Annotated in this window: 61 protein-coding genes and 1 pseudogene (2 of these 62 only partly in view); 32 read left to right on the forward strand and 30 right to left on the reverse strand. The window is 63.6% G+C overall.

Annotation, left to right across the window (positions count from 1 at the left end; all coding sequences use genetic code 11):
* The 3 genes in view from GTH33_RS01005 to GTH33_RS01015 are tightly spaced (at most 10 nt apart) and all read left to right on the forward strand, a layout consistent with a single transcriptional unit that may run on beyond the window.
* A protein-coding gene (locus tag GTH33_RS01005; RefSeq protein WP_208404223.1) for an alpha/beta fold hydrolase crosses the window boundary here: on the forward strand, positions 1-824 show its 3' portion. 523 nt of this gene lie to the left of the window's left edge; only the last 824 of its 1,347 coding nucleotides appear in the window; the start codon falls outside the window, past its left edge; its stop codon occupies positions 822-824.
* A complete protein-coding gene (locus GTH33_RS01010) occupies positions 821-2,359 on the forward strand; it encodes a GMC family oxidoreductase (protein ID WP_163956661.1) in 1,539 nt (512 codons plus the stop codon). Before GTH33_RS01005 ends, GTH33_RS01010 begins: the two co-directional genes overlap by 4 nt.
* Positions 2,360-2,369: 10 nt before the next feature.
* A complete protein-coding gene (locus GTH33_RS01015) occupies positions 2,370-3,173 on the forward strand; it encodes an SDR family NAD(P)-dependent oxidoreductase (protein ID WP_163956662.1) in 804 nt (267 codons plus the stop codon).
* A gap of 561 nt (positions 3,174-3,734) precedes the next feature.
* On the opposite strand, the gene GTH33_RS01020 is transcribed toward GTH33_RS01015, so the two are convergent.
* Both GTH33_RS01020 and GTH33_RS01025 read right to left on the reverse strand, forming a co-directional pair.
* The gene (locus tag GTH33_RS01020; RefSeq protein ID WP_163956663.1) at positions 3,735-4,583 is read right to left on the reverse strand and encodes a hypothetical protein; all 849 of its coding nucleotides are present in this window, start codon (positions 4,581-4,583) and stop codon (positions 3,735-3,737) included.
* Between the two features lie 29 nt (positions 4,584-4,612).
* On the reverse strand, positions 4,613-5,890 hold the full coding sequence (locus tag GTH33_RS01025) for a PQQ-dependent sugar dehydrogenase (protein WP_163956664.1): 1,278 nt from the start codon (positions 5,888-5,890) through the stop codon (positions 4,613-4,615).
* Positions 5,891-6,310: 420 nt separating this feature from the next.
* Between GTH33_RS01025 and GTH33_RS01030 the strand changes: the two genes are divergently transcribed.
* Together GTH33_RS01030 and GTH33_RS01035 are read left to right on the forward strand one after the other, a co-directional pair.
* Entirely contained in the window at positions 6,311-7,288 is a 978-nt protein-coding gene (locus tag GTH33_RS01030; RefSeq protein WP_208404211.1) for a serine hydrolase domain-containing protein, read from the forward strand.
* Between the two features lie 13 nt (positions 7,289-7,301).
* Entirely contained in the window at positions 7,302-7,778 is a 477-nt protein-coding gene (locus tag GTH33_RS01035; protein WP_163956665.1) for a nuclear transport factor 2 family protein, read from the forward strand.
* Positions 7,779-8,107: 329 nt separating this feature from the next.
* Here GTH33_RS01035 and GTH33_RS18070 read toward each other — a convergent pair whose 3' ends face one another.
* Entirely contained in the window at positions 8,108-8,869 is a 762-nt protein-coding gene (locus tag GTH33_RS18070) for a CPBP family intramembrane glutamic endopeptidase (RefSeq protein WP_208404212.1), read from the reverse strand.
* 110 nt (positions 8,870-8,979) lie between these two features.
* Here GTH33_RS18070 and GTH33_RS01045 point away from each other — a divergent pair, with 110 nt between their 5' ends.
* The 3 genes from GTH33_RS01045 (at position 8,980) to GTH33_RS01055 (ending at position 10,842) form a co-directional block, all read left to right on the forward strand.
* Positions 8,980-9,432: a hypothetical protein gene (locus tag GTH33_RS01045; protein ID WP_163956666.1), complete on the forward strand. Its 453-nt coding sequence runs from the start codon at positions 8,980-8,982 to the stop codon at positions 9,430-9,432.
* Positions 9,433-9,475: 43 nt separating this feature from the next.
* Positions 9,476-9,724, forward strand: a complete 249-nt coding sequence (locus GTH33_RS01050; protein ID WP_208404224.1) for a transcriptional regulator — start codon at positions 9,476-9,478, stop codon at positions 9,722-9,724.
* Between the two features lie 398 nt (positions 9,725-10,122).
* On the forward strand, positions 10,123-10,842 hold the full coding sequence (locus GTH33_RS01055; protein WP_163956668.1) for a hypothetical protein: 720 nt from the start codon (positions 10,123-10,125) through the stop codon (positions 10,840-10,842).
* Positions 10,843-10,953: 111 nt separating this feature from the next.
* Here GTH33_RS01055 and GTH33_RS01060 read toward each other — a convergent pair.
* Positions 10,954-11,166: pseudogene (locus GTH33_RS01060) on the reverse strand (hypothetical protein); the annotation flags it as partial.
* A 353-nt stretch (positions 11,167-11,519) separates the two neighbouring features.
* Between GTH33_RS01060 and GTH33_RS01065 the strand changes: the two are divergent.
* Genes GTH33_RS01065 through GTH33_RS01075 form a run of 3 tightly spaced genes read left to right on the forward strand, consistent with a single transcriptional unit; the run spans position 11,520 to position 14,385 of the window.
* Positions 11,520-13,115 carry an adenylate/guanylate cyclase domain-containing protein gene (locus GTH33_RS01065; protein WP_163956669.1) on the forward strand — a complete coding sequence of 532 codons (1,596 nt, stop codon included), beginning with the start codon at positions 11,520-11,522 and terminating at the stop codon, positions 13,113-13,115.
* A complete protein-coding gene (locus GTH33_RS01070) occupies positions 13,112-13,885 on the forward strand; it encodes an E2 domain-associated cysteine-rich protein (protein ID WP_163956670.1) in 774 nt (257 codons plus the stop codon). Before GTH33_RS01065 ends, GTH33_RS01070 begins: the two co-directional genes overlap by 4 nt.
* Positions 13,882-14,385, forward strand: a complete 504-nt coding sequence (locus tag GTH33_RS01075) for a Pycsar system effector family protein (RefSeq protein ID WP_132911223.1) — start codon at positions 13,882-13,884, stop codon at positions 14,383-14,385. Before GTH33_RS01070 ends, GTH33_RS01075 begins: the two co-directional genes overlap by 4 nt.
* Before the next feature lie 72 nt (positions 14,386-14,457).
* Here the strand turns inward: GTH33_RS01075 and GTH33_RS01080 are convergent, their stop codons facing one another.
* From GTH33_RS01080 to GTH33_RS01100, 5 genes are all read right to left on the reverse strand, one after another.
* Positions 14,458-15,216: a DUF3307 domain-containing protein gene (locus tag GTH33_RS01080; protein ID WP_163956671.1), complete on the reverse strand. Its 759-nt coding sequence runs from the start codon at positions 15,214-15,216 to the stop codon at positions 14,458-14,460.
* A gap of 74 nt (positions 15,217-15,290) precedes the next feature.
* A complete protein-coding gene (locus tag GTH33_RS01085) occupies positions 15,291-15,971 on the reverse strand; it encodes a hypothetical protein (RefSeq protein WP_163956672.1) in 681 nt (226 codons plus the stop codon).
* Entirely contained in the window at positions 15,968-16,213 is a 246-nt protein-coding gene (locus GTH33_RS01090) for a hypothetical protein (protein ID WP_163956673.1), read from the reverse strand. Before GTH33_RS01090 ends, GTH33_RS01085 begins: the two co-directional genes overlap by 4 nt.
* Before the next feature lie 747 nt (positions 16,214-16,960).
* Positions 16,961-17,518 carry an ImmA/IrrE family metallo-endopeptidase gene (locus GTH33_RS01095; RefSeq protein ID WP_163956674.1) on the reverse strand — a complete coding sequence of 186 codons (558 nt, stop codon included), beginning with the start codon at positions 17,516-17,518 and terminating at the stop codon, positions 16,961-16,963.
* A gap of 1 nt (position 17,519) precedes the next feature.
* The gene (locus GTH33_RS01100; RefSeq protein ID WP_163956675.1) at positions 17,520-17,870 is read right to left on the reverse strand and encodes a helix-turn-helix domain-containing protein; all 351 of its coding nucleotides are present in this window, start codon (positions 17,868-17,870) and stop codon (positions 17,520-17,522) included.
* A gap of 97 nt (positions 17,871-17,967) precedes the next feature.
* Between GTH33_RS01100 and GTH33_RS01105 the strand changes: the two genes are divergently transcribed.
* The gene (locus GTH33_RS01105) at positions 17,968-18,192 is read left to right on the forward strand and encodes a DUF2188 domain-containing protein (protein ID WP_163956676.1); all 225 of its coding nucleotides are present in this window, start codon (positions 17,968-17,970) and stop codon (positions 18,190-18,192) included.
* Between the two features lie 74 nt (positions 18,193-18,266).
* Positions 18,267-19,010 (forward strand): toll/interleukin-1 receptor domain-containing protein, encoded by a 744-nt coding sequence (locus GTH33_RS01110; protein WP_163956677.1) that lies wholly within the window; start codon positions 18,267-18,269, stop codon positions 19,008-19,010.
* 226 nt (positions 19,011-19,236) lie between these two features.
* Here the strand turns inward: GTH33_RS01110 and GTH33_RS01115 are convergent, their stop codons facing one another.
* The 7 genes from GTH33_RS01115 to GTH33_RS01145 all read right to left on the reverse strand — a co-directional run bounded on the left by GTH33_RS01115 (position 19,237) and on the right by GTH33_RS01145 (position 26,435).
* Positions 19,237-21,021: an ATP-dependent helicase gene (locus GTH33_RS01115; RefSeq protein WP_163956678.1), complete on the reverse strand. Its 1,785-nt coding sequence runs from the start codon at positions 21,019-21,021 to the stop codon at positions 19,237-19,239.
* The gene (locus GTH33_RS01120; RefSeq protein ID WP_163956679.1) at positions 21,014-22,795 is read right to left on the reverse strand and encodes an ATP-dependent nuclease; all 1,782 of its coding nucleotides are present in this window, start codon (positions 22,793-22,795) and stop codon (positions 21,014-21,016) included. Before GTH33_RS01120 ends, GTH33_RS01115 begins: the two co-directional genes overlap by 8 nt.
* A 138-nt stretch (positions 22,796-22,933) precedes the next feature.
* The gene (locus GTH33_RS01125) at positions 22,934-23,428 is read right to left on the reverse strand and encodes a hypothetical protein (RefSeq protein WP_163956680.1); all 495 of its coding nucleotides are present in this window, start codon (positions 23,426-23,428) and stop codon (positions 22,934-22,936) included.
* Positions 23,429-23,747: 319 nt separating this feature from the next.
* Positions 23,748-24,989, reverse strand: a complete 1,242-nt coding sequence (locus GTH33_RS01130) for a DUF7146 domain-containing protein (protein WP_249054824.1) — start codon at positions 24,987-24,989, stop codon at positions 23,748-23,750.
* Entirely contained in the window at positions 24,904-25,344 is a 441-nt protein-coding gene (locus GTH33_RS01135) for a hypothetical protein (RefSeq protein ID WP_163956769.1), read from the reverse strand. Before GTH33_RS01135 ends, GTH33_RS01130 begins: the two co-directional genes overlap by 86 nt.
* A 212-nt stretch (positions 25,345-25,556) precedes the next feature.
* Complete coding sequence (locus tag GTH33_RS01140; protein ID WP_163956770.1) at positions 25,557-25,880, reverse strand: single-stranded DNA-binding protein; 324 nt, start codon at positions 25,878-25,880, stop codon at positions 25,557-25,559.
* A gap of 51 nt (positions 25,881-25,931) precedes the next feature.
* Positions 25,932-26,435: a hypothetical protein gene (locus tag GTH33_RS01145; RefSeq protein ID WP_249054826.1), complete on the reverse strand. Its 504-nt coding sequence runs from the start codon at positions 26,433-26,435 to the stop codon at positions 25,932-25,934.
* 457 nt (positions 26,436-26,892) lie between these two features.
* On the opposite strand from GTH33_RS01145, the gene GTH33_RS01150 reads away from it, so the two are divergent.
* The gene (locus GTH33_RS01150) at positions 26,893-27,138 is read left to right on the forward strand and encodes a helix-turn-helix domain-containing protein (RefSeq protein WP_163956681.1); all 246 of its coding nucleotides are present in this window, start codon (positions 26,893-26,895) and stop codon (positions 27,136-27,138) included.
* Positions 27,139-27,425: 287 nt separating this feature from the next.
* Here GTH33_RS01150 and GTH33_RS01155 read toward each other — a convergent pair whose 3' ends face one another.
* Positions 27,426-27,980 (reverse strand): helix-turn-helix domain-containing protein, encoded by a 555-nt coding sequence (locus GTH33_RS01155; RefSeq protein ID WP_249054828.1) that lies wholly within the window; start codon positions 27,978-27,980, stop codon positions 27,426-27,428.
* Between the two features lie 261 nt (positions 27,981-28,241).
* On the opposite strand from GTH33_RS01155, the gene GTH33_RS01160 reads away from it, so the two are divergent.
* The 10 genes from GTH33_RS01160 (at position 28,242) to GTH33_RS01205 (ending at position 36,473) form a co-directional block, all read left to right on the forward strand.
* Complete coding sequence (locus GTH33_RS01160; RefSeq protein ID WP_243848454.1) at positions 28,242-29,108, forward strand: lysozyme family protein; 867 nt, start codon at positions 28,242-28,244, stop codon at positions 29,106-29,108.
* The gene (locus GTH33_RS01165) at positions 29,105-29,458 is read left to right on the forward strand and encodes a hypothetical protein (protein WP_163956682.1); all 354 of its coding nucleotides are present in this window, start codon (positions 29,105-29,107) and stop codon (positions 29,456-29,458) included. The genes GTH33_RS01160 and GTH33_RS01165 overlap by 4 nt, the downstream gene beginning before the upstream one ends.
* Complete coding sequence (locus GTH33_RS01170) at positions 29,455-30,027, forward strand: lytic transglycosylase domain-containing protein (protein WP_163956683.1); 573 nt, start codon at positions 29,455-29,457, stop codon at positions 30,025-30,027. Before GTH33_RS01165 ends, GTH33_RS01170 begins: the two co-directional genes overlap by 4 nt.
* Entirely contained in the window at positions 30,024-31,331 is a 1,308-nt protein-coding gene (locus GTH33_RS01175) for an LPD7 domain-containing protein (protein WP_163956684.1), read from the forward strand. The genes GTH33_RS01170 and GTH33_RS01175 overlap by 4 nt, the downstream gene beginning before the upstream one ends.
* A gap of 21 nt (positions 31,332-31,352) precedes the next feature.
* On the forward strand, positions 31,353-31,673 hold the full coding sequence (locus GTH33_RS01180) for a TrbC/VirB2 family protein (protein WP_163956685.1): 321 nt from the start codon (positions 31,353-31,355) through the stop codon (positions 31,671-31,673).
* Position 31,674: 1 nt separating this feature from the next.
* Entirely contained in the window at positions 31,675-32,007 is a 333-nt protein-coding gene (locus GTH33_RS01185) for a VirB3 family type IV secretion system protein (RefSeq protein ID WP_163956686.1), read from the forward strand.
* The gene (locus GTH33_RS01190) at positions 32,000-34,366 is read left to right on the forward strand and encodes a VirB4 family type IV secretion/conjugal transfer ATPase (RefSeq protein WP_163956687.1); all 2,367 of its coding nucleotides are present in this window, start codon (positions 32,000-32,002) and stop codon (positions 34,364-34,366) included. Before GTH33_RS01185 ends, GTH33_RS01190 begins: the two co-directional genes overlap by 8 nt.
* Position 34,367: 1 nt before the next feature.
* A complete protein-coding gene (locus tag GTH33_RS01195) occupies positions 34,368-35,093 on the forward strand; it encodes a TrbJ/VirB5 family protein (protein WP_163956688.1) in 726 nt (241 codons plus the stop codon).
* A 2-nt stretch (positions 35,094-35,095) separates the two neighbouring features.
* Positions 35,096-35,365 (forward strand): hypothetical protein, encoded by a 270-nt coding sequence (locus GTH33_RS01200; RefSeq protein ID WP_163956689.1) that lies wholly within the window; start codon positions 35,096-35,098, stop codon positions 35,363-35,365.
* 97 nt (positions 35,366-35,462) lie between these two features.
* A complete protein-coding gene (locus GTH33_RS01205) occupies positions 35,463-36,473 on the forward strand; it encodes a type IV secretion system protein (RefSeq protein ID WP_249054829.1) in 1,011 nt (336 codons plus the stop codon).
* Positions 36,474-36,659: 186 nt separating this feature from the next.
* Here the strand turns inward: GTH33_RS01205 and GTH33_RS01210 are convergent, their stop codons facing one another.
* Positions 36,660-36,866, reverse strand: coding sequence for a hypothetical protein (locus tag GTH33_RS01210; RefSeq protein WP_163956690.1), 207 nt, complete (start codon positions 36,864-36,866; stop codon positions 36,660-36,662).
* Between the two features lie 56 nt (positions 36,867-36,922).
* On the opposite strand from GTH33_RS01210, the gene GTH33_RS01215 reads away from it, so the two are divergent.
* From GTH33_RS01215 to GTH33_RS01235, 5 genes are read left to right on the forward strand one after another with little or no spacing between them, the layout of a single operon-like run.
* Positions 36,923-37,600, forward strand: coding sequence for a VirB8 family type IV secretion system protein (locus GTH33_RS01215; RefSeq protein WP_163956691.1), 678 nt, complete (start codon positions 36,923-36,925; stop codon positions 37,598-37,600).
* Position 37,601: 1 nt separating this feature from the next.
* Positions 37,602-38,609 (forward strand): TrbG/VirB9 family P-type conjugative transfer protein, encoded by a 1,008-nt coding sequence (locus tag GTH33_RS01220; RefSeq protein ID WP_163956692.1) that lies wholly within the window; start codon positions 37,602-37,604, stop codon positions 38,607-38,609.
* Between the two features lies 1 nt (position 38,610).
* Entirely contained in the window at positions 38,611-39,930 is a 1,320-nt protein-coding gene (gene virB10, locus GTH33_RS01225; protein WP_163956693.1) for a type IV secretion system protein VirB10, read from the forward strand.
* 3 nt (positions 39,931-39,933) lie between these two features.
* Entirely contained in the window at positions 39,934-40,956 is a 1,023-nt protein-coding gene (virB11, locus tag GTH33_RS01230) for a P-type DNA transfer ATPase VirB11 (protein WP_163956694.1), read from the forward strand.
* A gap of 14 nt (positions 40,957-40,970) precedes the next feature.
* A complete protein-coding gene (locus GTH33_RS01235; protein ID WP_163956695.1) occupies positions 40,971-42,896 on the forward strand; it encodes a type IV secretory system conjugative DNA transfer family protein in 1,926 nt (641 codons plus the stop codon).
* Between the two features lie 285 nt (positions 42,897-43,181).
* Here GTH33_RS01235 and GTH33_RS01240 read toward each other — a convergent pair whose 3' ends face one another.
* The 3 genes from GTH33_RS01240 to GTH33_RS01250 form a co-directional block, all read right to left on the reverse strand.
* Positions 43,182-43,718 carry a cytochrome b gene (locus GTH33_RS01240; protein WP_163956775.1) on the reverse strand — a complete coding sequence of 179 codons (537 nt, stop codon included), beginning with the start codon at positions 43,716-43,718 and terminating at the stop codon, positions 43,182-43,184.
* A 44-nt stretch (positions 43,719-43,762) separates the two neighbouring features.
* Complete coding sequence (locus tag GTH33_RS01245) at positions 43,763-44,854, reverse strand: catalase family peroxidase (RefSeq protein ID WP_208404213.1); 1,092 nt, start codon at positions 44,852-44,854, stop codon at positions 43,763-43,765.
* A 153-nt stretch (positions 44,855-45,007) separates the two neighbouring features.
* Positions 45,008-46,021 (reverse strand): YeiH family protein, encoded by a 1,014-nt coding sequence (locus GTH33_RS01250; protein WP_163956777.1) that lies wholly within the window; start codon positions 46,019-46,021, stop codon positions 45,008-45,010.
* A 185-nt stretch (positions 46,022-46,206) separates the two neighbouring features.
* Between GTH33_RS01250 and GTH33_RS01255 the strand changes: the two genes are divergently transcribed.
* Positions 46,207-47,082: a LysR family transcriptional regulator gene (locus GTH33_RS01255; protein ID WP_163956696.1), complete on the forward strand. Its 876-nt coding sequence runs from the start codon at positions 46,207-46,209 to the stop codon at positions 47,080-47,082.
* A 10-nt stretch (positions 47,083-47,092) separates the two neighbouring features.
* On the opposite strand, the gene GTH33_RS01260 is transcribed toward GTH33_RS01255, so the two are convergent.
* From GTH33_RS01260 to GTH33_RS01280, 5 genes are all read right to left on the reverse strand, one after another.
* Positions 47,093-47,533, reverse strand: a complete 441-nt coding sequence (locus GTH33_RS01260) for a YidH family protein (protein ID WP_163956697.1) — start codon at positions 47,531-47,533, stop codon at positions 47,093-47,095.
* The gene (locus GTH33_RS01265; RefSeq protein ID WP_163956698.1) at positions 47,533-48,615 is read right to left on the reverse strand and encodes a sulfite oxidase; all 1,083 of its coding nucleotides are present in this window, start codon (positions 48,613-48,615) and stop codon (positions 47,533-47,535) included. Before GTH33_RS01265 ends, GTH33_RS01260 begins: the two co-directional genes overlap by 1 nt.
* A gap of 275 nt (positions 48,616-48,890) precedes the next feature.
* Positions 48,891-49,769, reverse strand: a complete 879-nt coding sequence (locus tag GTH33_RS01270) for a hypothetical protein (RefSeq protein WP_163956699.1) — start codon at positions 49,767-49,769, stop codon at positions 48,891-48,893.
* A complete protein-coding gene (locus GTH33_RS01275) occupies positions 49,766-51,172 on the reverse strand; it encodes a relaxase/mobilization nuclease domain-containing protein (protein WP_243848455.1) in 1,407 nt (468 codons plus the stop codon). The genes GTH33_RS01270 and GTH33_RS01275 overlap by 4 nt, the downstream gene beginning before the upstream one ends.
* The gene (locus GTH33_RS01280) at positions 51,169-51,750 is read right to left on the reverse strand and encodes a ribbon-helix-helix domain-containing protein (RefSeq protein ID WP_163956779.1); all 582 of its coding nucleotides are present in this window, start codon (positions 51,748-51,750) and stop codon (positions 51,169-51,171) included. The genes GTH33_RS01275 and GTH33_RS01280 overlap by 4 nt, the downstream gene beginning before the upstream one ends.
* 338 nt (positions 51,751-52,088) lie before the next feature.
* Here GTH33_RS01280 and GTH33_RS01285 point away from each other — a divergent pair, with 338 nt between their 5' ends.
* Positions 52,089-52,358 (forward strand): hypothetical protein, encoded by a 270-nt coding sequence (locus GTH33_RS01285; protein ID WP_163956700.1) that lies wholly within the window; start codon positions 52,089-52,091, stop codon positions 52,356-52,358.
* Positions 52,359-52,463: 105 nt separating this feature from the next.
* A complete protein-coding gene (locus GTH33_RS01290) occupies positions 52,464-52,853 on the forward strand; it encodes a DUF4440 domain-containing protein (protein ID WP_163956701.1) in 390 nt (129 codons plus the stop codon).
* Here GTH33_RS01290 and GTH33_RS01295 read toward each other — a convergent pair.
* From GTH33_RS01295 to GTH33_RS01310, 4 genes are all read right to left on the reverse strand, one after another.
* Positions 52,835-53,449 (reverse strand): alpha-ketoglutarate-dependent dioxygenase AlkB, encoded by a 615-nt coding sequence (locus GTH33_RS01295; protein WP_163956702.1) that lies wholly within the window; start codon positions 53,447-53,449, stop codon positions 52,835-52,837. The two genes, GTH33_RS01290 and GTH33_RS01295, sit on opposite strands and share 19 nt — an antisense overlap.
* On the reverse strand, positions 53,446-54,564 hold the full coding sequence (gene dinB, locus GTH33_RS01300) for a DNA polymerase IV (RefSeq protein ID WP_163956703.1): 1,119 nt from the start codon (positions 54,562-54,564) through the stop codon (positions 53,446-53,448). The genes GTH33_RS01295 and dinB overlap by 4 nt, the downstream gene beginning before the upstream one ends.
* A 248-nt stretch (positions 54,565-54,812) precedes the next feature.
* Positions 54,813-55,148: a hypothetical protein gene (locus GTH33_RS01305; RefSeq protein ID WP_163956704.1), complete on the reverse strand. Its 336-nt coding sequence runs from the start codon at positions 55,146-55,148 to the stop codon at positions 54,813-54,815.
* Positions 55,145-55,687, reverse strand: partial view of a ParA family protein gene (locus GTH33_RS01310; protein WP_163956705.1) — the 3' portion only. The gene runs 138 nt beyond the window's last position; only the last 543 of its 681 coding nucleotides appear in the window; its start codon lies off the right edge, out of view; the stop codon is at positions 55,145-55,147. The genes GTH33_RS01305 and GTH33_RS01310 overlap by 4 nt, the downstream gene beginning before the upstream one ends.

A 55,687-nucleotide genomic window follows, 5' to 3' on the forward strand; every position in this document is an offset into this window, starting at 1 on the left:
GGAGTCGGGAGGATTGGAGCGCCGAGGCGCGTATTATCTCGATACCTGCCCTGATCCTCGCCGGCGCGGACGATGGCGATCTGGGTGAGGATGCCCAGCTTCGGCTCAACCTGCCGCATTACGTGACGGCCGATGTTCAGGTCGTGCAGGGAGCGGCACATCTTATTCCCTACGAACAGCCGCAGGTGCTCGCCGCATTGATCGAAGGCCATGTCGCGAACGTGACGCAAGCCGAATTGCCCGCCGATTTCGCGAGGCTGCTCGGTTCCGATCGCGTCAGCCGCAGGACCCGCGCTGCCCTGCTGGACCGCCTGCGTCCTCCTGCCCACGCTGCGATCTGGACGGCGGAAAACCGTACCACGGCAACGGCTCTGGTCGCGCAGATCCTGCCCGATGCTGACGGCGCGGCTATTCTGGCGGATCGTATCCTGAGCGGCATCGCGGACGGGACCGGGGATGGCTGGCGCTTCGCAATACTGCCGCCCGACCGTGAGGCATGGCAGCGCGGGTTTGCGACGATGGCGGCCTATGGTTTCGCCTCTCTCGACCTCGGCGCGCAGGCCCGCTTGCTCGAACGTGTGGCCGACGGCGAGGTCGGCAACCGTGAGGATGAGGCACAGCTCTCTCCCGAACAGATGGCGTTGTGGTTCGAGGACGTGCGCGCCGAAACGGTGCGCATCTGGATGTCGCTGCCTACGACGATGGCAGCGATCGGCTATGACGGCTTCGCGGTCGGTGGCGATGGTCGCCGCAAGCAGGGATACACGCGCACCGGCGCCGACGACCTGGAAGCCTGGCAACCGACGGTGGAGCGCGCCTCGTGACGTCGAAACATTACGGCGCGCATGAGGTCGTCGATGCCGTGGTGATCGGCACGGGCGCAGGTGGCGCACCGCTTACCTCGCGGCTGGCGCAGGCAGGTCTGTCGGTGGTGGCGCTGGAGGCGGGCCGACCGTTCCGCCCCGACGATCACGTCGCCGACGAGATCGCCGCCGACATCTACTGGATGGAGGAGCGGCTGAGCGGCGGGGCAACCCCGACGGCGTTCGGTTCGAACAATTCGGGGATGGGCGTCGGCGGGTCGACCCTGCACTGGGGCGCCTTTTGCCCCCGCCCCGATCCGCGCGACCTGCAACTGAAGACGATGACCGGTCAGGGTGCCGACTGGCCCATCGATCATGCCGAATTGATCCGCTACATTGCGGAGGTGGAGCAGTTTACCGGCGTATCCGGACCGGACGACTACCCATGGGACGCCACCCGTCGCTATGCCTATCCACCGGTCGCGCGCAACGCCGCGGCTGACGCAATGGCCCGCGGCTGTGCGGCGGTCGGCATGACCGCCACCGATGCGCCTGCCGCCCTGGTTTCACGCGATCGGGACCAGCCGCACTGGGGGCAGCGTCAGGCCTGCGTCAATTGCGGCACCTGCCACCAGGGCTGTCGGACCGCGGCGAAGACCAGCATGGATACGACCTACCTGCCGCTTGCCCTCGCGCATGGGACCGAGATCCGTGCCGGGGCGCGCGTGGTGTCGTTCGAGTTCGACGGCAGCGGACGGATCAGCGCAGTCGTGTATCGACAGGACGGCAAGGAGCACCGCCAGCGTTGTTCGACCGTCTTCCTGTGCGCCGGCGGGGTCGAAACACCGCGGCTGTTGCTCAATCTCGGCATTGCCAATTCAAGCGGCCAGGTCGGCCGCAACTTCATGGCGCATGTCGCGACACAGATCTGGGGCCGGTTCGACGCCGACATGCGGATGAACCGCGGCTATCCTTCATCGCTGATCAGCGAGGACATGATGCGGCCCGGCGATGCGGGCTGCGCGGGCGGCTATCTCATCCAGAGCCTCGGCGTGCTGCCCGTCAACCTCGCCACCGGCCTTGCGCGTGGAGCCGGCATGTGGGGCGAGCGGCTTCAGGCCCTTCTTCGCGGGTACAATCAGATGGCGGGGATCGGGATCAACGGCGAGTGCCTGCCCCATGCCGACAACCGTCTGATGCTCGCCGATGAGGTCGACGCCTACGGCCACCGCAAGGCGCGGATCGACTTCAGCTATCACGCCAACGAGCAAGCGATTGACCGTCATGCACGGCGCACGCTCACTCGGATCTGGGAAGCGGCCGGTGCGAGGGACATCGTCGCGGTCGACCGCTCCGCCCATACGATCGGCACGTGCCGCATGGGGACGGATGGCGACGCCGCTGTGGTCGACCCCGACGGTCGCAGCTTCGATGTTCCAAATCTGCTGATCTGCGACAATTCCGTCTTTCCCAGCGCGCTGGCGGCCAATCCCGCGTTGACCATCATGGCGTTGTCGCTGCGTACCTCCGACCGTTTTCTCGCATCCAGGCATTGAGGAGTTGATCATGGATTTGGGTATCAAGAACCGTATCGCGCTTATCAGTGGCGCGGATTCCGGCATGGGCCGGGAAACCGCACGCCTGCTGCTCGAGGCGGGGGTCCGCGTTGCGATCACCGATCGGCCCGATGGTACGCTGGACGAGGCGATCGCGGACCTCACCTCACTCGGCGAGGTCATCGCCGTCGCGGGCGACGTGACCAATCCCGACGACGTGCGGTCGATCTGGGTGCAGGTGCGCGACAGGCTCGGCAACCCGGACATCTACGTCAACGCCGCAGGCGTGACGGGAGCGACGGGCGACTTCCTCGATGTCGACGATGCCGGCTGGCAGGATACGCTCGACATCAATTTGATGGGCGCGGTTCGGATGTGCCGGGAAGCCATTCCGGCAATGCGCGAGAATGGCTGGGGCCGGATCGTCTTGTTCGCCTCCGAAGATGCGGTTCAGCCCTACATCGACGAATTGGCCTATTGCGCATCCAAGGCAGGTATCCTCGCCCTCGCTAAGGGGCTGTCCAAGGCCTATGGCGGCGACAACGTACTGGTTAACACCGTTTCGCCCGCGTTTATCGCAACACCAATGACGGACACGATGATGCGCAAACGGGCGGAGGAACGCGGCGAGAGCTTCGATGAGGCGATCGCGAGCTTTCTCGAAGAGGAGCGGCCGGGCATGGTGCTCAAGCGGCGCGGGCGGGCCGAAGAGGTGGCCGCAGCGGTCGCTTTCCTGTGCTCCGAGCGGGCGAGTTTCATCAATGGCGCCGGCATCAGAGTCGATTCCGGTTCGGTCTTCACCATCGCCGGATAAGGGTTAGCCGCGGTATCGTCGATACCGCGGCATTCATCGGACGCTGAAGTGACGCAGCCAACTGGACGAGGCATCGCCGGCGATTGCTGTCGAAAGCCGGCGCGCCGGCGCCGGTGTCCGGCAGAAGAGGCTGTCTGTAACGCAAAGCTGCCTGCATCCGCCGAAAAAATCTTCTAACGCGTGACGCGACTTACCGTAGTGCCGGAGCATTCCCGAAAAGGAACCCGAGGAAGGAAAGCAGCTATTGTGGACACCATTGACGCCCCTCCTCGTGACCGCTTTGCCAAAACTCGTTCCAATTGCTCCTTCTTGAACCTGCATTGCATAGACGGAGTTTGGAGAACGTAAAGCGTTCTGCAAAATCCGCGGTTCGAGAGGGCTACAAAGGACCCATGTCCGGCCATTCACGTCCCGTCCCTCGCTTCCCAAAAGCAGCCGCCCGTTCATGTAGATTTCGACGGAACTCAGGTGATTTGCGGAATGACATGTCATAGTAGGACTGGGCTGTTGAGCGTTAAAACTGTCGCATTGAGCGGCATCATGTTCGTTCATCATTGGCGCTCACCACGCCATAGCCAATGATACCGTAGCGTAGGGGATGAGCGTTGCGGTTGTACCTGAAGGCGCGTCCAGCCGCCGCAGCTGATTGTCTCGCACCAGTGCCAACACTTCGGCCTGCAGCGTTGCTTTGGCGCCGCCAAGACTGACCGGCTGCGACAGGGATATCCCGCCGCTGCCATAAGCCCGGGTGCCGCTGTCTGCTGCGTAGAAGCCGTCCCATCCGATACCCACGGTAAGCGGCAGTCCCAACGTGGGTCCATTTTCCCGCTTCGAAAGCTCGAACGACGGTGCGATGCCCCCGATGGTGTAGAAACCGCCATTACCTCGCGTTCGCCGCGTTACCGCCAATCTCGGCTTCAGCCGCCCGACCCGGTCATCGGCCGTATAGAGAAACGTCAGGCTCGCCTCATGCGACGTCGTAGCGATGGCGTTGGGACTGGTCTTGATCGTGTAGGTGGCTGCTGCGCTGACGCCTTTCACAGGCCGCCAGGCGATACCAAGAAGATTATTGCTCTCGTACCAGCTACGCGGGCGCGCCCTCTCATTGAGGCGGGGCGCATGAAAACCGTTGGAGCTCTGTCCGATCAGAAACAGCGTGCCCTCCCCTTCTCCGCCCTCCTGACGGCGAAGCACGACCGCGCCGCCCACTGAGAAATGAAAGGGGACGCGGCCGAGATCCGCATTGTCGTCGTCATACGCGCCACGCGCATAGTCGCCGTTACGCAGGTCGATCGACACAACCGGATGGATGTTTCCCGACCCGACATCGATTTCCGACAACGTCGCATCTTCAGTATCGGCGAACGGGATGGTCTGCGCACCTGCCGGCGCCGTGACGACGAGCGCCACGGCAGCCGGCATTGCCCTTGATGGCCGCATCACGAGGTCCGGCGGACCATCCATACGGTATCGCCAGCGTCATCGACGACGAAGATCGCTCCGTCCTCACGGGCCTGGACGCTGACCGGGCGGCCATAGACATGGCCCTTCTTCTCATCGGCAACGAAGCCGGTGAGGAATGGCTGCGGCGCACCGGTCGGCCGGCCATTCGCAAACGGCACCGCCAGCACGTCATAGCCGATGAAGCTCGACCGGTTCCACGAGCCGTGTCGGGCAACAAAGGCCGTTTTGCCCGCATCCGTTCCCTTGTTGAAAGCAAGACCCAGCGCTGCGGCATGCGGACCGACCGCGACGTCGGGCATCAGCGTGGTTGCGAGCAAATCACGCTTTTCGTTGGGGTGCCGTGGATCCTGCTTGCCATAATAGCTGTACGGCCAGCCATAGAAGCCTCCCTCACGCACGCCGACCAGATAGTCGGGCGAGATGTCGTCGCCCAGTTCATCGCGCTCGTTGACTGCTGTCCATAAGGTACTGGTCGAAGGTGCCCACGCCATGCCGACGGGGTTGCGGAGACCCGAAGCGTATAGTCGCTCACGCCCAGTCGCAAGATCCACCGCGAGGATCGCGGCGCGGCGCTTTTCCTCGTCCATCCCATGCTCGCCGACGTTGGAAGCGGAGCCCACGGACACATACAATATGCGCGCGTCGGGGCTCAGCAGCAGGTTGCGCGTCCAGTGATTGTTATAGCCCCCGGCAGGCAGCGAGATCAGGGGAGCGGGCGCTGCGGTGATCCGCGTTTGACCCGGCTGATAGGGGAAGCTGACCACGCCGTCGGTATTGCCAACATAGAGACGTCCGTTGGCATATTGCATCCCGAACGGCTGGTTGAGCCCCTCTCGCAGCACGAAGCGTTGTTCGGCGATACCATCCCGGTTCGCATCGCGAAGGAGCGTGATGCGATTTGCGCTGAAGCCGGTCGTCTTGGACAGAGCCTGCCCTCGTTGCACCTCCGGTTCGGCGTCGAGCTTCGGCTTGGTCCGGGCCTCTGCAACTAGCACGTCACCATTTGGCAGCAGCAACGCCTGGCGTGGATATTCAAGGCCGCCGGCGAACTTTAACACCTCGTAACCGCGCGGCGCCACGGGCTTGCGTCCTTCGGGCCAGCCGATCGTGCGCGGATGATTTACTACCGACTCAGTGGCGTAGGGCTCAGCTTGTGGTTGGAGGCCAACGACTTGCGGATCACGCTGGGCTTGCGCGGCGTCGGCAAACAGCGTGGCAACGAGGCAGGCATGCGCGAATACGATCTTGTTCATGGAGGCTCCCGGCTTTGCGTCGGGATGAACCCTTGGGATCAGTCATATATCCAAGCCGAAATGCGCAACGCTGGTATGCCCGCCGGTTGACTCATATCCGGTCGTTCGCGGCATCTTTTAAGCTCACCGCTTTCGGCCATCCGTCCATGTTGGTAGCGGAGGAGGAGCTGAGCCTTCGACCTGCTCGCCGACCCGAGAGCTTCTAGAAAAGGATGGCATTTCGAAGGTGCTACCGCGGCTCTCATGTCCGTCACCTCGATGGGTGATACGATCCAGATTGCGGCCACGCTCATACACCGCTAGCTGTTGCATATGAGTAATACAGTCAGTGGGCTGAAGCAGGCAGTTTACGGCGGTTTGGGCATGCTAATGGCTTCCGCCTCAGTGGCGAACGCCAGAACGAACTTCACGCTCCCGGATATGACCACAACCCTCCGCGAACAGCGCGTGGAAAGCGCGTCGATCGCCCTGATCCGCAACGGACAAATCGTCTCGACCGGGGCTTGGGGCATGGCAGGGCCGAACCGTGCGGCGACCGCTTCCACGCCCTACAATCTCGCGTCGCTGACAAAGCCGTTGACGGCGGAGGTCATCCTGCGACTGGTGTCGGCCGGCAAACTGTCGCTCGATGAGCCGATGGATCGCTACTGGAGCGACCCCGACCTGTCGCGCGATCCCCGGCGGATGAAGCTGACCGTCCGCATGGCACTGAGCCATCGCACCGGGTTGCCGAACTGGCGCGATGCGAAGGGGCTGGCGTTCGATCATGATCCCGGCACGACCACCGGCTATTCGGGCGAGGGGTATCAATATGCGGCGCGCTACGCCGAGCACCGCACCGGGCAATCGTTCGAGACGCTTGCTGGTCGCTGGCTGTTCGCCCCCGCCCATATGCGCGCCTCGGGCTATGTGTCGTCACAAGGCGAGACGGTGCCGATCGCCGTGCCCTATGACGACGCAGGCAATCCGCTGCCGGTCGAGCGGGTGACGCGATACAATGCTGCCGACTTAGCGCACGCGACGGCGCGTGATTATGCGCGCTTTCTCATCGATGCCCGCAACGACCGGGACCTGGTCGCGTCTTTGGCGGCGGAGCGGAGCACATCGCAGGCCGACCTGACGCCGGAAATATGTGCCGGACCGAAGGCGGCCAGCTGTCCGCGCTGGACCGGGTTCGGCCTCGGTTGGCAGCTCCTCGGCTTTCCCGATGGCACGACGATGCTCCACACCGGCAAGGATGCAGGGGCGTTCACCTTCGCCGCGATCGATCGCGCGAGCGGCGACGGCATCGTCATCCTGACCAACAGCGACAACGGGTGGCGGGTCATCCTGCCCATCCTCGAACGCACGCGGAGCGATCCGAAGCTGATCGCCTTCCTCCGTGGCCAGATGAACTGACAGGACCATGAGCATGATGATCGCCATCGCCGTTGCCGCAGCCTTGCTCGCGACGTCCGTTCCGCCCCCCGCCGATCCGTTGACGACGGAGATCGGCGCGCTCGATGCGAAGGTCTTCAACGCCTACAACCGCTGCGACCTGCCGACCTTCTCGGGCTATTTCGATCCGAAGGTCGCCTTTTATCACGACACTGGCGGCGCGACGTTCGAGCGTGAAGCGATGGTGGACGGCGTCCGCAAATACATCTGCGGGAAGGTGAAGCGCGAGCTGATCCCGGCGACGTTCCGCGTCTATCTGATCAAAAACTATGGCGCGATTGAGGAAGGCGAACACCGCTTCTGCGAACTGGCGACGGGACGATGCGAGGGGATCGCCAAATTCGTGATGGTCTGGGCAAAGCAGGATGGCACCTGGCGGATCACCAGCGTTCTCAGTTACGGGCACCGCGCCGCGACGCCTGCGGGGCAGCGAAGCGCCACTGACAGATAGCTCGTGGGGTGCTTCCCGATTTGGTTTGGCGGACCAGACCCATAGTCGGTCACTCAGGGCCCGTTTTCCGCTTCCCGAAAGCCGCCATCCGTTCATCTCACCCGCGGCCGGCTGCGTCTCGGCTTAGAGGGCCGGGTACTTGCATCAGTGTAGCCGGGTCTAGCGTGCCGTAGATGTGCATCAAAACCGCCTGCTTTCACGTCGGACATGTCGCGACAAATACGCCGTCAGTCTAACCAGCACCGGCGTTGCGAAACTTAGCACATTCACGACAAAAGGCTGCGGTGCGAAGCAGCCGGAAGGCTGGCACAACACCAGCGCTGCCGTTTTTACGCCGCTAGGAAAGCCCATCGCGGCGGCTTGCGCGCGATGATCCAGTCAGCGATCGCGGGCCGGATGAAGAAGGCCAGCACGTCGATCACCGCATGCGCAATCATGACTCGCAGCAACGATCCATGGTGAAGATAGTAGAACGTCAGCAACGCACCGGCGGCCATGGTAGCGAGGACGCCCTTCCAGCCATAGTGCGCGTGCGCCAACCCGAAGCATAGCATCGACACGACCAGTGAGGTCGCCAGCGAGCCGGTGAGATGGAAAAGGAGCAGCGGCAGCGCCAGGCGGAAGAACAGTTCTTCGCTGAACCCCGCATTGAGGCTCAGCAGCAGGGCAAGCACGGCTTCGCGGCGGTTGCGGGGGATCAACGCTGCATCGGGACCGGGCCGCGGAGAGAGCGCCGTCTTTAGGCGACGCCACTGGATCGCGATCGACACTGCAATCCCGGCCGAGAGGCCCGCGGCCATGGGCACCCAATGGTCGCCGGACGGGTGACCTCGGGACTGCAACACGTGGTTCGCGGGCGCGAATGCCTGAGGAAAAGCGCTGAAGGGTGAGAGTGCGTCCACCAGCCAGAGGCTGACCACGCTTGCCCCCACCAGAACGGCAAAGCTCTCGACAAGCCATCGACTGTAAAAATGCTGCCGCTCAATCGTGCCGGACAGCGCCTCGAACCGCGCATAGGCCGTGACATCGCGCCGCACCCACCATGTACCGCCCGCGGCCATCATGGCCATCCACCCCCACAACAGCACCACGTCACTTCTCCGCTTTATGTTTCCATGACGGAAAGTGACCGTTGCTTTCCACATCGTCAAGTCGTAAGTTGCCTATCTGGAAAACGGATGGTGGTGTTGGGAAATTGGATATGGACGAACAGGAGGCAGCGCGGACACTGGACATGATGCAAGCGACGCGCGGCGTGTTGGCCGCGCGGACTAGGTGGTCGCTTGCCCGGCATGCCGCGGTCGGAGTGCTGTTGGGCGGTCTGATCGCAGGCTATGCACTGCCCGGCTCTTCGCCGGTGGTGATGGTCGTGGTTTGTCTGGCCGTCACAGTTGCGATCGTCGCGCGGGACCGTTCGCGCGATGGGTTCTTCGTCAACGGCTATCGGCCAGGACGCACACAACGGATCACGTTCGCGCTCGTGGCGATCGCGGTCACCGCTCTGGCGAGCGCAATCGTCCTGAAGGAGCAATACGGCCTGGATTGGGCGCCCGTGGCGATTGGGATCGTACTGGCCGTCGTTGCCACGATCGTGAGCATCGTATGGGAGCGCGTGTACCGCCAGGAATTGAAGGAACCAAGTCGTGAGCGTTGAACGGCTTGATCCGCTGATCCACCCGCCGGCTCGGCTTCAGCTCATGGCACTGCTGGCGGATGTCAGCGAGATGGAGTTCGCGACCGCCCGCGAAATTCTGGGCGTGAGCGACTCCGTTTTGTCCAAGCACCTCGCCCAGCTCGGAGATGGCGGGTACGTTCAGCTACGTAAGGCGACGATCAACACCCGCCAGAGAACTTGGATCGTCGCGACCGCAGCGGGACGATCCGCCTTCAAGGGCCACGTCGCGGCGCTCCAGGCACTTGCATCGGGAAGAGCGCCTCTCGCATGAACAAGCCGATTCCTAGTCCAGGAGTCATTTTCGAGAGGCCAACTGGCGCCTTCACCCTCTAATCGCCCGGCGCTCAGCCACCACAGTGTTACGAAAGCCGGGACAAACGCGACGTCCGAAAGTTAGGATCTGCGACAGCTACCCAGAGGCGAGCTCGACCCAATTCCAGACGCTCGGGCCATCCTGCTTGCTCTCAAGTTTCGGAAGCTTGTTCAGCTTAAGCCGATACTGAGGCAGCGATGCCCTGAGGCATCCGATGCATAGACCCACCGGATGCTGCCGCAGCCTGCGACTTAGCCGGCAAAGGACGCTTGCGTCGTATGGCCATGTGTCGGTTGCTCGTAGCCCCGTTTCATGCTCCCTTGATGCCGGCCTTGGAATTTCGATGCGGGGTAAATATGGCCTTTAAAGCCGCGGCAGGCAAAGTCATCGGTTGGATCGGTGCGGCAAGTTCCGCCGCTATCGCGGCGGCTGTAGGAGCCTACGTGACCGCGCTGGCGAGCCCAGAGTCCAAGGCCGGGGAGACAGCACGCAACTTACTTCCACCAGTGCTGACGAAAACGCTGCCGACTGCAAACCCATCGGCAGAAGAGATCAAGCAGGATGCTCCCTCGCGGGCACCCGAACCTACAGCACCTTTCCGCTTCGACGCCCTTACCATCGCCGGCGCCTCGCCCATGGTGGCGTCCCCCGCCGAAGCACCTCTGCTGGCTAGCGCTGCTCAACCAGTCGTTCAAAACGGCCGCCAACTCAGATTGACCATATATCTTCAACCGAAAACGCCGGATTTGAAGGCCTTCGTACCTAACGTCGGCTCTCTCGAAGATTGGAGCTTCCGCATCATGGAGAGCGGAGTGACCTGCAGGGCGGGCTGGGGCGAGTTGCAAGGTCTCAAGAGCTTTCAAGGTGACGGATGGAGAAAGCCAAACGTTGTGTTGGACCAGTTGCCCACTGCATCACCCACGTCCGTCGATGTGGCACTGACATGTGATGGTGACGTGGAAGCCAATCAAAATCTGCTTGTAATCGCTCGCATAGATGTTGTCCCGGATGGAGAACGGCTGCCAGTCCGCCTGACATCTCGACCTTTGGATGTCGTGACCAGTCGCACAGGGTAGCTTTGTTTCGAACGGTGACCCACTTATGGACGCTCAGTGCTCTTCCTGCGCTTCCCAACTCCGGACACTCATTCATCGGTTCGCGATTGCACTGCAGCGCCGCTCGAATGCACGCCGGATGTCACCGGCGAACAATGGGCCGAACCTGTTCCACCACAGCCTTACCGTCTCATGGCAGATATCGATCCCGCGCTCGAACAGCAGGTCTTCCACATTCCGCAATGACAGCGGGAAGCGCACGTAGATCAGCATCACCAGCCGGATCACCTCCCGTAAGGAGTAAAGTAGCGGAACGGCCAAGCAGGTTTGCGCGGGCGGGGGCATGGGACGCCCCTACCCTGCACTCCTTACCACCAGGTGCATTTGGTTTGCTGGAGCCCTCTAATTATCTGGCCCCCCGCGATGCGAACTGTCCACGCGAACGGACGGTCTGCGCCGCACCGAGCCTCCGTAAATTCTCAGCTTCAATGGCCATCCAACCCATACAAGAAAACCATCGGGCGCTCACGCAGTCCGTCACCCTTGTGAAAACCTCCGTCACCGCAAGTTAGGTCAACGGACTTTTCCGAAATGACTACTCCGTAAGCCTTGTCGTTCTTGACTTGTTCCTAAGGCGTGCGACACAAGTCGGACGTCGAGCCGCGACTCACGTGCGGCCAATCAGGAGGCGTTCGACGATGGCATGGAACGAAGATCGCGCCCGGATGCGCATCAGGCGGTTCATCGACAGCGTTCCCGAGGGCCGGATCGTCGTCGAGGACTTCCGCAGCTTCCTCTCGGAGACGAGGATGGCGAAGGGCATCACGGCTTCAGCGGCGCTGACCGAGGCGTCACTCGTCGACATTCCGCGCAATCGGGCGATCACGACGCACGCCGTGCACGTCTACGCCAACCTTATCGATTTCAACTCGGTTCTCGTCGACGCTGGCAGGGAAACCGAAGCCAGCCACCGCCGTGCTTTCGAGTTCCTTCACGCCCACTATTCCGCCTGCGATGCGCTGATCGACGAATTCGAGATGCAGCGAGTCGACTTTCACGGATCGAGGCTCCACGCCGTCGTGCTCGCACCGGAGGGGCCGCAGAACGAGGGTGCCCGCGTCCGCAAGGCGATCGCGTTCGCGGCCGGCTTCCGCGAAATGGTCGAGCGACTGAGCCAAGAGCATACGCGCTTCCAGACCGGCGTCCGGATCGGCATCGATAGCGGCCCCGCGGTCGCGATCGATGGCGGCCGCAAGGACGAGCGCGAACCCCTCTTCATCGGTAGTCCCGCGAACCACGCCGCCAAGCTCGCCGACGGAAATGAGCCGGGAGTCGCCGTCAGTCGTCGCGCCGCGGCCGCGATTGACCGGGCACCGCAGCCGTTCAGCGACATCCTCTCGCTTTCTAAGTCGCTGGAGCGTCAGTTCCTCGACGAGCACGTGGTCACCGCCGGCGTCGACCGGATGGCCGACGCGCGTCTCGAAACCGCCTACACCAAGGTGGCGGACGAGCTGAGGGCACGGGAGAGCGGCTCTGCCAGCGAGGCGGTCTTCCGCTTCCAGCGAAAGGCGCCGCCGCTTAAGGACATCGTCTACGCCGACCATCCGCCCAGCAGGGCCATCCGTATGGAGATGGCCTCCCTCTTCGCAGACATCGACGGCTTCACGGCGTACATCGACGACTCGATCCGCACCGGACGGATCGCCGAGGCGGTGTCGAACCTCCACGTCATGCGTGCCGAGATGGCGGCGGTGCTGCGCGAGGACTTCGGCGGACGCAAGGTCAGGTTCGTCGGCGACTGCATTCACGGCATGGTCGCTGAGGGCGACGCCCGCAGCACCGATGCCATGGCCACGATGCGGGCGGCGGTGAACGCCGCGGCAGGTCTGCGCTCCTCCTTCGAGCTTTGCAGGACGATGCTGCCCGGCGCGGACCGGCTGGGCCTCGCGATCGGCATCGACTACGGCGAGACGCCGGTCTGCCGCCTGGGCCTCCGGGGCGAGGCGAGCGTCCGCGCCGCGGCGAGCCGGGCCACGTGCGTGTCCGAGGCCGAGCAGCGTCGATGCAATGGTCGCGAGACAGCACTTGGCGAGGCAGCCTTCGCCGCGTCACCCGCCGTCGTCAGGCAGGTCTTCATCTCAGGGCGCAAGGTGCCGAACTTCGATCATGACGCGGCGGACCTCCTCCTCGGCACCATGCAGTCGCCGTATCTGTCGAGCGGCGTAGAGGCTGACCCGATGCGGGCACATTCGCCCAAAGACCAGCCGCCCATGCGAGCGCACGACGCCTGGTGATCTCGGCGACCGCCATCCTTGCCGCCAGCGCGCCATTTTGGTTCGAGGTAGAGCGGCAAGGCCACCATAAGCTGATCGGCGTCGCGAAGGTACCGCAGACGCCATGGGCCGGCGGAGGGCTGAGGCTGTCCATCGGTGGCGTTCGCTCACCCCACGTCGGAGAGGAGACGCCCGGCACCGCGCTTCCGGCACGCTGTCCAGAAAGGCACCTGCAGGAGGACCGAACCTTCTGCGTGGGGCTGAGGCGGCTGGAGGTAGACGGACCCGACGCGGCCGACAGATGGTGGGAGCAGCTGAGGCAGTGGATTCGCTGCCAAGGGGTGGCCGAGCGGACCGGCGTATGGCCACCGAACCAGGCGCTCGACCACGGCGAGGCGGGAGTGCATCACGAGCGGGCGCTTGAACTGGCGCGATCGATAGGTTTGGAGGAGGAGTATGCCGCAGCTTGGCTCGGCGAACCCAGCTGGATCACCGATCCAGACCTGCGCATCGTCGATCGGCGGGGCGGCCCGATTAACGGCCGGGCGCCATGTCCCCGCGGCTGCCGCCGACGCGCGAGCCGCAACGCGCCGATCCTCCGCCGCAAGTGCGCACGCCGAAGGGAGATCGCGAGCTTGGTCTGGATGGAAAGGCTGCGCCTGAAGTCGCTTGACGAATACTGGCGCCACGTACGCGCCTCCGGCACGAAGTGCTGCGGAACCATGCTGACCTGTCCGTTGCGCGACGACCAGAACGGTACGCCTGAGGAAGAGGGAGGGAGCCCACATTGAACGACACCGCCACACTGCAATCGCAACTCGACCGCGTTCTCGCGTTCTTCCCTCGCGTGGACGCCCGCATTAACGGGCTCTTCGGCGTCAATACCCTGGTCCTGGCGGTCGGCGCCCTCAATGTAGCCGCGCCTGACCTCAGGCAGTGGTATGTGACCATTCCCGGGGTCTTGGCGCTGATCGCGTTGCTTCTCTCCTACGCCTTCCTGTTCCGGGCCAACTTCCCGGACGTGCGCGGCGGCGCCGGCAGTCTCGTCTATTTTGTCGAGATCCAGAAGAGGACGGAAAGCGTATACCAGAGCGAGGTGCTCGGATGCTCGGACGACGACTATCGCAAGGACCTCATCGGCCAGATCTGGCGGAATTCGCAGATACTCTGCGACAAGTACACCTATGCGAAAAAGGCGATAATCTGCACATCGGCTGCGCTTCTACCCTTCGCGCTGTTCCTCGCGACGACGGCCACGCTCCATGTCCGCATACCGATCGTCAAATCCTGATGGCTGTCCAATCGAAACAGTAATTGCCTGCGCATGGAACTGGCGCGCGACCGCTTTTTGGGTCCACCCTGTTCAGCTGAGCCCCCAATAGGCCAGCGCCTTAACGGTTAGCACGGCTGCAACAAATCCCCAGCCGAAGCTCAGCATCGTCCCGATAATGATGTATTCCTGGATATGGCGATCGTTGCTGTTGCGGATATCGCCAAAGCGCAAGATTGACTTGGCGGTGAGGAGGAACCCGACGGCTTCATATCGTCCAGTCAATACGAACAGGAAGGTTAGACTCCGCTCCAGCCAGCCAATATATTGGCCGCCCTTCGCCATGCCGACGATGCTGGTGGGCGCTGTCACACCTTGGGCCGGCGGGGGCGGTGACGGCAGTCCTTCGACCAGTTTCTTGATGAGGATGCCGCCGAGCGGCACAGCCACGATCAACCCGCTTACGAGCGTGAGCCCGGCGTAATAGGCAAGCTGAGCATCGCCCGGCAGTGCTGCCCACCATCCTGTCGTCATCAACGTAGGGATGCAGAATGCGATGCCGAGAACCACGACTAGGTGCCCGAACTGGTCGAGCGCAAAGGCCAACAATTTGTTGCCGAGGTGATGGAGTTTGACGTAATCGAGCGACATGTGCGTAGCGGCAATGACCCCGATCGCGAATGCGGCCACCAAGGTTTGCGCACCAATGGCGAGCGCCGCAGCGATCGCGACGAGCAGGACATGCAGGCTTAGATACTTCAGCTTACCCTTACGTGCGACCAGCCATTCGGTTTGAAAAACGAAATCTGCGAGGAGATGTGCGGCGAGCAGCGCCGTGAAGGTGGAGATCATACCCTCAGCAGGCCTCCGAAACGTCAACCGATTTTGGTTGATTCACTCTAGTCAACCAATAATGGTTGACACGATTAAACAAAACGCACCTTCGCCATACGTAGCGACTTCTCCCAGCCGGCACCCTCGACCCACTCAAGCGCTGACTCGATCGCCGAAAATTCGATTGCGACCAGCGTCTTGCTGACCATCTGCCGTGTAACCTCCAGCGCGCTCGCGACATCGGCTTGGCGCGGACCGTCCGGCACCAGCATCCGCGTTGCAATATCCGCCTGCCGTTCGGACCAGTGATTCATCGCCACGCTGCACAACGTGGTCATGGGTTGGATCCAACCAAGCTTGTCGCCCGTCTTGTCAGGCAGAGCGACGGCGACACCGACGGCGTCGCCCATCCGATCCAGCTCTCGGCCCGATCTAGTGAATGCGTCACCGACCGACAGGGATATCCGATGGGCATCAATCCGCTCCACATCGCCGAACCCAACCCCAATGCGCGTATCGAGGCCCTTTCGCTCGCGGCGCAGAGCAGCTCGCAGATATAGGGCCACCCGCAGAAAGTAGCGCGGCTTGGTCAGCAGGAGCTGCCAAGAATCTCCGCGGAAAAACTCCGCTTCGCCCTTCACCAAGTCCGCTTCCCACGCCCCCACGTCGGCGGCTGCCTGCAGCAATGCATCCCGCGCACGCACAAGCACTTCGGTAGAAAGCTCGGTCGAGCCAACCAGATCGCCGGTAAGGACTGTGTAGACCTTGCTCACAGTTTGGCTCCTACGGCCACGCTCTTGCAGTCGCCCCGCATGCTCATCGCAGGACGTTTCTCGCCCGCAACGCGCCTAATGCCCAGGGCACTATCATATCGGCCGATCTCGGCGCGGCCATCCCCACCGCCGAGAGGATAGGGAAAGAAATAGCTGAAGCGGTCGGACTGCAGCGCGCGCACCGGGCGTCCCGGAAGATTGACGAAGGTAATCCGGCTGGTGCCTGTATCGAGCAACAGCACCAGCGGCTCTGGCCCTGCGGAAGCCGGTGCAAACCGGCACTCGAATTGGCGCACGCGCGGCGGCTCGCCCGGACTGCACCCGCAGACCCAAAGGGCCAGCCCTAACGCCCACGCTGATCTCAACTCGCTCACCAGCGTTGATCTGCGGGAGCAACGGCCGCGATGCAAGACCTACATCGGCTATCGCGATCCCGTCATTGTTCGCTTACATCATTGCGCTGTCGACCATGCTCAGTCGGTACGAACGGCGACGAAGATAACTGGCCATGCTCGATTTTGTAATGATCCATTGCCCCGGCATGATCGACGGCACGCAGGATTTCGACCGTACTTTTTGGACCATGCTTTACTAGGATCGCGAACAGCTTGGTCGTGAACGCCCAGACTTTTAGCGGCCTTTCGAATCTGATCGGTCCCGCCGATCCCTACGCCCCATTTCAAATATCCGTCCGTCACCGTCAGCCTGACACCGCAAATGCTCGGTGAAGAATGAAATCGGGCCATCACTCGTGACCCACCGTCCCGTCGCAATCAAACTGTCGGGGGGGGGTGACGGAAAGCTGATCGATGACAAGGACGATGTCGGCGCACTACTCCCAAGACGTTGGCAGCCCCATTTTAAAATGCATAGTTTCTGCCATTCGCTAATCTCGCGTTGGCGTGGCTTTCCGGTGTCACAACCGCTCGGTTTTGACGCCGGTGTGGATGATCACATATGGCACCGCAAAGGTGTAGTGACACTGGGTTTTATGCCGCCGTCGAAACGCGCCTCTGCGCACCAGTGACGTTGAGCCGCATCTGCATCAGCTGCGTGCTGACCCCGTATTCATTGGCTGCACTACGCAGTTCTAATCCACGCTTCGCGACCGCCACTGCTGCCTCATCTGAAACCAGCAATGCCGGACCGAACCAGTTGGCTTCGTCTTCAAGAGTGGCATCGAAGTGCCGCTTGCCGTTCTCCCCGCACAGGGGGTGCGGCGGGTGCATCAGCAGCAGATGACTCAGTTCGTGCATGATATTTGCGGCGCACCGTGCGGGTGAATGCCCGTTGTTATAAACGATCACGCGTTGCGTCCCAATACAGACTGTAATCGCTGAAAATTCGTTCTGGCCCTTTGCGCTGGTCAGATATTGCACGGCGTTGGGATGTTGGACCTCAAACGCCGACAATTTTATAACCAGAACCTCCAAATGCTTGGCGGTCAGAAACGGGCATAGAGGCGCATCGGCGGCGAGGCCGAGTTCCGCGCGAATTTCGCGAGAAGTGGTGTTCGCTTCGGTCTTAAAACCTCGCCGGAATGCCATCTTATTTCTTCCGGAACTGTTCGTAGGTGGCGTGAAGAATTGCTTCCAATGCCTTTGCTCCGTCGTCGCTGAGGTTAGGATCGGCCCGTAGATAGGCTGTCACCTTGGCGAGGGGTTCAGTGGTCGTGGTAGGAACGTCGGTCTTATAGAAGGCGTTGGTATCAAGGCCTGCCCAATGTGTGAGAGCGCCGAGGCTATCAACGTCTGGACGCTTACCTTGCGACAGACGGGTCAACGTCGATGCGCTTACATGCGCTTCGTCGGCGACCTTGCGCCATGTCATGTTCCGCGCGCGTCGGGTGCTGTCCAAAGCGGCCACAAACTTTTCCCCATCAAATTGAACGATCGTCACCGTTCGACTCTTGCAATTCCATTCGACATGCGCGATCTCCCTTCATGCGTTGCAGACTCGCAACGTTACGTCACTATCAGAACAAGAAGGCTTGGCAATGGCAGGTAAGAATCAGCATGTCGTACCGCACTCAGGAGGCTGGGCCGTTCGCGGCGCTGGCAATAGCCGGGTGTCATCGATCCATTCCACGCAGGCCGAAGCGGCGCAGGCGGCACGCGGTACCGCGCAGCGGCAACAGAGCGAGTTGCTGATCCACGGTCGCAACGGGCAAATCCGCGAGCGTGATAGCTACGGCAATGATCCCTTCCCGCCGAAGGGGTAAGTAGAGCAGGCCGCGATCGGTGACGGCGCGGTCTGCTTTTTAGATTCTGACCAAAGAAATAGGGCGGTGTTCAAATGGCTAGATGTACGGCTCCAGCGCGGGGGCACCGCACAGCGAGTGGTAGAGCAGAGTGCCCCCGGTGCGGTGGCGGCGATCGCGGTTACGGCGGCGGTTATGGCAGCTACGGCGGAGGCTATGGCAGCTACGGCGGAGGCTATGGCTCCTACTCGACACCAACTCCTTCCCCATCGCCGTCCTACCGATCGTCATCGGGTGGTGGAGGCTCTAGTCGTGTGAAAGCCAAGTGGTCGAAGGCAAGTTCCACCGTCTATTACACGCCTGCCGAAGCGAAGGCGCTCGAACCAATCCGGGAGACGGTCGAGAAGAGAGCAGAGCTTCCTGACCTACGCGAGCTGTTTCTTTGTCATGCGTGGGCTGACCGATTGGACGATGCCACAAAGCTCTACGACCTTCTCAAAGCCCGTAATGTATCCGTCTGGTTCAGTGAGAAAGATATTCCTCTTGGATCGTCGTTTCTTCGTGAAATTGATAGGGGACTGGCCAAGTCGCGTGTCGGGATCGTGTTGGTTACACCCGCGCTATTAACGCGGCTTCCAACAGGAGGCATCGCCGATAGAGAGCTTTCTGCGCTTCTGGCGACAGATCAGCTTGTGCCGGTCATTCACAATACGACTTATGATGCCCTTCGAATGGTTAGTCCGCTGTTAGCTTCGCGGAATGGCCTTAGTACGGAAGAGGATTCCTTAGAAGTTGTTGCGGATAAACTCGCCGAACTAGTCAAAACTTCTAGATTTTAGAATCAGCTATACTGCGCGATCATAATCTTCGTAATGCTAAAACATCGGTGTCACATCTGATCGGCTGTGATACCGACGAATCATTGGTTCTGGGTGCAAGTCGGAATGATTGCTTTCAGGTAAGCTGCTCTCCGCTTCCGGCACGCCGCCTGGCCGGCTCAACCCGGACGACCTCGGAGGTACCATTGCCGGGGTTGCCTCGGACCGAAGCGGTTCTCATTGCCCGTTAGAGATTGCCCTTGCTGCGGCGAGACAGCTCGGCGATCCACGGCGAATGATTGCCCTCTTGGAAGACGATAGCCAGTTCTTTGCGCGGCCGGGTGACGCCCACATAGAAGAGCCGTCGAGCTTCGCGAAGCGATCCGGTCGATTTCTTGTCGCGGTTCGACGGGATGTCGCCGGCGTTCATGCCGAATAGGATCACCGCATCAAACTCGCGTCCTTTGGCGCTGTGTAGTGTGCTCAAGCTGACGCGACCGCTGCCTTCGATCCGGCCTGCGAAGATGTTGAGCGCCATGTCCTTGTCCTGTGCGGGATTGGTCCGAGAAATGAGCTCGGCGAGTACCTCCCATTCCTGCTGCGGATTACGCGCAACCTGGCGCCAGGACGCGAGTAACTCGCGCGAGAAGCGCTGGAGCCAAGCATGCGCGTTCTCGCCTGCGCCGATGCCGCTGCGCAGGAAGGCGATGAGCTGGCGGGAGACGGCCTGCTCTTCGGAATCGCTGGCACGACCGCCGAAAACGAGCGCCAGCGCTTGGCCGAGCAGGCGTGTATAAGGTGGGTCGGCCTCGCGCCAGCCGCCGGCGACCCAGGCGGCGCAGCTTTCTACGAAGCGCGCGAGGCGTGAACTCCTTTTGATAAGGGCATTGCCGTCTGTGCGGACATAGGGGATGGCGTGTTCGTCAAGTGCGGCGGCAACCTTGTCGCCGAGCCAGGCCGCCCGGTAGAGGACCGCGACCTCCTCGTGGGGGTGACGCGCGAGCAATTTGGGAAGGATGCTGGCAGCAATTGCGCCAGCTTGGGCATCGTGCCCGCCCTTCACTGTCCAGAAGGCGAGATCACCCTCGGGAGCATCGTCGAGCCCGCGATAGTCGCGCTCTTCGCCAAGCGCGCCAAGCGAGGCGCGAATGATCTTGGCTCCCGAACGGTAATTAAATCGCAGCCGCACCTCACGGACACCCGGCCGCGCCAGCAGGCTCTGGAGCAGTTCGGGATTGGCGCCGGTGAAACCGTAGATCGACTGATCGGCATCGCCGACCGCAAACAGGCGCATGCCGCCCTCGAAGCAGAGCAGCAGGACTAGCTCATGGAGCGCATGGCCAAGGTCCTGATATTCGTCGACGAAGAGGATGGGAAAGCGGGCGCGCAAAGCGTCGCGGATCCAGGCGTGCGACTCGATCATGCGAAAGGCGATGAGCGGCATGTCATCGAAGTCGATCAGGCCGCAGCGACGCAGCTCCGCTTCATAGGCTTCGATGAACTGGGCGAGCTCTGGATTCTCGCCTCGCCAGGCCGGCAGCGCACGGTTGACCTCACGTCGCCTCTTCTCCTCAGCAAACCCCCAGCGGTCGTGCGGGTTGAACTGGTCCTCGCCGAATACGGCCCGATAGGCGATCTCGACGGCCGAGCGTCGCTCGGCCGTGTCCGCCACACGAAACTCAGCCGGCAGCAGCCCGGGGATGCAGCGCGCATAGGGTGTGATCACTTGGGTGAGCGCGAAGCTGTGGACGGTGCCGATGAAGCTGCGCTCGCTCGCATGGATGCCGAGGCGCGCGAGGCGGGTCTCGAGTTCGATTGCACATTCGTTGTTGTAGGTAATACAGGCGACCCCACGCGGGTCGACTACGTCCTGAACGAGCGCGCGGGCCATCGCCGTGGTAAGCGTCTTAGTCTTGCCACTGCCCGGCCCCGCCAGCACGACACAGTGCCCGCGCTCACGCACGGCGACGCTCTGTTCGGGATTGCGGTCTAGCTCGGCTAAAGCCGCGGCAAGTGCCTTCTGGTTAGACACGGTCGGCTACGAATTGAATGGCCGCGGCGATATAGGCCGGCGGGGGGACACCGAGTGGCATCTTCTTTGCGAGCTTGGCGCTGAGACGCCCCTTACCGATATCGGCGATCATGGCTAGCAGCTGGGTCGGCTCGACCGGTGCCCCGGCCCGCCAGGCGGCGATCCGCCGCGTCCTGATCGTGCCGAATCCCTGCTCGTCGAGAATGTCGAGCAAGGCGGTCTGCAGGCCCGGCGTTGCCGCCACGGCGACCTCGAAGGTCTGGTCGTTGAGGAAATAGCCGGTGTTTGCCCAAGCGGCACTGAAGGCGGCAAAATCTGAGAGTTCCCAATTGAGCCGGTCGGCGAGTGTCATTGCGGGCTGGCCGTAGAGCGAACTAACATCGTCGCACAGGTTTAGCACTCGGGTGAGCCCGAGCGGCAATTTAGTGCCGTCGAGTGGATCCCAGTCGGTGATAACCGCGAAGGGTAGCCCGAGGCTGGCCACAAGCTTCACGTAGGGACTGAAATTGACGCCCGCGACGTTGCAGACGGCGATGCCGAGCCGATCAAGCTTCTTGCCAAGCGCATCGGCAAAAACTGGGACGAGCGCCTCCTCGGCATCGCCTTCGACGAAGAGCACTCCGCGCGCAAAGAGGATCTCCGAGCGGGTAGCGGTCAGATAGCGTTCGATATCATCGAGCTCATCCGGCGTGACCGGCAGCTCGGCCAAAGAATAAGCACGTGTCGCGCCGTCATGAGACCGCAGCTGAACAATCGAGCGGAGCGGCGCGACAGCCGCCAGGGTCGGCGAGTGGCTGGTGACGATTAGTGCTTGGGCTGGGTCGCCGGCGTTAAAGAGCTTATCGAATACCGCGCGCTGGAGCTGGGGATGCAGATGGGCTTCGGGTTCCTCAATGCTGAGCAACGAGAAGTTGCGTTCGTTCTTGGCACGTCGCCAAGCGAACTCGGCAAGCTTCAGCGCGATAAGCGCAACATTGGCCGAGCCGAGGCTTGCTTCCGAGAGGGTGCGCTTGCCGCCGTCGATGAACATCGCGATCGCGCGAAACAGGCGCAACGGGTCCGCAGGCGCGAAGCGTAGGCGCACGTCAATATCGTGGGCTGAGCCGGCGAGGTCGAGAATGCCCGATCGCAGCGATGCCTCAAGCGCCTGGATCGAAGGGAAAGCCTCAAGCTTCTTCGTCGCAGTCTCTAGATCCGCGGCAACATCCCCCAGTTCAGCTTGGCTGACGGCCGCAACCGCATCCTCTAGCAGGGGCCGGAGCGGCGAACCACGCCATGAACCGAGCTGACCTTCCGCGTCTCGCAAAGCGTCAAGGAGGTCGATCGCAATCCGTCGGCGCACGCGTGGTTGGATGGCGCGAGCCTCATCGCCGCCACCATAGACCACGAATTCGCAATCCTCACTTGATTTAGGCGGGCCTGCAACGTCCGCCTTTTTGCGGAAAACATAACTTAGCCGCGCGGTGCCCGGATCGGTCGCCGTTCGAAAATCGGTTAGGAGCGCGACCAGCGCATCGTCATCGTCGAAGCCTGAAAAATCGACATGTACTTCGATCGCTGGATTGCCAGAGTGGTCGCAGCCGTCCCAAAAATCGGTAAGCTTAAGCTGACGCGCCGCATCCGAAAGCGTCGGGTCTAGGACCAAGCGGAAAGCGAACAAAAGATTGCTTTTGCCTACTCGATTCTCGCCCAGCAGCACGACATTGCCCGCAAGCGCGATGTCGGCTGTCTGGAAATTGCGAAAGTTGCGGATGCTCAGCTTGGTCAGGCGCACTATCTCTCCCTTCGCGGTTTGTTATTGGCTGTAGGCGCTCAAATCTTCAAATATTCCGTACGGCGTCAAGCGGAGATGCATCTATTTCAGAGATAGCAACTTTGGTTGGATGAGCATCTGTCGCGATGGGCGTATTATCTACAGAGCGGCACGAACCCGATCGCGCTCCATCTGAGGTAAGCGGCGTGCAACGGCGATCAGGAGGTCGGCAACCATTCGATCCTCGGGCAGATCGCCACCTGGGACGTGTTCGGCGTAGAAGTTAGCGGTGACGTTAATGCGCGACAGCGAGCTAGGCACCTTACCATATCTTTCCAAGAATGAACGCAACGCCTGATCCAGTTCCGCATGGAGCGGTGTTCCTTCCGGAACTTGGGTAAACCACTGGCCAAGCTGACGTTCGGTTATCCGGCCGTCACGGTGTTCTTCGTTCACATATTCCTTGGCTGTCATGCCCTCGTAGCCGATAAATTTGGAGGGACCGAAATGCCAATCACCCTCCACATCCCGGTGGGCATACCAGGCACGTGCGTAAGCCAAGCGGCTTTGGAGAATGGTGCTGGTCTTCACCTCCCGAGCGAAGCGGCGAACGTTGTTCAAGGCTTCACGAACGTTGGGGACGATGACCGACATACCGAAATCCTCTACATCATGAACGCGTATGACACGTTCTAAACGGTAGAAAAATTATAATCAATATGGTCTTGCTCTAAATGCATAAAGCTAGAGTAAGGTGTCACAACCGGACGGTTGTGCTCCTGCGCGTTGGCGTACAGGTTTTTGCCGGTTTGAAAGTGGCAGAAGGCCGCGTCACAATTCCGCTCGCGATTCGGAAGGACGACGCGTTCAAGCCCCCTGCCCTGCTGCCTGAACGAACGTCCGCTTCTTCGCGATCACTGATCGAAAGCGGACAGGCCGCTCTCCACCACTTTCACCTATGCAGACCGTCCGCTTAGTCCCGGCAATGATCATCGCCGCATTCTAAGCCGAGGTTCTCCCTCCAAGCGTCGTTCCAATCATCGTGATGCTCGGGCACTCGACATATCAGCTCGCGCCCATTCGCCGTGAGGTGATCGCGCGCCTTCTCAATCAGCCGATCCGCGGCCCTTCCACGATCGCCATAGACGATCACCCGTCGGACCTTGTCTGGGATTGCGACGAAGGCGAGCCGCTCGACACCGCCCAGTGCCCAGGTCGGCGTGCCGAACCACTGCATCGCCGAAAGGGCATCCTCGATCCCCTCGGCGAGACCCAGTTCGTCGCTCGCGGGCGCGAGCCTGATTGCCGCGGTGCCGAGCAACCCCAACGCCACCTTGGGCTTCAGTATCGGTTTGCGCAGCACATCGTCAGGATCGAGGAAGGTCCGCTGAATTGCGACTAGACCGAGATCGTTTTCGACCGCGGCGATCATAGCCGGCATGACGCGCTTGTCGGCGCCAGATCCAAGAACCGTTGCCGGGTTGAAGCGAAGCGCCTTGGCAAAGGGCGGGGAAAGGCCGCGAGCGCGCAGATAGTCTTCGGCGAGCGTGCCCGCGACCGGCTTGCTTGCCTGCCAGATACGCAGGGCCAGCGCGCCCATGTCGCGTTTCGGTTTGCCCTCCGGCATCGCCACGGCCGAACGGTCGTGAAGCCGCCGGCGCTGCAACGCCTTCAACACCTCGACCGTGGTGCAACCGGCGAAACAGTGGAAGAGGATCGCGGTATCGCCAAGCCGGACGGACAGGCTCGGCGTGCCGTCATCATGGGCGGGGCAGCGGCATTCGCCGCGGTTGCCGCGCCAGACCCCGCCGAGTTGCTCGACGATGGCCTTGGCCCGGATCTCAGCGTCCAGCGGCAGTCGCGCCATGACGATCGTCCTGTGGGTTTGGTAGGGTTCGGTCACGCCGGTCTCCGGAACATCGACGGGAAACCAGGCAGCACCCTCCCCTCTGCTGGCCCGCCGGGAAGCGAGCGCGATCGCCGCCAGCGGGCGTCGATGCTCCACGCCGGTCCAGCGCGCCCGGGCTGCCGGTATGCGAACGATACGATCGCGCTCGGGGATTTCATACTCGAAAGCACGAACTCGTCCCGGAACGCCGCTTGAACCGCTTCGTCGGCAGAGGCCGCGACTAGCTGTAGCGACCCGAAAAAAGGTCGCCGAGCGCGCGCCGACGAAACGCGTTCCACCAGCGACGACGGCGATGCTCGGGACCATCGTGGATCATGTGGCAGCGCTGGCAGAGCGCGGCGAGGTTGCGCCAGCGTGGCCCACTGAAGGTCGGATCGTGGTTGAGGTGCGCGGTCGCGAGATAGACCGGCTTGCGCGTAATCCGGATCCGCTCGAGGGCCACGAAGGCGGGTTGCTGGCGGAGCTGCCGCCCGCGGCCATCGCACCAGGCTGCGATCGTCGTATCCCACCAGATGCCGTCGGTGCCGAGCTGGGCGACGTGGCGACCGTGCGGTCGCCGGCAGTGCTCGCAGCGCCCCCCTGCCCGCGTGAAGCGCACGATCCGGCTGATCTCGGGCCAGTCGATCGGGTAGAGCCAGCGATGTTCCGGGCGGATCGGCATGACGCGATTCTGAGTCATTTGATGCCGGAACGAAAGGAGAAAGTTCACCTGTTCGCGGCGTTGTCGAGCGATAGTCGCCCATTAAAGCGCGATCGCCCGTCCCATGACACCCCAAGCGAGGATCGCCACCCGGTTGGGCCGCACCCGCGCGCGGGTTCGGTCGGTGCGCAGCGCCGATAGAGCCGTGCCGCAGGCCGCTTCCATCGCGCATTTCAGTCACTCTCGCTATCGGCCTTGGCGAGGACCGAGAAGGTGTCCGCGATCAACTCGGTGCGATAGGACACGTCGTTCCCCTCCCCGTGGCTGCTCTCGCGAACGCGCCCGGTAACATGGACCAGATCGCCTTTCCCCGCGGCCTCGACCTGGCTCGCGACATTGGAAAAGCAGACGACGCTGTTCCAGAGCGTATCGGTCTTCCAGTTGTCGCCGTCGCGGCGATTATAGTTCGCAGCGACGCTGACGTAGCGAACCTTCTCGCGCGACGTGATCTTGCCGATCCTGCCGATGATCCGGAACTCGGCGATATTCTGTGGCATCATACCCTCCTTCGTGGATGTCGATCGCAGCACGGGAATTAGGGGCGCACTTTAGTCACGCGCGTCTGCCCCATGTCGGAAATGGTATCTCGCTACATTGTTCGGGGTGGCGTAGCGGCGATAGGCCTCGGTCCAATCCCGAGCGATGGCACGCTGCGCGGTTGCGAGCGGGACGCGGTGCTCACAGACCAGTCGCCAGAGGACATAGGCCAGGACGTTCTTGTCGCCGGCATTGGCCTGGCCGCGCCGTGGCTGCAGCCAGAGATCGCGTGGATCGAGCGGCGCACCGCCCAATGAGATCGGGATTAGGTGATCGAGCTCATAGTCCGCCATCGCTTCGCCCGGGTGGTGCACGCCCATCAGGCGCCGCTTGAGCGGATCGGTGATGGCATAGGGCGGTCGCGCCGACGCCGCGTAGCCCGGCCGGCAGATCGTCGTATCGATGTCCGCCTGGGTGATGGCCGGATCGACCGCGCCGGGGACGGTGCGGGGTGGCAGTATTTCGCCCTGCAAGGGCAAGATCGGGCGGCGAAGCGCGGTGGAGAGGCCGGCCACGGCATCGCAGATATAGCCCGCGCCTGCCGCGGTGCATGGGGACCGATCGTCGGCTTGGGCCGCCGCGCTGCTCCCCCGGGGCCCGTGCAAAAGCGCGACGACAGCGACGATCGCGAGGCCGCCGAGAAGCGCCCGCGCTCTCAGCACGTTACCCAGCCAGCGATCGGGGCAAACCGCGCCACGATCCGTCGGAACTTCAAGAGATCTGGACTTGGCTCCGGGTCCATCATTCGTGCTCGTTCGCCTCGACCGCTGGTAGAGCCGCGATCTCAACCATAGTCCATATATTACATATCACGATATCGGACAACAAGGGGGTGAGCGGCTGAGGCCAGCTCTGAGCCACGCGCGGTTCCAGCGAACGGTTTCTTGCTGCGCGTGCGCTGTGGTGCGGTATAGACGCGGGAGGGTATCGAGCATCGCCTCAGACCGCGTACATCCTCGATAGGGTCAAGGAATGCCGAAATATCTCGAGGTCGATGAACTTGGATCACCCGCCGCGCAACTCTTCGGCGAGCGCCTGAAGCAACGTCGGCGCGCATGTGACCTGACCCAGGCCCAGTTGGCCGAACAGACGGACATCACTGCGGCCTACATCTCGCTCATCGAGCGCGGTCGCGCCAATCCAACGCTCGAGATGATGGTCAAACTGGCCGAAACCGTCGGAGCCGAGGCATGGGACATGATCCGGCCTGCCGAATAAGGTCGCGAATTCCATCCGGACCGGCTGACATTTCACTCCGTCTATGGCGTTGTTGTCGTGCCCCCTGCCCCCTACCGTGAATATATCGACCGCTCGCTCGGCGTGACCCGAGCCGTTGGCCGAAGACCTGACGATCTCATCGGATCAGGGGAGTTGGTGTGGCTCAGAGTAGTGCGTTGCGGTCCCGTTTCGGGCACCGGGTCGAGGCGTCGCTGGCCGAGACAGGGCTGACGCTGAACGATCTCGCCACGCGCGCGGGGCTGCCTTTGACCCGCGTCGAACGCATCCTAGGCGGGACGCTGGTTCGCCTTACCCTCCGGGACATGACCCTGATCGCCAGCGTCGTCGGAACGCCGTTGTTCAGACTGCTCGCCCCCCTCGGCGCCGCGGTCCCGGCCGTAGCGATCGAGGAAATTGAACAGCGTGGAGCGCGCCACGCCTAGCTCCCGTGCAACATCGGTCGCGGTCGCGCCCGGCGCGTCCAGCTTCGCGCGGATCTGCGGGAGTTGGTCGGGATCGAGGATCCGCCGGCGGCCCCGGGACGCCGTCTCGATCGGATGGGTCTTGAGTCCGTGAAGATAGCCATAGTGGCCATCGAGCGCGCCCAGCAGCGCGTGGAGCTTGTCGTCTGCTCTGGGTTCGATCACGATGCCGGCCGAGACGATCTCGAACGCGATGCCGCGGGAGAGCATCTTGGTCATCGTCCGGATGAGCGTGGTCGTCGACAGCGTGATGCAGGACAGGTCATAGACCTTGATGCGATCGCCCGCGGTAAGCTTGATGCCGTGGCGTGCCAGCAGGTCGCCGAGCTTGTTGAAGCTTTGCCGGTCCGCCACGATCACATAGTCATCGGGTCCGAGACACGCCTTCTGATCGTCGATCGTCGCGGATCCCTGGCATTCGCTGAGATATGCGACGGTCCTGCCCAATTCCCTGCCCCTCGCCCGTCATGGATCCAATCGGAGGCCAGGCTGACACAGCGCTACGTCTCCGAAAAGCGGGTTTTCTATGCGAGCCGCCTCGGGTCGGCAACCAGTGGGTAGGTCCCGCTGAAGGCATTTCGTCAGCGTAACGACCTGAATTGGCTTGCACGGCATTCCCAATTGGCTGTTGCAGTCATCGTCAATATCGTCCATTGCTTTTTCTGGACTGTAACAGACGGAGGAAGCATCATGCTTCCGGCAGGACTTACGGCTAAGGCGATTCAGCTCTGCGCTGCAGGGCTCGGAGCGGCTGGATCACCGGTCCCGGCATCCTATGCGGTTACGGTCCATACGGGTGCGGCGCTCGTCCGCCAGCCCGGAACCCAAGCCGATGCGGAGGCCACGGTACGCGACCTTGTCGCGCTCGGCGCCGACTTCCAGGCAGGACCGCTCGCCATCGACGGACGCGACTTCACGACTTACGGCGTCACGCCCGCGTCCGTGTTCGACCCTTGCGCGCTCGCGCATATCGACGACGGCACGCCGACGGTGCCGGGCTCTGGGAGCGCCACCGTCTCGAGCGTCACGGCACTTCTCCGGCGTGCGTTCGGGGCACGGATCACCGACACCATCAGGCCGATGAACGCGAGCTATGGCGCGCGGCATAGCTGGCATAAGGTCGGACAGGCGGTCGATTTCGTCCCCGCAGGCGGCGTCGATACGATCAATCGGGGGCAGATCCGCGCGCTCATGGGCGCGAGCAACATCCGGCTCATGGAGTTGCTGGGCCCGGGCGATCGCGGGCACGCCACGCATTGGCACATCGCCTTCGCGCGGCCCGGCCAGGTCATCGACCGGACCCGCGTGATCGAGGGCGACGAGGATTGGGTGGTCACCGTCGCCAGCGCGGACGCATCGCCCGGGCCGCCCCGGAACGACGCGTCGGCCACGATTGCGGTGACGCCTCGGTCGCCGGAGACAGTTCCGGCGCGGTGGGACGTGTTCGCCAGCGCCGACTGGCATGCCACGCATGGAGGTGGGTCATGATCGCACAGGGTCGCAACAGGCTCGCCGGCATCATCGGCGGGCTGGCCTATTCGATCGCGGGACTGGCGGCGGTTACGATGCCCCAGCCGGCGAGCGCCTCGGACTGGGGCTGCCAGGTGGTTCTCTGCCTCGCCACCCCCGGCTCGCCTACCACCTATGCGGCATGCGTGCCGCCGATCACCAAGCTCTGGAACGTCCTTGCCTTGGGCGGCTTCTTCCCGACCTGCACGGGCGTCGGCATGGCCGTGCGGAGAGTCAGGCACGGCTATGACCTGACGATGACCCGGTCCGACGGCGCCACGTCTCGCTATGCGCTCGACACCCGCTATCGGACGGTCACCCAGCAATGACCTACGATGTCCCCGCCATCGTCGCGCTCGCGAAAGCCTGTGCGCCGGGGATCGCGACCGAGGCCGTGGTGCCGCTCGTCCTGACCGAGAGCGGCGGCGACCCGTTGCAGATCAACGTCAACAAGGGACCCCGCGTCCGTGCGGGCTCCGTCGCCGAGGGCGCGGCGATCGTCCGCCGCTACATGGTGGCGGGATACACGGTCGATGTCGGCCTCGCGCAGATCAACTCCGCCAATTTCGCGCGGCTCGGCGTGACCGTCGAGCAGGCATTCAAGCCCTGCGTGAATTTGCAGCTCGCCGCGTCCGTGCTTCGACAGGGCTATGGCCTCGCCAGTCGGCATTATGACGGCCTCGACGCGATTTCGGCCACCTACTCACTCTACAATACCGGCAGTCTGACCCGTGGCCTTCGCAACGGCTATGTCGCTCGCGTCTGGACGGCCGCCACCAACCTGGGTTCGGTCGCAGCGGCCCCACCCCTTCCCGCCGCTCAAGTGACGCCGTCAGGAGATCGCGACGTCTGGGTCGTCGGGCCGGTCGCGTCGAACCTCGTCGAGGTGTTCAAATGAGCGCGGATAACAGCATCGCGCGTGGCGGGCGCGAGGCCGATCCCCAAACCGCACAAACCGGCTTCGAGATCCCGCCCGAATTGACGGCGCGGTACGAAGTCCGGATCATCGAGGCTGCGGGAGGCAGCGAACAGCGGCTCGGGCTCTTCCGGGCCGGCGAGCGCGAACGCCCCGCGATCGAGATCACCGACAACCGTATCGTCGCGCGCCTCGAGGATGCGGAGACGGTCGCGAGCCTCGTGAAGATCGCCCAGCATAACGGCTGGGATCGGATCGACGTCGAGGGGTCGCCCGAGTTCCGCCAGACCGTGTGGTCGGCGGCGACCCGCGAGGGCCTGACGGTCAGCGGCTATGAGCCCTCCTTCGCGGAAGCCGAGCGGGTCGAGGCGCTGCGCGGGCAAGTGGCGGCACGGCGCGAGCGCGAGAGGCCAAGCGAAGCGCCCACTTCCCCCCAAGCTGCTGGCAGCGAGGTGGTCCGACCTGCCCTGGATGCCGATGCCGGTCGTGATCGCGCCGCACAAGCGCCACCGGCGGAAACAAGCGGACTGGAGCTGTCGGACGGCGATCGACGGCTCCTGCTGACGCTCAGCCGGCACAATGAGGACCGCAAGGCGCTCTTCGCCATCACTGGCGGGGACAAGGACGCCTTCCAGCGCGACGTCGAGGCCGAGCGGATCGCGCTGAACCGCAAAGCGCTGGAGAATGCACTGGAGCGCGCGCTCGAGAGCCCGACGCTGGTAAAAGCGTTCGAGCGGTCAGGCTACGAGCCGGATGCGCTGCGCGAAATGGGCAAGGCGGATGCCTGGGACCGCGAGGTTGCCGACGCGGTGTATCTCGTCCGGTCTGGCCTCAATCGGTCCGTTCTGGCGCAAGAGACGGGTACGGTCGTATCGCTCGCCGACAAGCTAGCCCAAGACCGCGACGGTCCCCCCGTCGCCGAGCCCATCATCGTGGGCCCGGAAGTCGGATCCGCCGGCCGCGCCGCAAGGCCGGACGGGGCACGGGATGCCGCCGCCGATCGTCGGCATGGCAGCGACGACCTGGCCGAACTCTTCCTCCATGGCGGCGCGGAGCGGATCGCCGCCGAGCCGCGGCTGGCGAGCGCCCTTGAGGCCCAGGCGGCGATGGAACGGCATATCGGCGAAGTCTTCGACGGCGACGCGGGCCAGATAGCCTCGGCGAACCTCGAAAGCCGACACATGATCTCGGGCGTGCTGCGGCGCGGCCTTGATGTCGCGGTTCGCGAGCCGACGCCGGTTCGGCAGATCGAGCCGATGCAAGCCCAGCCCGACCTGGAGAGGTGACACGCAGCCATGGAGAACCGCATGACGATTCCACCGAAGAAGGGCCGGATGATGTCCGACGCCCGTGCCCGCCAGATCGTCGGCATTGCCGGCGCGCTGGCGCTGATCTCGATCGCGCAGCCGGCCTTCGCGGACGGCACCGCGATCGAGTCCGGCCTCAATACGATCAAGACGTGGATGGTGACGATCGCATCCGTGGTCGGCGTCATTGCCGTCATGGCGGTCGGCTACGCCAAGCTCACCGGCCGCATGGACTGGGGCCGCGCCGTCACCGTGCTGATCGGGATCGGCATCATCTTTTCGGCCGCGACGATCGTCGGCTGGATGGGCGGGTCCGCCTGACATGGAGAAGCTGGCGGAAGACAAAGTCTTTCTGGCCATGACCAGGCCATCGGTGTTCATGGGACTGCCGCTCGAGGCGATCCTGCCGATCATCATGGTCTGCATGGTCGTCTGGGGGATCCTGCATAATCCCTTCTTCCCCCTGGCCCTGTTCGGCGCGCTGTATTTCCCGGCGCGCATGGTCGTGCATTACGACTTCAACTCGTTCCGGCTCTGGGGCCTGTGGTTCCAGACCGTCTTCCTGTCGAAGAACCGGAAGTTCTGGGGTGGCGGGAGCTATTCTCCCGTCCGCCTGGGCAAGGCCGTGAAACGCAAACGGTTCGGCAATGACTGAGACACGGCTCAAGCATAAGACCATCGCGGTCCGCGAGGCGGACGACGTCAAGTTCATCCCCTACACCCGGCACATCGACGAGACGCTGGTGGCGCTCGAAGACGGTTCGCTCATGCGAATGTACCGCGTCGACGGGCGTCCGTTCGAGACCAGCGATACCGCCGACCTCAACACCTGGCACAACAAGCTCAACATCGCGTGGCGCTCGATCGGCGACGATCGCGTGGCGCTCTGGACCCATCTCGTGCGAACCGCAACCGACCCGGTCCTGGGAGGCGAGTTCCACTCCGACTTCGCGCGCACGCTCCAGGAGCGGTACGCCGAAGGGCTCAAGGAGAAGGTGCTCTACCACAACGAGTTCTACGTCACATTGCTCGTGCGGCCGTCCAACATGGCGGGCGACCAGGTGACGCGCCTGTTCCGCAAGCGCCGGCAAGCCTTCGAGATCGACGATCGCGCGCTGACGATCATGGCGGACAAATGCCGCGACTTCGAGACGCTCCTCGCCGATACCGCGCCGGAACGCCTGTCGCTCTACGAGCATGACGGCGTCCTGTTCTCGAAGCCGATGGAGGTATTGCACTTCATCCTGACCGGAGACCGCATCCGCATTCCGCTGCTCGACGGGCGTCTCGGCCAGGCGCTTTACCAGTCGCGGATCGTGTTCGGCCGCGAGGCGGCGGAGATCCGCTTGCCGCACAAGTCGCACTATCTCGGCATGTTCGGGGTGCGCGAATATGTCGCCACGACCCGAACGGGACAGTTCAACAGCCTGCTGAAGATCGACTTCCCCTTCGTCCTGACCCAGAGCTTCGCACCTCTCGTCAAGTCGGTCGCGAGCGAGCGTTTCACCAAGAAGTACAAGCAGATGACGTCGTCCGACGATGCCGGCGTCAGCCAAGCGATCGAGTTGCTCGACGGCGTCGACGACCTCATGGCGAACCGGTTCGTGATGGGCGAGCACCATTTGTCGATCGCGGTCATCGACGATGATCCGCGGCGCCTGCTCGATCGGCTCTCGATCGCGCGCTCGGCCGCGGCCGACACCGGCATGGTCATGGCACGCGAGGACGTCGCGCTCGAGGCCGCGTTCTGGGCCCAGTTGCCCGGCAATTTCCGGATGCGGGCACGGCCGGCGGTCATCAACAGCCGAAATTTCGCGGCGCTGAGCCCATTCTATACCTTCCCGGCCGGGCGGAAATCCGGGAACCACTGGGGCGACGCCGTGACGCTCCTCAAGACGCGCGCCGGCTCATCCTTCTGGTTTAATTTTCACCGCGCCGATATCGGCCATACGCTGATCATCGGCCCGACCGGCGGCGGCAAGACGGTGTTGCAGAACTTCCTGCAGGCGCAGCTGGAGAAGACGGGGGCGCGCCAGGTCTTCTTCGACAAGGACCGGGGCGCGGAAATCTTCGTGCGGGCGTGCGGTGGGACTTACCTCGCGCTGCGCAACGGCGCGCCGACCGGGTTCGCGCCGTTGAAGGGGCTCAGCCCTACGCGACCGAACATCGCGTTCCTCCGCCAATTCGTCCGCGTGCTGGTGCGGCGCGAGAGCCGCCCGCTGACGGTCGCCGAGGAGCGTCTGATCGACGACGGCCTGGATGCCGTGATGCGGTTGCCGGGGCCGTCACGCTCTTTCGGAGCCCTTCGCGAGATGCTGGGCTACGCCGATGCCGAAGGGATCGGCGCCAGGCTCGAGCGCTGGTGCCAGGGCGGCGCGCTTGGCTGGGCGTTCGACGGTCCGGTCGACGAGGTTTCGATGGCGGCCCGCTTCGTCGGATTCGACATGACGCAATTCCTCGAAAATCCCGAGATCCGTACCCCGACGATGCTTTACCTGTTCCACCGGGTCGAGGAGCTGCTGGACGGCCAGCGCGTCGTGGTCGACATCGATGAGTTCTGGAAGGCACTGCAGGACGACGCGTTTAGGGCGTTCGCGCAGGACGGGCTCAAGACCTTCCGCAAGCGGAACGCCTTCATGGTGTTCGGCACCCAGTCGCCCGCCGACGCCCTGCGGTCACCGATTGCGCATTCGATCATCGAGCAGACCGCGACCAAGATCCTGCTGCCGAACGCGGATGCGAAGCGCTCCGACTATTGCGACGGGCTCGGGCTGACGGATGCCGAGTATCGCCTGATCCGCGAGGACCTGACGCCCGAGAGCCGGTGCTTCCTCGTCAAGCAGGGACACACGTCGATCGTCGCCAAGCTCGATCTCGGCGCGATGCCCAACGAACTCAAGGTGCTGTCGGGTCGCGAGGAGACCCTCGTCGCCATGGAAGAGGCCATGGCGCTTGCGGGTGACGATCCGGCCCGGTGGTTGCCTGCCTTCTACGCCGATCAAAGGAGAAGCTGATATGTCGCTCAAGCCCATCGCCTTGCTGGCGGCGATCCCGACCGCGCTCGCTATGTCGACCTCCCCTGCCGCCGCGCAGGGCATTCCGGTTTTCGATACGACGACGTACCTGCAGGCGCTACAGACCGCACGCCAGACGCTGACGATGGTCGAGCAGGGCAAGCAGCAGGTCGAGACCGCGACGAACCAGCTGAATTCGCTCCGCAAGCTGACCAACATGAGCGAGATCGCCTCGACCCTGAACCTGCCCCAGGTCCGCAACATCCTGCCGACCACCACGATCGATACCGACAGCCTGCTGAGCGGCGACCTGACGGGGATCGGGTCGCTGGGCACGATCGCTGCCAACATCCAGTCGCGCTACCGGCTTTCTGCCTCCGGCTCCTCGGACGCCGACGAGGCCTACAACCAGGCCTTGAGGGATTCGACCGGCTCCGCTGCCGTGACCGCCGCCCTCGGCGAGAACACCCTCAACATCACGCAGGTTCGGATGCAGGGACTGGACCAGCTTCGGCAGCAACTCGCCAGCGCCCGCGACCCGAAAGACGTGATGGATTTGCAGGCGCGCATCGCAGTCGAGCAGGCGCAACTCCAGAATGACATGCTGAAAATGCAGGCGATCCAGCTGGCGCAGGCTGGACAAGGCAATCTCGCGATCAGCGCGGGCGAGGTTGCTGCCGGTCGCGACGCCGCAGCTTTCTACGACGCAAACACCCTTAGGAAATGAGCATGCGCAAATTCCTTCCGCTGTTGGCTCTAGGCCTTATCTGTGCGTGCCAGCAGCAAGTTACCGTGCCGACAGCCTCCGAGCTGATTGCCAACCGACCGCTCCTCACGGAGTGGCGGGCAAAGTGCGACACTGGCGAATACAGCCGTCTGGCTCCCGCCCGGAAGAGCGAGCTGTGCTCAACGACGCAGGAGGCAACAATTTCGATCGCCGAAATCGAGGCCGGGAAGAAGGCCTCCGACTTCTTCGATGCCAACACGAAGCGCCGGTGATCGCGTCAGCCTTGGCAACGCGCTGAAAAACAGGGTCTGAAACATGGCTGCCGCCCCCATCAACATCATGACGCTATTCACGACGATGTACGGCTATGTGGAGGCGTCGATCGCTGGCGCTGTCGCGAGCTTCGGGTCGGGGCTGGTCAGCTTCGTGGCGGCCCCCCTGGCGCTGGCGGCAACCATCTACTTCCTGCTGCTCGGCTTCGCCGTCCTGCGCGGTGCGATCCAGGCCCCGTTACGCGAACTCGTGTTCCAGGCCGGCAAGGTCGGCTTCGCGCTCGCGGCGGCCAGCGCCATCGGGTACACGACGTTCGTGGTGAATATCGCCACCAACCTGCCGAGCGAGATCATCGCGGCAGGCTCGGGCACGCCGGTCACGAACCCGGGCACAACATTCGATACCTATGTCTCCGATACAGGCAAACTTGCCAAGCGGATGCGCGCGGCTAATGCCAAGGTTCAAGCAATGCCCTCGCAAGGGCTTACCGATGTGCGCACGCCGTTGATCCAACTACGCTGTGCGATCTTCACCTACGGCTGCATCGCCATCCTCTACGTCTTCGCATTCCTATCGGCCTCCATCGGGTTCTGCATCGTCATCTTCGCGAAGCTGGCGGTATCGATCTGCGTCGCGCTCGCGCCGCTTGCGCTGGCGTGCCTGCTCTTCAATTCGTCGCGGTGGCTGTTTGACGGCTGGCTGAAGCAAACCGCCAACTACATCCTGCTGATGGTCGTCATGGCGATCATGACCAAGTTCATCACCGGTCTCCAGGAAGCGGCAATGGACGGCATAATGGGATCGCTCGGTGACGGCTCCGCCTTCAACTCCCTCGAAGGCACGTACATGAGTCTCAATGCCGATTTGATGGTGATCGCGACCATCGTCTGCTGCGCGATCTATATCGTCGGATCGATCTTCTTTTTCCAGTCGCCCTCGATCGCCGCGGGGATCGCCGGCGGCGCCTCGTCGAGCGGCCACGGCTTCCTGCAAACCGGCGCGAACATGTTGGCCAACCGCCTCATGTTCCGGCGCATCGCCCAAGGCGCCGGACGCCCCGCTAGCGCGCCTGCAACGACCGGCGGCTCGGTCAGCCGGGCCGCATGAAGCTCGCCGTGATCGTCGCTTCAAGCATGAACCCGGACACCGCCAGCGCGGCATCGATGCGAACGGAGATCGTATGAAGAGGCTGATCATTGTGGCGGCAGGCGCGCTAGCGCTTGGCGGATGCGCGGGGGCTCACGTCAAGGCGCCGGTCGTGTGTGACGGCAAGCATCGCCGTCCTGCCAACCTCTATGGCTCGATCCTGCCGACGCTGCCCGTGCCGCTGCCCGCCTCCCAGAGCGGGGGACAGTCGATGGTGGTGCCGGGACCGGGACCCGGTCCGCTACCAGCACCGCCACCCGGACCCAGTCCGACGCTTGCGCCGGCACCCGAGACCGGCATGCCCTCGGCCCCGACGTCGGGATCGCTGGCCGCGCCCGCGACCGCATCACGCACATCGAGCCGGGACGTCGCTTTGTCCTATCTCCCATGCTGACGAAGGGAACGACGCCATGGGCGCGGTGAAGTCCGAGGATAAGGACAAATATTTCGAGACATCGAGGACGTGGGAATACGACCGGATGCGGGCCGCGATCCAGTCGAGGCGGATTGCCTGGGGTGTCGCGGCGGGTGCCACCGTGCTCGCCGTCGTCGCGGTCTTTGCGCTGGCGATGCTGACGCCGCTCAAGACGGTCCAACCGTATGTCATCCGGGTCGACAGGACGTCGGGTGAGACCGAGATCGTGACCGCGCTCAAGGGACCGCAGCCGCGTACCTATGACGAGGCGGTCAACCGCTATTTCATCTCGCAATATGTCCGGCTGCGCGAGGGGTGGCTCAACGATGCCGCCCGGGAGAACGCCTATTCCGTGATGCTCATGAGCGACCAGGCCGAAGCCAGTCGCTATCTCGCCGGCGTCCAGTCGAACAACAGGAACGCGCCGTCCAACATCTACGGCGACAAGGGCTACGTCTCGATCGCGATCCGGACGATCAGCTTCCTCAGCCCGACCGTGGCGCAGGTCCGCTACACCAAGATCATCACGTTCGGGCAGAACGCCCCGGTCGCGCAGAATTGGAACGCGATACTGACGTTCAAATACACGACAGCCCCTGAGCATGAAAAGGATCGGAACCTCAATCCGCTCGGCTTCCAGGTCGTGAACTACCGCTCTGATCCGGAGGCGTGACATGAACGAAAAGCCAAACACCCCGTATGAGAACGTGTCCGTCGTCGTCCCCTTCATGCCTGCGTTCGCCGAGAAACTGGGTGCTCGTCTCTCGCCGCCTGCGACCGCGCTGGTGGTGACGCACCGCGGCGCCAGGAGCCGCTTCTGGCGCGGCGTCGGTGCGATCTGGCATCGCCTTGTCGCCCTCTCCATCGTCGGTGTCGCGGCTGTCACGCTCGTGCCGCATCCGGCATTCGCCTCGGAAACACCGGTGCCGGGGCCCAAGGACGCCCGGGTCCGCGACGTCACCTACGATCCCGACCAGGTGGTGACGATCGTCGGCAGCTTCCGTCACGCGATCGAGATCCAGTTCGGCCCCGGCGAGACGATCACGCAGGCGGCTTTGGGCGACACGATTTCGTGGCAAATTGCGCCTGTCGGCAACATCGTCTTCCTCAAGCCCCGCGAGCGGGCGGGTGGGACCAACCTCATCGTCGTGACCAACGTCGGTGGCGCGCCGCGCACCTATCATTTCAACCTTACCCTGGGGACCGCACAGACGATGTACGGCGTCCGCTTCCGCTACCCTCGCGAGGAGCGTGCCATGGCGGCCCTGCAGGCGCAGCAGGCCCAGGCTCAGGCGGCGAAGGCGGTCGAGACGAACATCACCTCGGCCGCGCTCGACCATGCGGTGATCGAGGGCACCCGCAACACGAAGTACACCGTGCAGGGCGATTCCTCGCTGCAACCGACCGAGATTTCCGACAACGGCGGGTTCACGGTCCTGCGCTACCCCGGCCATGCCGATATCCCGTCGATCTTCGCGGTCGACGTCGACGGCACCGAGACGATCGTCCCCTACGATGTCCGCGAGGATTTCGTCGTCATCCATGCCGTCTACCGGCAGATCCGGCTGCGTCGCGGTACGACCGTGCTGTGCATCTACAACGAGGCACCACTGCGCAACGAGCGCGGGGATCGGACTGGCACGGTTTCCAACGTCGTCGAACGCAAGGTGAAGGGGCAGTAACATGGCCGACAACGTCATCGACCGCGGCGGCGAGATCAGCCCCGACAGTGTGCCCTCCCATCAGCCGGATACCGTCGTCGCGCGCGGCGGCGGGTGGGGCAACATGGCCCTCATCGGCGCCGGTATTGGGCTGATCGGCGCCATAGGAGGCATCGCGATCGGCTATGGTGCCTTCCACCGCGCGCCCAGCGCGACGGCCGCTGCCGAACCCGCCAAGGCCAGCGACCGGGCCGTCGCCGACGTGATGGGGACACCCAATGCGCAGCGAGCGCTCCTCGCCAACCAGCTCGGGCAACCCGGTGCCCCGCAGACCGACATCTTCGGTCGACCAATCGCAGCCCCGCCGGGGCAACAGGCGCTCGACGCCAACGGCAACGCCGTTCCGGCGACGACCGGCACGACCTCGATGGCCAACGGTCAGCAGAGCCCCGGACAACGACGTGCCGAGCAGGCCCGAGCGATGGCGGACGCGGCACGCCGATCGCCGATCATGGCGTTCGGCAACACCGGAAATGCCGCGGGCGCTCCTGCGATGACGGGTGCCACTAGCGACGGCGTGGGCGGAGCGCCCGGGCGAAGCCTCGATCAGAGCGGTGATGGCGAACGATCCGGCGGACGGTCGATGGTAGCGGGGCAGGGTTTCGGCGCGAGCGGCTTCGGTGCCCCGGGCGAGGATGATGCCGCACCGAAGGGTGCGACCGACTTTGTTGACCAGCTCGCCCACTCCGCGATCCAGACGGTGCGCGCGACCATGGTCGCGGATCGCAATCTGTTGCTGAGCGCAGGCACAGTCGTCCCCTGCACGCTCCAGACGGCGATCAACTCGACCCAGGCGGGGTTCGTTTCCTGCGTCATCAACCACGACGTCTATTCGGAGAACGGCCGGATCGTCCTGCTCGACAAGGGGACGAAGGTGCTGGGGCAATATTCGGGAGGGATCACCCAGGGCCAGGCGCGCCTTTTCGTGCTGTGGACCCGTGCCCTGACGCCGCGTGGCGTCGCGATCGACCTGGGGTCGCCGGCCGCCGACAGCCTCGGGCGTGCCGGGCTTCCAGGCGGCGTCGATACCCAATTCTGGGCGCGCTTCGGCGTAGGCCTCGTCATCTCGGTGCTGGAAGATGCATCGAGCATCGCTAGCCGGGCCGTCGCCGGCCAAGGCACCTACACCACGCAGGTTCCCGGCACGACGGCGCAGACCGTTCTGCAGAACACGATGACCATCAAGCCGATCTTGAAGAAGAACCAGGGTGACACGGCTGCGATCTTCGTGGCGAAAGATTTCGATTTCCGCTCGGTCTATGACGTCCGCCTGCGGCCCTGATCGATGGGCACGAACCCGGCATCGCTGATCTACGCCCATAATGCGGAGCCGATCAGGCGACACCTCGAGCGAAGCGACGTGACCGAGCTGGTCATCAACGAGCCGGGATCGATCGGTCTGGAGACGCGCGAAGGGTGGGAATGGCACGAGGAGCCGGCATTGGACAATGCCGCGCTCATGACGCTGGCGAAGCTGATCGCCGGTCTCACCAAGCAGGACATCAACGCCGAATTTCCGATCGTCTCCTCGGTGCTGCCTGGCGGTGAACGGGTGCAGGTGGTCGTTCCACCCGCCGTCGAACAGGGCTTCATCTCGATCACGATCCGCAAGGCCTCGGGCGTCACGATGGACATCGACGACTTCGAACGCGCAGGGCTGTTCAGCGACGTTCGGGCCGGCGGATCGCACGACGATGTCGACGCCAGGCTTCAGGCCTATCGCGACGCCGGCGAGTGGAAGGCGTTCTTCCGCCTCGCGGTCGAATCCCGGAAGAACATCCTCATCTCGGGCGCGACGGGATCGGGCAAGACAAGCTTCTCGAAGGGGCTCATCAAGCTGATCCCGGACCATGAGCGAATCCTCACGATCGAGGATACGCGCGAGCTCGTCGTGCCGCAGCGCAACCGCGTCCACATGATGTACGCAAAGGACGGCAAGGGGCTGCAGAAAGCCGGCGCGAAGGAGCTGCTGGAGTCGGCGCTGCGGATGCGGCCCGATCGCATCCTCCTCCAGGAGCTGCGCGACGGCACGGCCTTCTTCTATCTCAGGAACGTCAACAGCGGGCATCCCGGCTCGATCACCACGGTCCACGCCAACACGACCGAGGGCGCGCTCGAACAGCTGACCTTGCTGGTCAAGGAATCGGAAGGCGGCAACGATCTCGACCGCCACGACATCCGGGCACTGCTGCGCTCGCTGGTCGATATCGTCGTGCAGATGGATCGCCTGCCCCCCGGAGAGGGGCAGCCGGCGCGCTATCGCATGACCGAAGTGTGGTTCGATCCAGCGGGAAAGTCGCGCGGTTGAGGAGGACATAGGGCGTGAACGGCAAGTGGGTGCGAAGCGACGAAGGATCGCAGCCAGGCGCCATCGTCTTCCTGGCGGTGATCGGGTTGATCGTCAGCGCAGGCATCGGTGCCGTGGCGGTCCTCTGGAGGGCTCATCTTCTGAGCGCGCATACGCCGTGGCGCAAGGTGCCGGCGGCCCTCTGGGGGTTGAAGGCGTACCCGATCGTCTACACGCCGTTCCTCCTCGGCTTCGGGCTCGGCCTCGCGCTGACGATCGTCACGATCATCTCGACGCTGTTCAGGCGCCAGAAGCTGCACGGGGAAGCGCGATGGGCGCGAGTCGGCGAGATCCGCAGGGGCAAGTTGCTCGGGGCCTCCGGCATCGTGCTGGGCAAATTCGGCGGCAAGGTCATGCGCTTCGACGGGCCAGAGCATGTCATGCTCGAGGCACCGACGCGCGCCGGCAAGGGGGTCGGCGTCATCATCCCCAATCTTCTCGACTGGCCAGACTCGCTCGTCGTGCTCGACATCAAGCAGGAGAATTACGACAATACCGCAGGCTACCGACTGAGGATGCTCGGGCAGCGGGTGGTGCTGTTCAATCCGCTCGACCCCAAGGGCAACACGGCGCGCTACAATCCGCTGAGCTATATCGACCGCCGCGACCCCGTGGCGGTGATCAACGAGCTCCAGAAGATCGGGATGATGCTGTTCCCCGATCCCGTCTCCGGCGAGAATTTCTGGGCGGAGAGCGCGCGGACCGCGTTCCTCGGCGTGGCGGCCTACGTCGCGGCGACCGCCGATGACGGGGCGGATGCGCTGCCGTTCACGATGGGCGAAGTCTATCGGCAGTTCGCCGCCGGTGATGCCGCGAAGCGGTTCCCGAAGATCATCCGGATGCGAGAGCAGGCAGGCAAGCCGCTGTCGGGCGGCTGCGTGTCCGCGCTGAAGGATTTCACGTCGGCATCGCCGAACACCTTTACCTCGATCCGCCAGTCGGTGACCGCCAAGATCAACGCCTGGCTCAACCCTTATGTCGATGCGGCGACGTCCGAGAGCGACTTCGACTTGAGCGAGTTCCGCGATAAGCGGATCTCGCTCTACCTCGGCGTCTCGCCCGACGATCTCGAGCGCGTGGCGCCGATCTACGGGCTGCTCTTCCAGCAGCTCATCGACCGCAACGTCCGCGAGTTGCCGAAGGGCGATCGGCACCGTATCAAGGTCCTCGTCGCGCTCGACGAGTTCGCAAGCCTCGGCAAATGCTCGGTCCTCGCCCAGGCCTTCAGCTACGTCGCCGGGTACGGGCTGCGGCTGCTTCCGGCGTTCCAGTCGATCGAGCAGATCCAGGGGGTCTATGGCGACAAGGTCGCGGCCGACATCGAGCGCAACTGCGCCGTGAAGCTCGTCCTGCGGCCGGCCGGCCTGTCCGACGCCAAGAAGATCTCGGAACAGCTGGGAACGTACACCTTTCGCGCACGGTCGCGCTCGATGGGGACATGGGGCGGCGGGGGCGGATCCACTTCGGAATCCGATCAGCGCCGGCCGCTGCTATTGCCGCAGGAGGTCGAGATGCTGCCCGAGAACGACCTCATCGTGTTCCGGCGTGGCATGTACGCGGCCTATGGCAAGAAGGTTCGCTACTATGCCGAAAAGAAGCTCGCGGCGCGCACCAAGATCGCGCCGCCGGGGATGCCCACGATCCGCGTCGACCCGGCGGTCGCCCGCAACAGCCTTCGCGTGATCGCCGCAGCGGAAGCCGAGGAAACCCGCCCGGCCCCGACGATCGCGGCCGGGACCTCGGCATCATCAATCAGCATCGCAGATCAAGCGAGCGGCGCGCGCCCTGCCCTTTCACCCTTGAGCAAGGCAGCGATCGATGCTGCGAAGGCCGCCCCCCCAGGCGAGCGCACCGCCAGACTGTTCGAAAACCTCGTCTCGATCGGTGCCCGGTCCGCGTAGAGATCATGACATCACCAGCCCGATGCTAGATCAAGGCGCACACGACACGCCGTGGCTTCAAAAAATATCATATCGTCGAAGAGTTACAGCATTATCTCCAAGAGCTTGACGCTGGCAGCCTGCCTGCGTTTTGCCTGGTCAATGGATTGATCGCCTTTTTCTGCCGCACGTAAGGAACGGTCGCGGCTATGAGGGCCGCGCAGGCATCGACAATCAGTCACTCGGCATCGGCCAGCGCGGGGAACAGTTTCGCATCAGCCGCGATCAACCACATGGCCCTGCGCCTTAGGGCGTTCGGTTAACAGCGTAGGCGTCATCCGCCGGCTTTGCGATCATATCGCCAGCGACTGGCGCCATCGACTCGAACACGCCGTCGCGCCGAACCAGCAAGTGAAACAGTGCAGCCGACAAGTGCATCAGGATCAACGCGAAAAACGCAAACGCCAGATAATGGTGCAGATCCCACAGGACCGCGTGGAGCGTCGCGGACTGCGGCAGGATCGCGGGCAAGGCGAAACCGTGCCACATGACCGCGGGATACGCCGCAGCCGACAGCATCCCCCATCCAAGCAGCGGCATCGCAACCATCAGCGCGTACAACCCGATATGCGACAGGATGGCGGCCTGCTTCATCGGCGCCGGCAGGTCCGCCGGCAGCGGCGGTGTGCCGCGCAAGAGGCGCACGCCGATCCGGATGACGGCTAGGATCAGGATGGCGATGCCGAGGGGCCGGTGGATCGAGACGAGCCCGAGATAGCTGGCGCTGATCGTCGAAACCATACCAACGCCGATGAACAGCATGGCGAGGATCGCGACCGCCATGACCCAGTGCAGAACGCGTTGCAGGACGGTGAAACGTTGCCGGATCACGACGTGCCTCCCTTCTTTGGCTCATTCTGGGCCGGGGGGTAGGGATCGGCGGTACGCGGATAGTTCGCGGCGCCGGCGGTGCGACGATCGTAGGACTTGGCATAGACCGCCGAGCGAGCAGCCGGAAACGGATCGTCCGAGGTAGCGATGCCTGCCGGTAGCACGGTGGGATCAAAGTTGAGGTCGCGGCACGGCCCATCCGGTTCCGGTATGACGCGCGTCGCTATGATCTCGCCGAGCGTGACGGTCTGGCGATCAGCGGGCCACGCCTTCGAGGGATCGCTTGTTGGATCCCCTTCCTTGGCGATCTGGACCGTCATCAGCCATCTCACCGGCGCGGTCCCGACACGATCAGTAATTTCCCGCTCCAGCACGTCAGGCCCGGTCTTCGCAAACTCGGCGGCTGTGATCCGGCCGACTGATTGTTCAGGCACGATCGACCAGCGCACCGTGCGCTTCACGTCAGACGCGTCGGAGAAGATGAAGGAGTTGAGACTGTTGAACCGTTCTTCGGCATAGGAGCCGGTCCACGGTCCGGTCTTCGCCCAGGTGGTGAACGGTTTCATGCCGGGATGCGCCGCGGCGAACTTTGCGGCCGCGTCGGGGTCCTTCGATCCGCCGGCCTGAAGCATCGCGTAGAACTCAGCCGGCGTCGAGACGGCGAACACAGGGGCGTTTATCATCGCGGTGCGCCACTGCGATCCGCCGGGCGCCGAGATCAGCAGGCCGATGCCACGTACCCGGGGTGCGCTGTCCTTGGCATAGGGATCGGGCGTGCCGAGATTGAAACGACCGACGACGGGAAAATCGCCCTTGGCGAGCATCGGCGCCGTGGAAAGGGATGTGCCCGCCCCGCTCGACCGAAAGATGCCGGTGAAACAGGTGCCCTTGGCGTGGTTCAGGCGATGGCCGGCCACCACTTTGGGCCCGAAGGCATCAGCGACCTGGTTCGGCGACAAACGGTTCGGGGAGAGCCAGCCGGCCGTGTAGGCGAAGGCGCCGGCCGTGCTCCCTGCGACCGCTGCGATAAGCGCGAGCGAGGCGAAGGTGCTGCGAGGGGATTGTGGGTTCGGAGACATTGCGGTCATGATACTGCGATCTTTTGGCCACGCCATCGATAACCGGCAGACGACAAGTAAACGATCGCGACATTTCATAAGATGCCGCTCCCGAGGACGTATGGCCGGCCCGGTTGGCCTTGCGACGATTGGGCCGGGCAGGATCACCCGACCCTTTGCCGCTCAAGCGATGTGAAGGGCAGCGAGTAGAGCCATGCTGATCGCCCCCAGCCCAAGCAAGGAGATGACGACCGCGGCGGTGACACGTCCGCCGGCCTTGGCGACGATTCGAACATCCACGCCGAGCCCGAGCGCCGCCATCGAGATGACCGTCAGCAGGGTCGCGATTCGCCCGATCGGTGCAATGGCCTCGGCCGGCATCAGACCTAGCGACCGGAAGGCGACCAGCGCCAGGAAGCCGATGATGAACCACGGCACGAGGTGAAAAAGGCCGGGGCGGTTGCTACGGCTTCCACCGGCGACCTCCTCACCATGGGGCTCCCCCTGCGACCCCAAGTGCGGCGCCACCAGCGACAGTAAGAGGCAGACCGGCCCCAGCATCAGCACGCGCACCAGTTTAACCAACGTACCCGTTTGCACCGCAACCGTGCCAAGCGGCGACGCCGCGGCGATCACCTGCGGCACTGCGTAGACCGTGAGGCCGGCGAGCGTGCCGAAGGCGAGGCCGCTCATGCCGAGCGCGATCCCGAGCAGCGGCAATCCGACGACGACTGCCACGCCCAGCACGGCGGTGAATGCGATCGAGGCGGCAACGTCGTCGCTGTCCGCTCCGATCACTGGCGCCACGGCTGCGATAGCCGAGTTGCCGCAGATCGCATTGCCGCACGCCACCAGCAACGCCATGCGCGTCGGCAGGCCGAGTAGCCGCCCGATGGCAAAGCTGAGCAGAATGGCGCACGCCACCACCCCGGCAATGCCGATCAGCAGCCCAGGACCGGCCGACAGGATGGTGACGGCACTGACCGATGCGCCGAGCAGGACCACGGCGACTTCCAGCAGATACTTGGCGCTGAAAGCGATGCCGGCGTGCCAGCGGTCGCCGGGCGTCCACACGCTGCGGACCGCCGTGCCTAACAAGATCGCCAGCACCAAGGCCTCCAGCCACGCCTTCCCCGCCACGGCGCGCTCGCCGGCTTCGAGCGCATAAGCGGCCCCAGTTACGGTCAGGCACAGCATGATCCCTGGCAGAATGACAAGGCGGTTGTTTCTGACGATCTGACCGGCAGATTGATCAAGAGAGGCAAGACTGGCCACAGCGGTTTCCTTCCGCCGATTGAGCTATGCCCGCAGTACCGATCGTACCAACGCCTAGTTTTAATCATTTCAATCGCCATTTTTGATCGGTCAGCTAGGGTGCGGGCATGACCCTTGAGCAACTTCGTCTCTTTGTCGGCGTCGCCGAGCGTGAGCATGTGACGGCTGCGGCGCGTGCGCTGAACGTTACCCAGTCAGCGGCGTCGGCTGCCATCGCCGCGCTAGAGGCGCGACACGCGATCAAGCTGTTCCATCGGGTCGGGCGAGGGATCACCCTAACCGAGGCGGGGCGACTGTTCCTCGTCGAGGCGCGGGGCGTCCTTGCGCGCGCAGCAGCGGCTGAGATGATACTGGACGAACTGGGTGGCCTCAAGCGCGGCACGCTGCGCGTCGTTGCCAGTCAGACCATTGCCGCCTACTGGTTACCACCGATCCTGGCCGCATTCCACGAACGCTATCCGGCGCTGTTAGTCGAGCTCGCAATCGGTAACACCGATCAAGCCGCTGTCCGTGTCCACGATGGCGACGCCGATCTTGGCATCGTCGAAGGCGAGGTCGATGATCCTTCCCTCGCACATTGGCCGATCGGCGAGGACCGGCTGGTATTGGTCGGCGCAGCGCCATTCTCTCAGCAAATCGACGCGGCTTGCCTGCGTCGATTCCGCTGGGTCACGCGCGAGCAGGGCTCGGGCACCCGCTCGACGCTCGATCGACACTTGCGCGCGCTCGACGTCGATCCCGCGATGCTCGACGTTGCGCTGGTTCTGCCGTCCAACGAGAGCGTGCGTACCGCGATCGAGGCCGGTGCAGGTGTCGGCGTTCTGTCATCACTGGTCGTTGCACCGGCGATCAAGGCCGGTACGCTGCATGCGGGACCGATCGAGTTTGGTCCGCGCGCCTTCTTTGGGCTTCGACACAAGGAGCGGTATCGCACGAAGGCCGCGGATGCACTGCTGGACCTGATTGGCTCGCAGCGCTGTTAGCGATACTGCGCTATGAGCGCGCGCTCCAGATGCCCACGAGCGCTGCAAGCGACACGAGCACCAGAAATCCGTTTACTATCAGGAGCAACGCGGCTGGCAGGCGCCTGATATCCGGTCGTGGCGGCGGGGCGCCGGCGCCCATCTCGCGCCACACCGCAGCAACAAAGCAGAAGGCGCTGAACAGGATCAGCATCGTTCCGGTCGCCGTCGCCAGCCACGGGAAGACGACGTCGCTGAGCAGCGCGCGAGCGCCGATCCCGGATGCAAGCGCCGCCAGTCCGGTCCGTACCCAGGCGGCATAGGTGCGCTCTCCGGCAAGGATCGTCCTGTCGATGGCAAGCTCTGTGCGGCGGTCGGCGCTGTCCACCTGCTGGACTGCGCTGTCCTTCAGCGTGCTCGCGCTCTCCGCCAGCTTCGCATGAGCCCGATCGGCGTCGTGGGGGGCGTCCATCAGCCGGCGGTGACGGTGATGCGGTGCCAGGCCGTCGAGAGATAGCCCGCGAAATTCCAGATCGCCTCGGGTCGTTCGGGCTGCATCTGCCCGGCACCATCGACGGCGCGGACCACCAGGACATGGAGCCCGGGCGACAGATCGAGTGTGACGCACCACTGCGTCCAGCTCCAGGGGGCATCGGGTTCTGCGGCCAGTTCCGCCTGCACCCAGTCGGTGCCGTTATTGACGGAGACCTCGACGCGGGAGACCGCTCGACCGAAGGCGACCGCATAGCCTGCGATCGAGCATGCCCCGGCTCTGACATGTTCGCCGTCCACGGGAGCGCAGATCGCAGCGTTGAGCGGCATCTCCTCGATCGTCAGGCCCTGATCCCAGTCCGCGTCCTCCTTCGCTATTGACGCCGGGAAGAGCTTGTAGTCCTTGGCCTGGATCGGCGCATCCGATGGGCGATCGCGCACCTCGATGCGGGTCAGCCACTTGGCGCTACGAACGCCCGCGTAGCCCGGCACGACGAGCCGTAATGGTGCGCCATGTTCGGGGGTCAGCGCCTCGCCATTCATCGCCCACGCGATCAGCACGTCGGGCTCCAAAGCCTTGGCGATCGAGATCGAGGCACCGAACGGCGCCGTCTCACCATCGACATCGACGTCGTCGGCACCCGTCGCGCCGACGAACGAGGCGCCGTCCTGGATGCCGGCCGCGGCGAGCACGTCGCGGAGCGCGACGCCGGTCCACGCCGCATTGCCGATCGCACCCACGTCCCAGGGATCGCCCGAGGTCTTCTTGACATCTTGAAGATGTGCTCGCCGATTGCCGGCGCACTGCATGGTCGCGGTCACTGTCCGGCTCGCGAATGCCGTCTGAAGTTCGGCAACCGTGAAAGTGCGCGGTCGATCGACCAATCCGTCGAGCGCTACACGATGATCGCCGGCGAGCTTCGGCGTCGGCCCGTGGCTGCGTATGTAGAAATCTGCCTGCGCCGTCAGGAAGGTGGTCAATTTGTCTGGATGTGTCTCCGCGTTGAGCGGGTCCAGGCAGCGGAGGATGAGGTTCGGTCTGGCGCGATCGGCTTCTGTCATGCTTCCAGTCTATCATGATGAAATTGACAGCGTAATCGATCGTTTGCTTGGCCCACATCATCCAAGCGTCTCGATCGACCATCGCTACTGCGAAGCTGCCGCCAGTCTTATCGCCGGTTGGCGAGCGGACGATATTCGCCAGCATGTGGTCGTCGCACGGTACGTGATGTGTCGCACGACGAGCGCCTCATCGCTGTGCCGATGTGACGCAAGGGAGGCGAATTGAAAGCTGCCCTTACGCAATTCCCGAGAATCAATGATGCGCGCCGCTAAAGCTAAGAAGACCGATCAAGACCGAGATCCGCTTCTGGTACGGGCGAATACCTTGACGGACCGCGGGCCATCGATGGTCGCTCTCCGGATGCAAGGCGATCCCCCAACATGCGATGGAGTTGCGCAAGTTCGTCCGTCATCTGGGTTTCGGGAACCCCCATCCCGCCCCGTTCCACACGATAAAAGAGGTCAAGCGATCCGGCCAGTTCAGGGTCGGCGAAGAGTGCTGGGCTCTCGCCTGCCCGCCAGAGAACGGCTAGCTCGGCCGACCGGGCTTCGTCGGCGAAGGCGGACCGGTCTGGCGCACTGGTCGAGGCAGGCGGCTGCGGCAGGCTAGCCCCCCTCCCCTCTAACTCCGCACGGCTGACCGCGGCGAGCCGGTAGCGCAGTATGCGTGTTTCCGGTGTGTCGGTGGGCGACGGCTGATATTGTCTGGTCAAAAGAGCGAACAAGTCGCTCGAGCTGGCACTGCTCGCGGCCTTCCGCCACGCAACCATCGCGCGATCGTTCGACCGCCTATCCGCCGGCTGCAAGAGCGCGAAGCGTTCGAGCAGCGCATCATCGGCAATGTCGATGGGAAGCGGCGCGGAGTTGCCGTTTGCCGCTGCATGCGCAAACCCAGCGATTGCCGCGACGGTCGAAAGCTGGGCCCGCGTCAGCTCCCGATCCTCGATCGATCGGGCGAGGATCATCTCCAGCACTGGCATCAGGTCCGTAACCGCAGCCTGCCCGGCATCGATCGTGTCGAGCCGGGTCAGGATATCGTTCTGAGACGCTTCGATCCGGGCGTTGCCCCGCGCCACGGCATCAAGCTGACCCTGGACGAGCGTCAGCGCATCAAGGACGGCTGCTAGCAAGGCTTTGGTTGGGTCCGTGTTCATCGCCGTGGCTCGCCCTTGTTCAATATCTGGTCTCGCCCGCGGTGCGCGCGATCGTGCTCCCGCACCTGCTGTAGAATGTCGTCGGCCTTCCTCGGCGCAGCGTTCTCGGATTGCCTGTTGGCCTCTTCCATCAGAGACCGGAGACGGTCGGATACGCCCGCCGAGCGCTCCCCCTCTCGCGCGATCTGCGGACGCCCTGTGCCCTCCGATAATTGTCGATCTGCTTCGAGCTGCTCGCGCATCGCTCTCGATCGCGCAAGCGCGGCGGCAACCCGATCGCGCACCTCAAGGTCAGCCGCATCACGCCGATCGGGTGATGCCGCCAGCCGGATAGACTTGGTCGAGTTCGGCTCGGGAGTCCGCATCGATGCCACGAATCGCTCGAGACTTTTCGCCACGGCTTGATCGACCAATGAGGGTGACGACGACAGCTCGACGATCGAACGCTCATAGGCGGCTCGAACGGTCACGTGCTGACGAGCAAGGACAGCCTCGACAGGATCGGCGAGCCCCCACTCCCGGTAGCGCGCGGCGCGCTCGGCGCGGCCCTTGTCGAGGCGAGGCACGCCTCCCTTCTCCCGCACCTTGCGCGCCGCGATGGGCTCATGCGCCGGGTCGATACCACGTGCCCTCGCCGGCGTCGCGTTCGCCTCGATGCCCCGGTCACGCAGCTTCTCGGCAAAGCGTTGGCGATAGCGGAAAAGATCATCACGGTCGGGATGGAAGCGTCGTCCGTCATGGTCGCGGCGTGCGAAGGTGACATGGACGTGGGGATGATCACGGTCGACATGGAGCGAGGCGACCCAGGATCGGTTTGCGAATTCCTCGCGCGCGAAGTCGAGGGTCGCGTCCTTCAGCCGCTCCGGATCAGTGCCGGTCGGCATCGAAAGGATCATCGAAATCGATGTCGCCCCCTTCCGGCGCGCGTCATCACCCATCTCCCACTCGTGCCAATCCTGCGCGAGGATTTGCATCTCCCCGCCGTCGCGGATGACGTCGCCGTCGCTTGTATAGAGTGGCAGCTCTTCGTCCGGACCATGCCCGAGACGGCTGATGTAGGAGAAGTTGGCAAGGACATGGCCGCCGCCATGCTGCCGACCCGTGATGCGGACCATGACCTCCGGCGCACGCCGCGCCGTCCGCTCCATCGTGGACACGGCGCGCCTGCTGACCGCCGCCTGCGCACTCCCCCCAAATGCCTGCTTGGTGTGTGGCGAGGATCGATAGGCGGTCGATCGACTGGTCGGCTTCGGGATCATGGAAGCGACCGCCAACCCCAGCATCGTACCCCCCGTGGACGGTGCCTTTCCCGTCCCGCCCCCGCTGCCGGCCCGGTACTTCTTGGAAGGCGCGAAGACGCCAGCCATGGTGTCGAGCGTACCGGAAGAAAGCCGGAAGCTCATCGCTGTTTATCCCCGAACGCACCGGTCCAGTAGCCGACTTCGCCCCCTACATAGGACGAGAGAGATCGCCTGGTGGCGAACAGCAGCGCCTTCAGCTCCCCGCAGGTCTCGAGAAAAGGCTCGGAAATCCGCGCTATGTCGAGGGAGCTTTCCGGCTGGTTCGCCGCGTTCATCGCGTGGACGGCCTGGTTGATGTTGCGACCGATCGCGAGCACCTGCTTGCGCACTCTTCCGATCTCGGCCTGGGTCGTCGGGGCGAGACGCAGGCGCGCGGCCTTGTCCCATAGCTGCCACCTCAGCGCCCGCTTGATCCACTCGTTACGGGTCAATCCCAACGGTGCACCAACTGTGTCGATCGCCTCGATCTCGGTTCGCTTCAGCCGGACAGTGACCCGCACCTGATCGTCCGGGTGTCCCCTGTCCGCGATGGCTGGTGTCGGTAGATCGTCATGCTCGGACGCCAGCGCGACGCGAGAGAGGGTGAGCACGATCCACGCGCTGCGAGACTGGCCATGAGCGGCTGCGACGCGATCAATCTCCGCGACGAGCTCATCCTTCATCCTCAGGCTTACCATCATGCCTAAAGCCCCGTGCAGCGGCGCCATCAAAACCAATGCAATACATTGGTGCCAGATGGCATATCCTGCCATCCCTTGTAACAGTCTCTAGCTATCTCATCACCAGATTTCAAACAAGCGCAATGAGAAATCAAACGCGGAGGAGAAGAATGGTGGATATCTGCTAGCAGGTCTTCTTTCTCGAAGCGTTTCCGCGCGCGTCGATCACGGTAAGATCGGGATATATACTGTGATCTGGTGCAGATTTGGAGGGGATATGGAGTTAATTCAGGTGGCCCAGACTTCACTTCTCCGACAGAACACTCTCTTGCCCCCAGGTTCCCCAATGGAGGAATGCAATGCCCCGTACCTCGGCCAAGGCCGACGATCTCACCGCGATTAAAGCCCGACGCGAAACCTTGAGGGCAGAGTTGGCTGCGTTGGACGAACGCGCCAAAGCAATGGAGATTGCCGCCCGGGATGCTGGGCGTCAGACCCTGATGGCGGCCCTCGAACGCGTCAAAATCGCGGAGATCGACAAGGCAGATGCTCGCACGATCGCGGTGGCGATAGGGAATTACGGGGGAAGCGCGGTTGCCCGACATCTGGCCACGCTACCCTCTGACTGAGCCAGACAGGATCGACGCCACGACGTGCGGTGAAACCGACCAGGGAGATCGTGACGCGCTGATCCGCTCTTTCCAGCGGGGGGCTGCATCGCTCATGGCGACAGCATGACCAACGCTATCGAGCTTGCCATTCGCATGCGCCGCGCCGCTTTCAATCGGGCGCTTGCAGATGCCGACCTGGCAGCCATCGGGCCCATCCTTGCTCCCAATGCGCTCCTCGTCACCGGCACGGACAGCGCGGTCCTGTCGGGACGCAAGTCGCAACTCCTGGCTTGGAAGCGTGAGTTCGCAAGCGCTGACCCGACGGTCTATGTCCGGACCCCGGATCACGTCATCGCATCCCCGGTCGAGCCGATTGCCATGGAGCATGGTCATTGGCGTGGCGCCCAATCTGGCGGAGCCACGCTCCTTGCGTCCGGCAGCTACGCTGCGAAATGGCGGAGGGTCGGTGCCGATTGGGTCATCGAAGCAGAGATCTATCTGACCCTGGCATGAGGCTCGGCCGTATCTCGCCCGAAGACTGCCCGCCCCTTCTCGGACGGGCTTCGAAAGGTGATCGACCAACGCGGGCGGTCCATTTCGACGATGCTGTGTTCCCATTCGTGCCGTGCTGGCCCGGTGATGTGGTAGGCGGCGCGGGGCTCGAGCGGCAACGCAGCGCGCTCGAAGTCGCGCTCCCCCCGGCGACGGCGGAAGCGCATCTCGGCGGACGCGCCGAGCGATACCCCGACCACATGCTCGTAGATTGGCCGATCGCGGTGCCACCCTATTCCCGCGCCGGGGTCGTAGCGGATGAGAAGCGCTTGGATCAGTGATTCCGGACTGAGCCCTGCAAAGGCGGCAGCGCGGTCGCGGATCGGTAGAAGCCAATCCGGCATCGCTTCGGCGCGCGCGACACGGCTGGTCTCGAAATCATAATGCCACCCGAACGAGTTGGTGAGGCGCTTGCCGGTCCAGCCCTGGAACCGGAAGGGTGCGAGCGCGGTCGCGTCGATGGCTGCGATCAACGAGGCTTCCTCGGTTGCGGTAACGAGATCCGACGCGACCGACAATCCGGGTAAGATGGGACTGCCAAAGAGGTCGGGCATCATAGCTCGGCCGATCCACCAGGACCCGGCTGGCTCGCGGGCAACGGCAGTTGCGACGGTTCGGGGTTGCCAGCCAGGAAATTCGATACCGTCACCCCAACGAGGCGAATACCCTTTTCGACCGGGTATATCGAACGAACCAGAGCAAGGCTTGCGGACCGCAAAAGCGTAAGGGTGTCGACCGCGCCCGGGAGGCTGCGGCTGCGCGTGATCTGGCGAAAGTCCTGGAACTTGACCTTGACCGTTACGGTCCGCCCGAATGTGTGCCGCCTCTGGCACCAGGTCCACACATCGTCAGCCATCCGCAGCACACCGGCTTCGATCTCCTTTGGATCGGTCAGATCCCGATCGAACGTAGTCTCGGATCCCGACGACTTTCGGACGCGGTTCGGATTTACCGGTCGATCATCTTCGCCACGCGCGATCGCGTGGTACCAGCCAGCCGAACTGCCGAAATGCTCGGTCAGGAAGTCTATTGATTTTGAACGCAGGTGAGCTCCGGTCGTTATGCCGAGCCGCTCCATCTTCGCGGCGGTGACCGGTCCGACACCATGGAAGCGCGAGACCGACAGCGTCTCTACCCAAGCCTCCCCCATGTCTGGGGTAACCGCGAATTGCCCGTTGGGCTTACGATGATCGGACGCGAGCTTGGCGAGGAATTTGTTGTACGAAATGCCAGCGGAAGCCGTCAGGCCCGTTTCCTCGAGGATCCGAGCGCGGATCGCCTTGGCGGTCAGCCAGGCGGTTGGAAGGCCTCTTCGATTGGCGGTCACGTCGAGATACGCCTCGTCGAGCGACAGCGGCTGAATGAGATCGGTGAATTCGGCGAAGATCGCATGGATTTGCTGCGAGACCGACCGATACACATCGAACCGAGGAGGCACGAAGACGAGGTCGGGGCAGCGCCGCATCGCCGTCACGGAAGTCAGCGCCGACTTCACGCCAAAGGTACGCGCTTCATAGCTTGCCGCGGCAACGACACCGCGGGCAGCGGCCTGCCCGACCGCGACGGGACGCCCACGCAGACGTGGATCGTCTCGCTGCTCCACCGATGCGAAGAAGGCGTCCATGTCGACATGGATGATTTTCCGGATGGGGCCGCGATCCATGGGTGACATGTATCAAGACACGAACGTATAGGGAACAGCGGTTCATGAGAGCGGCACCCGACCTCGCCCGGACGCTACCACGCGAGCGTTGACGTGGCACCACGGTTCCAGCGGTTACACGTGGCCGCTATAACCACAAAGTTGCCCTGGGGGCGTACCGACCTCCGTCCTGATACGGGTTTCGATCGGCCGGCGAACGGCGATCGAGCGAGCAGTCACTTGTTCCGCCGTCGGTACGGCGAGGGCCCCCTGCCCTCTTATTTCTTCTTCGCCGCCCGTGCCGCTTCCGCTTCCTCTGCGAGTGTCAGAAGCAAGGTCATGGCCTCGCCCTTCTTCACCCGATGACGATAGGCAAAGTCGTCATAGCGCTCGCGGTCTTCCGGCGTCGTGCGGATATGGAAGTTGGCGGTGTAGACGGCCTCCCGCGTCGATGCTGTGGGACGCTTGGCTGGTTCGGCGGGCTCGGACTTGAACCCGAGCCTCTCGCCACCTTGCTTCGCCCTTTGACGCTGTTCCGGCGTCGGGATCGGAATGTCGTCGTCATCGTCGAGCGCGAAATTGGCGAGGCCGGGCCGAGCTGTGGTGTCATTCATGCCGGGGTCTTCTCGTTGAGCAGTTGAAGGACGTTGAGGGTAAAAGCCGCCGCGTTCGCCCGGGCGGTTTCCAACGAGCCGACGTCCTTGTCCTTCAACGTGGCGAGCGTACCGCCAATGCTGAAGATGGCCCGATAGGCGCCGCGTTCGGCGAGTGCGGTGTCGATGACGGGGATACCCGCCTCTCGCATGCCTGCAATGATCTGCTTGAGATCGCGCGGCCATAGCCGCGTGGAGGCCTGCGTCTTTGCGAGCACCGCTGCAAATTTCAGGGGCTTCTCACGCGCTTTCGAGACCTGCTTCACATTCTTGAAGGCGCGCGCGGCCTCGTTTGAATCGAGCGCGGACCCTTGCATCGGGATCAGGGCGAGGTTCGAGACGAGCAGGGCATTCGTCACGCGGCCGGACGCCCTCCCCTCCAGGTCGACGATGACGTATCGCGCGCGCTGGCGAGCCTCGGTGATCGTATCGATGATCGTCTCCTCGTCGATCTCTTCGATAACCTCGATATTGTCCGGTTTGCCTTTCAGGGCCGCCCA

Origin of the sequence: Sphingomonas insulae (genome assembly GCF_010450875.1) — a bacterium.
Classification (GTDB): Bacteria; Pseudomonadota; Alphaproteobacteria; order Sphingomonadales; family Sphingomonadaceae; genus Sphingomonas; species Sphingomonas insulae.

Excerpts from the sequence above, each read along its gene's own strand:
- GTH33_RS01015 (WP_163956662.1), top strand. The coding sequence starts at position 2,370 with ATGGATTTGGGTATCAAGAACCGTATCGCGCTTATCAGTGGCGCGGAT.
- GTH33_RS01025 (WP_163956664.1), bottom strand. The coding sequence starts at position 5,890 with ATGAACAAGATCGTATTCGCGCATGCCTGCCTCGTTGCCACGCTGTTT.
- GTH33_RS01030 (WP_208404211.1), top strand. The coding sequence starts at position 6,311 with ATGACCACAACCCTCCGCGAACAGCGCGTGGAAAGCGCGTCGATCGCC.
- GTH33_RS01035 (WP_163956665.1), top strand. The coding sequence starts at position 7,302 with ATGATGATCGCCATCGCCGTTGCCGCAGCCTTGCTCGCGACGTCCGTT.
- GTH33_RS01045 (WP_163956666.1), top strand. The coding sequence starts at position 8,980 with ATGGACGAACAGGAGGCAGCGCGGACACTGGACATGATGCAAGCGACG.
- GTH33_RS01050 (WP_208404224.1), top strand. The coding sequence starts at position 9,476 with ATGGCACTGCTGGCGGATGTCAGCGAGATGGAGTTCGCGACCGCCCGC.
- GTH33_RS01055 (WP_163956668.1), top strand. The coding sequence starts at position 10,123 with ATGGCCTTTAAAGCCGCGGCAGGCAAAGTCATCGGTTGGATCGGTGCG.
- GTH33_RS01065 (WP_163956669.1), top strand. The coding sequence starts at position 11,520 with ATGGCATGGAACGAAGATCGCGCCCGGATGCGCATCAGGCGGTTCATC.
- GTH33_RS01080 (WP_163956671.1), bottom strand. The coding sequence starts at position 15,216 with ATGATCTCCACCTTCACGGCGCTGCTCGCCGCACATCTCCTCGCAGAT.
- GTH33_RS01095 (WP_163956674.1), bottom strand. The coding sequence starts at position 17,518 with ATGGCATTCCGGCGAGGTTTTAAGACCGAAGCGAACACCACTTCTCGC.
- GTH33_RS01105 (WP_163956676.1), top strand. The coding sequence starts at position 17,968 with ATGGCAGGTAAGAATCAGCATGTCGTACCGCACTCAGGAGGCTGGGCC.
- GTH33_RS01110 (WP_163956677.1), top strand. The coding sequence starts at position 18,267 with ATGGCTAGATGTACGGCTCCAGCGCGGGGGCACCGCACAGCGAGTGGT.
- GTH33_RS01125 (WP_163956680.1), bottom strand. The coding sequence starts at position 23,428 with ATGTCGGTCATCGTCCCCAACGTTCGTGAAGCCTTGAACAACGTTCGC.
- GTH33_RS01130 (WP_249054824.1), bottom strand. The coding sequence starts at position 24,989 with ATGGTCCCGAGCATCGCCGTCGTCGCTGGTGGAACGCGTTTCGTCGGC.
- GTH33_RS01135 (WP_163956769.1), bottom strand. The coding sequence starts at position 25,344 with ATGCCGATCCGCCCGGAACATCGCTGGCTCTACCCGATCGACTGGCCC.
- GTH33_RS01140 (WP_163956770.1), bottom strand. The coding sequence starts at position 25,880 with ATGCCACAGAATATCGCCGAGTTCCGGATCATCGGCAGGATCGGCAAG.
- GTH33_RS01150 (WP_163956681.1), top strand. The coding sequence starts at position 26,893 with ATGCCGAAATATCTCGAGGTCGATGAACTTGGATCACCCGCCGCGCAA.
- GTH33_RS01165 (WP_163956682.1), top strand. The coding sequence starts at position 29,105 with ATGATCGCACAGGGTCGCAACAGGCTCGCCGGCATCATCGGCGGGCTG.
- GTH33_RS01170 (WP_163956683.1), top strand. The coding sequence starts at position 29,455 with ATGACCTACGATGTCCCCGCCATCGTCGCGCTCGCGAAAGCCTGTGCG.
- GTH33_RS01175 (WP_163956684.1), top strand. The coding sequence starts at position 30,024 with ATGAGCGCGGATAACAGCATCGCGCGTGGCGGGCGCGAGGCCGATCCC.
- GTH33_RS01180 (WP_163956685.1), top strand. The coding sequence starts at position 31,353 with ATGACGATTCCACCGAAGAAGGGCCGGATGATGTCCGACGCCCGTGCC.
- GTH33_RS01185 (WP_163956686.1), top strand. The coding sequence starts at position 31,675 with ATGGAGAAGCTGGCGGAAGACAAAGTCTTTCTGGCCATGACCAGGCCA.
- GTH33_RS01190 (WP_163956687.1), top strand. The coding sequence starts at position 32,000 with ATGACTGAGACACGGCTCAAGCATAAGACCATCGCGGTCCGCGAGGCG.
- GTH33_RS01195 (WP_163956688.1), top strand. The coding sequence starts at position 34,368 with ATGTCGCTCAAGCCCATCGCCTTGCTGGCGGCGATCCCGACCGCGCTC.
- GTH33_RS01200 (WP_163956689.1), top strand. The coding sequence starts at position 35,096 with ATGCGCAAATTCCTTCCGCTGTTGGCTCTAGGCCTTATCTGTGCGTGC.
- GTH33_RS01215 (WP_163956691.1), top strand. The coding sequence starts at position 36,923 with ATGGGCGCGGTGAAGTCCGAGGATAAGGACAAATATTTCGAGACATCG.
- GTH33_RS01220 (WP_163956692.1), top strand. The coding sequence starts at position 37,602 with ATGAACGAAAAGCCAAACACCCCGTATGAGAACGTGTCCGTCGTCGTC.
- virB10 (WP_163956693.1), top strand. The coding sequence starts at position 38,611 with ATGGCCGACAACGTCATCGACCGCGGCGGCGAGATCAGCCCCGACAGT.
- virB11 (WP_163956694.1), top strand. The coding sequence starts at position 39,934 with ATGGGCACGAACCCGGCATCGCTGATCTACGCCCATAATGCGGAGCCG.
- GTH33_RS01240 (WP_163956775.1), bottom strand. The coding sequence starts at position 43,718 with ATGGCGGTCGCGATCCTCGCCATGCTGTTCATCGGCGTTGGTATGGTT.
- GTH33_RS01245 (WP_208404213.1), bottom strand. The coding sequence starts at position 44,854 with ATGACCGCAATGTCTCCGAACCCACAATCCCCTCGCAGCACCTTCGCC.
- GTH33_RS01250 (WP_163956777.1), bottom strand. The coding sequence starts at position 46,021 with ATGCTGTGCCTGACCGTAACTGGGGCCGCTTATGCGCTCGAAGCCGGC.
- GTH33_RS01255 (WP_163956696.1), top strand. The coding sequence starts at position 46,207 with ATGACCCTTGAGCAACTTCGTCTCTTTGTCGGCGTCGCCGAGCGTGAG.
- GTH33_RS01260 (WP_163956697.1), bottom strand. The coding sequence starts at position 47,533 with ATGGACGCCCCCCACGACGCCGATCGGGCTCATGCGAAGCTGGCGGAG.
- GTH33_RS01265 (WP_163956698.1), bottom strand. The coding sequence starts at position 48,615 with ATGACAGAAGCCGATCGCGCCAGACCGAACCTCATCCTCCGCTGCCTG.
- GTH33_RS01270 (WP_163956699.1), bottom strand. The coding sequence starts at position 49,769 with ATGAACACGGACCCAACCAAAGCCTTGCTAGCAGCCGTCCTTGATGCG.
- GTH33_RS01275 (WP_243848455.1), bottom strand. The coding sequence starts at position 51,172 with ATGAGCTTCCGGCTTTCTTCCGGTACGCTCGACACCATGGCTGGCGTC.
- GTH33_RS01280 (WP_163956779.1), bottom strand. The coding sequence starts at position 51,750 with ATGATGGTAAGCCTGAGGATGAAGGATGAGCTCGTCGCGGAGATTGAT.
- GTH33_RS01285 (WP_163956700.1), top strand. The coding sequence starts at position 52,089 with ATGCCCCGTACCTCGGCCAAGGCCGACGATCTCACCGCGATTAAAGCC.
- GTH33_RS01290 (WP_163956701.1), top strand. The coding sequence starts at position 52,464 with ATGACCAACGCTATCGAGCTTGCCATTCGCATGCGCCGCGCCGCTTTC.
- GTH33_RS01295 (WP_163956702.1), bottom strand. The coding sequence starts at position 53,449 with ATGATGCCCGACCTCTTTGGCAGTCCCATCTTACCCGGATTGTCGGTC.
- dinB (WP_163956703.1), bottom strand. The coding sequence starts at position 54,564 with ATGTCACCCATGGATCGCGGCCCCATCCGGAAAATCATCCATGTCGAC.
- GTH33_RS01305 (WP_163956704.1), bottom strand. The coding sequence starts at position 55,148 with ATGAATGACACCACAGCTCGGCCCGGCCTCGCCAATTTCGCGCTCGAC.